Consider the following 55,312-nt stretch of genomic DNA (forward strand, 5'->3'; position numbering starts at 1 on the left):
AAACAGTGCGGACGATGCGTTCTTTTTTAGTGTCTCAGTCGCTCGATCGAATACGATCATGAGCGACGTCAGAACCGACTCCCTCGAAATAGAGCGAGAGACGATCAGACGGGCGGGGAAACTCTTGCTCGCTGCCCTGGCGCTGGCAGTGCTGTTATCGCTCGTCTCGGTGCTGCCGGGTATCGACCGGCTAGTGCCAGGGTCGCCGGTGACGGTCATCGCGCTCGTCGGCGCCGCGGTGACGATCGTCATCGTCGCCCTCCTCGTGTCGCTGGCACCCGCTGTCGCGACGCTGGTTCGAACGGCGGTCGACGGGCCCGATCCGATCGTCGAGGACGCGGCAACGAGCGCACAGTTGCTCGTCGTGTTCGTAGCGATCATCGTCGGCCACCGCGGACTGGCACCGGCGGTCGTTCCGCTACTGGACGACCTTGCGTGGGCGTACGACCTGCTGTTCCTCGTTCTCGCCCTGCCGCCGCTCGCGGTCCTCGCCGTCCACGTCTACACCTCGCTCGATCCCGTGGCCGACGTCCTGGCAGAGAGAGTGACCGACGCCAAGCGCGATGATTTCGAGGAGAGCTAGGCCCACGGTCGAACGACTCAGTCCCACCACCGCACGACCCACAGTTCCACCATCGCACGACCCACAGTTCCACCATCGCACCACCCACAGTCCCACCACAGCACGACCCCCGTCAGTGTCTGATGCGTTCTCGCCCCACGACCGAATCGCTTCGTGAGGCGGATCGGAAGGAGACCGCTCGAATCGGGGCCGACTCCGTCTAGACCCGCTCTATCAGCGTCGCGATTCCTTGTCCAAAACCGATGCACATCGTCGAGAGTCCGTACCGGCCGTCGCAGTCGTCGAGCTGGTAGGGAAGCTTGCCGACCAGCGCCGCCCCGGTCGCGCCGAGCGGGTGGCCGTGGGCGATGGCACCACCCCAGACGTTCGTCCGCTGCCAGTCGGCGCCCGTCTCGGCGAGCCACGCGGCGACGACGGAGGCGAAGGCCTCGTTGACCTCGAAGCGGTCGACGTCGTCGACCGAGAGGTCGTTCTGCTCGAGGATATCGTTCGTCGCCGGGATGGGGCCCGTGAGCATCGTGATCGGATCGACGCCGACGACCTGGGTGTCGACGACGCGCGCGAGGGGGTCCCAGCCGTAGCGCTCGCAGGCCTCACCGGAGGCGATCAGCGTGGCTGCCGCCCCGTCGACGATACCAGAGGCGTTTCCGGCGTGCACGACGCCCTCGCCCGCCTCGCGGAAGGCCAGAGGGAGTTCCTCCAGCGTCTCGCGGTCGGTCTCCGGGCGCGGGTGTTCGTCGCGATCGACGATGCGCTCCTCTCCGTCGACCGTGACCTCGACTGCAATCAGCTGCTCGTCGTAGTGGCCCGCCTCGTCCGCCTGGCCCCATCGGCGCTGGGAGTCCACGGCGAGTCCGTCGAGTTCGTCGCGCGTACAGTCCCACTGTTCGGCGATGCGTTCGGCTCCCTCGCCCTGTGTCGTGAGTTCGTCGACGTGTTCGAAGTAGGTCTCAGTCACGCTCGTCTCGGCGGCGTACGTGTCGGCGTCGGCCGCAGAGTCGGCACCCATCGGCACGCGAGTCATGTGTTCGACGCCGCCAGCGACGAGCACGTCGGCCAGCCCGCCCCTGATCTGACCCGCGGCGAAGTTGATCGCCTGCTGGCCGGAGCCACACATCCGATTCAGCTGGACGCCGGGGATCTCCTCGCCCCAGCCAGCAACGAGAGGGGCAAGCCGTCCAATGTTCATCCCCTGCTCGCCGATCGGCGTCACGCAGCCGTAGACGACGTCCTCGGGGTACCCGCTTCGTGAGAAGTCGGTCCGCTCTTCGATCGCTTCGAGCGGCTTCGCAGCGAGATCCTGGGCGTGCAGGTCCCGAAACGACCCGCCGCGTTTGCCGAAGGGGGTGCGAACGGCGTCGACGATGTAGGCGTCGCGCATGATCGAGCGTCGGTCCAGGCCGGATTTACACTTTCGGCCCAGCGAACGGGCGATCACAGCTGCGGCCCCGTCTACGACCACCTCGCCGACCAGATTGGCGATATCGAGGACGAACACGCCGATGGCCGTAGAACCCGTCAGGCTCTCCGATCGCGGCGGATTTCAGGATCGGCGCTCGTATCGGCAGGGAATACGAATTTGCGGTTCGAACCCGTAGCGATCAGGATGGACTGGCACCGGTTCGAGACGACGCTGGCGAGACAAACCATGGCGGGGGGCGAGTCGATGTCGAGTGAGATGTTCGAAGCGATTACCACAGAAAACGCTCGCTACGCCGTGTACGCGCTCGCTCACCGGCCGGACCGGACCCTCTCGGAGCTCGCGGACTTCGTCGTCGGATTCGGCGCCATGCGCTCGGGCACGATCGCGACGCCGGCCGATCACGAGAACGTCCGCATTCGCCTCCATCACGTCGTGATGCCCAAGCTGGACGCGGCCGGGTACGTCGCCTACGATCGGGACGAGCGGACGATCGACGCGGCGCACCGATACGGAACGGTAAACGAGACGCTCGGGCTGAATGGGTGACCCACCGTGGAATCTCTCACCGACGCCGTGGCCTCGGTCCAAGCGCGGCGGCAGACGCTAGACGTCTACGCCCAGTCGCCGTCGGTCGCGACAGTGTTGGCCGAGCAGTTTTCGACCCGGAACGTCAGTGTCAGACACCGGCCGATGCCGGCGAGGGACGAACCCGGATTCGTGCTCGTCCGCGACGCGGCCGGCGAGTTCCGCGGTGCGATCGGACTCGATCGACTGGACGCGCTCCTCTCACCGGACCGTCACCCGCCGTGGGAACTGGACGCCGGCGTCGACACCGCCGCAGTCTTCACATTCCTCGACAACACGCTCTTCACGTCGGCGAGTCGACGACAGCTCCTCGCGGTGACCCGTGAGATAGAGGAGCGGGCGTGGCGAATCGCCACCGGGCACCTCGTCGCCGGATTCCAGACCGGCGCCGCACTCGCGGCGCAATCGGGCGTCTACGACCGGCTGGCGACCGAGACCGATCTGACCGTACGGGTCCTCGTCGCGGACGAGTGGGACGGCGACCTGTCGTCGGCCATCGACGTCCTCGACGGAGTCACCGGCGAGATCGGCGATTTCTGGGTCGTCTGTTTCGACGGCGAAGAGACCCGCCTGAACACGTCCGCGATCGTCGCCGAGGAACGCGATTCCGGTCGGTTCCGCGGGTTCTGGACCGACGATCCCGACCGCGTCGCGGAGATCGCGACGTATCTCGACGCGACGTACGTCGGCGAGACGGACGACCGCCAGTGAACTAGTCTCCGGTCTCGGCGCATCGATCGGTCCGTCCCGGGCCTTCATCGGGCTGGATCGCGAACAGCCACCATGCGACCACGCTCGAAAGCCGCGCTCGTCGGCGGCCTCGCACTCGCGGGCTGGATGGCCTGGGGAGCCTACACGACCCGTTCGACTGAATCGGTCCCGTACGCACACCGCCGGTCCGTAGACGGCCTGGAGATTCGAACGTACCCGCGAACGGTTCGCGTCGAGACGACGGCATCGAACCAGCGGACCGCGTTCCGTCGGCTCTACCGATACATCACCGGGGAGAACGAGGGCACGTCGACGGTATCGATGACGCGCCCAGTCGAAACCAGAGACGAACAGTCGTTCGGGGGCGAGCAGTCGTTCGAGATGACCACACCCGTGCGATCAGACGTGAGCGACGACGCAGGGCGGCGGGAACACGACACACCCACGGCAGCTACCGGCCGCGTTCGGCTCTCGTTCTACCTGCCCTCGTCCGTCGATCCGGAGTCGGCACCGGACCCGACGGATCCGTCCGTCTCGCTGGCGGTCGATCCACCGAGAACGGTCGCCGTGAAACGCTTCTCGTGGTTCACACCTGCCTGGCGCGTCGACCGGCTGGAACGCGCCCTGCTACGAACGGTCGACCGTGCGGGGTACGAACCCGTCGACGGCCCGTTCCTGTTGCGCTACAACGATCCGTGGACGCCGCCGTTCATGCGACGCAACGAAGTGGCCGTCGAGATCGAGGTGTCCAGCTAAGAGATTTCTGTGCGGTGAGGTGGAAGAGAAAGAGAGAGAGTGTGTGAGAGTGAAAGAGAGAGAGAGTGTGTGAGAGTGAAAGAGAGAGAGAGTGTGTGAGAGTGAAAGAGAGAGAGAGTGTGTGTGAGAGTGAAAGAGAGAGAGAGTGTGTGAGAGTGAAAGAGAGAGAGAGAGTGTGTGAGAGTGTGTGAGAGCCGGCTGCGGACGTATTCACAGGGGGTGTCACGCCGGTCGCGGGAGTTCGCCCGGACGCCATCGGAGCGCAACCGCCCGGTGTCCTGATGCGTAGCTTGATACTATTCGATTCACGACTGTCGGTATGGTCTGGGAAGTGGCCTCGACCGGGTCAGTGCTCGCCGTGACTCCGGAGTACGGCGGCGGATCGGTCCTCCACGTCGTCGCCTTCGCCTTGGCGACGGTCATCGGCGCGTACGCCGTCTGGAACGGCACGTCGAACCTCGTCGCTGGATATCGCCTCTGGGCGGCGGAGCCGACGCCGGTCGCGGCCGTCGGCGACGCGGAGGGGACCGTCGAAATCCGGGGGACGGCCGAACCGCTCGACGAGACCCTCTCCGGTCACTTCTCTACCCTCCCCGTACTGGTCCAGGAGTGGGAGACGAGGCGCGTGCCGGACGAACCCGATGGAACGGTCCCGTCGAACCGTCGGCCGATGACCGACGGACGAGCGGACGTGCCGTTCGTCGTCCGGGACGACAGCGGAACGGTCGCAGTCGACCCCACGCACGCGACGCTCTCGCTGGAACGGGACCGAGACAACACGAGCCACGGGGTCCGACAGCTGGCGTCGAGACTGGAGCCCGGGGACGACGTCTACGTGTTCGGCCAGGTCTGTACAGATGACGATTCCGACGCCGCATTCGGTGGCGAGTCGGTCTCCGTCGGCGCGGGTGACGACCCCGGCGCGTTCCGGATCGCCGATACCGAACCCGACGAGACGGTCGTTCGACTCGTGGGGACGGGCGCACTCTACGCGGTCGTCGGCGCGGCGGTGACCGCGGCGTTCGGGGTCGCGACGACGGCGGCCCTCGGTATCGCCTGAGTCCGACGAATCGACAGGTCCGTGGTCACCGGATCGACCGGTGTCGTCATCACGGATCGGCCGGCGTCGCTCCTGCTCTTCCGTCGGGACGACTCACGCGCGGTCCGCGACGAGCGACCGGAGGTCGTTCGGGCCGCCTCGGCGGCATCGCGGGCGTCCGCGATCGTGGGCTCTCGACGCCTGCGGTTTCGGCAGACCGCCGACGAACAGCACCGGGCAGGCGAGGTCGCGGTCCAGACGTAGTCGCCGTCCGGTACGGTTCGATCACGGCCCCCGTGCGCGAATTAGTATCGAAACTCAACCCCGAACCGTACACGAAGGTATAAAAGATATAGACATATTTTTCTTATATTAGTAAAACACGAAGGACATGGGTTTCGTAAAACAGTGGACGGGGGTCAACCGGTACATGCTCACCAAGCCGGGATACTTCTTCGACGTGTACGACGAACGCCACGGAATCGGGTATCCGCTCGTGTTCATGCTGACGTCCCTCCTCGCCGTCATGGTGCCGTTCGGGGTCGTCGTGACGCTCGTCAACATCACCGAACCCACGCAAGTGCTGGCCGGAATCGCGGTGATGGTGTTCCTGGGGGTCGTTTTCTGGCTCGCCAGCGTGGTCGAGGTACTGATCGCCCACGGGATACTCGTTCTCTTCGGCGCCCGCGGCGTCGCGACGAGTCTGGAAGCCTACGCGTTTCCGGCGCTGATCCGGTACGGCCTGTGGTGGTTCCCGCTCGTGAATCTCGGGATCGCCTGTTACGGGCTGATCCTGCAGGGGAAAGCACTCTCCTCGTTTCACGACCTCTCTCCGATCAAAGTCGCACTCGCCGTGATCGTCGCCGCCCTCCTCTCCGGACCGGCGTTCGTCGTGGTCGTGGCCGTCGTCGCGGCGTTCGTGCTGGATCTCGGTGGGACACAGCCAATGGCGTGACCGGTCGAGTATGCGCTGACGCAGCCGTTCGTCGTGTCGAGTGCTACGGTCTTACTCGTCGGATCGGGTGGCGGCGATCGAATCGGCGGGCAGCGTGACCAGCCTGATCGACGGATCGTACTCGATGACGCCGGCGTCGGCCAGTTTCGGGAGGTGGACGTGGTGTAACTCGATGGCGATCCGTGTTGCGTCCTCGGCGCTGGATTCGGCGTCGGTTCCGGTTCGCGCGGCGACGGCCGCGGCGATATCTTCGAGGTCGACCGTCCGCTGGCACTCCTCCAGAACGTCGATCGTCAGCCGCCGGCGCTCGGACGCGAGCAGGTCGTGTCGATCGCTCGGCGGTAATTCGATCGTTCGTACCGTCTCGTCGGCCGCTCGATTGCGTGACTGGGACATGGGTTCGCTAGTGGTCTGTTACTGCGTCGTACCAGAGGATAGGCCGCTACGACCCTAAGGATGCGGTCACAGTGATTAGGTCGGGTTGCTCGAACTGGCAGGACCGCTCTGCCGTCCGTTCTGATTAGTCTCGCTCTAGTGATCGATTTCGAGCCGAGCGTTCGGATGAAACCTGGCGTCGGTTCCGTCGATGGAACGTCGAGGGGGCGTCGAACCCGCAGGTCGCGCCCATCGGAACGGTCGAGGGTGTCCTCGTACGGGTGCCTCGCCAGAACACGCCTTCGGAACGGATGTTGCGGACGTCGTCGCAGCGGGGCTGGTCGTCGAGGGATCACGTGCGAATTCATCGCTGAACGAACGTGGCGTCGGTGTCGAACAGCGAGCACAGTTCGAGGCCAGTCTGCACGAACGCCCGCGACGCGGTGCGTCGCGGACGCTCCGTTCGTCCCGACTGTCCAGGCGACACCGAAAAACACACTTGAACCCACATCACCAACGGCCCATTACGTCTCAGTAATGCCCGTCGACCGCCACACGTTCGTCGAAATGGTTCGGACAGAACCGATAGAAAGCGCCATGTTCACCGCCCTGCCGGCGGTGCTCGCGATCGTCCAACTAGTAAACAGCGCCCTCACCGAACTCTCGTATCTCGTCTCGGTCTCGTTCGCCGTCGTCCTCGTCGGCTACGCCTGGCTGGTCACGAGCTACAGCGTCGCCAGATTTCGGCGACGTCGACTCGACGGGCTGGTCTGACGAACGGCGTTCGAGCGACTCGGCGGAGCCTCGCGTCGGACATACTCACGGTCGTGACGGGTCGTTTCACTGCCGAGTTGGGTCGTTTCGCTATCGTTCGATCAGGGCCCGACGTGGTCGGTCACCACCGTCGGCCGACACGCGGTGCACTCGAGCAGTGACCCACGGAGCCCTCGGGTAACAGGTCGTTTCAGGGAGGTGCAAGCAACGCCGCTTTCGAGTGGTAGCCACTGCCATAGTGTGTCATGAGTGGCACTGACACCCCCTCGGCCGACGACACGGGATACGGGCACGAGTCCGAACGAAACGTCCTCAACACGGACGTGATGCAGTGGGTGAGCGCGCTCGCGGCGATCGTGGGATTGTGGCTCGTCGCCTCGCCGTTCGTCTACGGCGGGCCCGACGCCGCGTACTGGAACAACACGCTCGTGGGGACCGGCATCTTCCTCCTCGCGGGGTACAACTTCTACCGGCTGTCGAAGGATCGACTGGCGAGCGTCGGCGTGGCGTCGCTCGCCGCCCTCCTCGGCCTCTGGGCGCTCGCATCACCGTACCTGATCGACATGGGTGACAGCGCACTCGCGTCGAGCACGATGATCGCGGGCCTGATCGTCGCGGCCGTCTCGGCGTACAGTGCGTACGCGAACAATAGAGCCGAGTTGCCGGATCGCTCCCGGACGAGGGCCTAGGTCGAGCGGTTTCGGGTCAGTCGCTCACGGTTCGATGTGGCTGCGCCCGTTCTCGGTCGGCCGCGTCGATTGCGGCGAGCACGATCCGATCCGTTCGGTTGCACTGTGATCGCAACCGGTCACAGACTCCTTTTAGGCCCACCTAATAAATCGAAAGTGTTTTCCGTGGTTTAGGCCACCCTAAACGTAATGGCGGAAACGCAGGCTGTCGGCGGGTACGAACCGGCCCGCGACCGGGACGGCTGGATGACCGGAACGCTCGTCGCGTTCTGTCTGGCGAGTGCGGCCGTGACACTGGCGGCCGGATTCGTCCAGACGACCTTCGGCGACTATCCGATGACATACGGCGAGGTGGTGTCCTCGCTGTTGGATCCGGCGGTGTGGAACGACGTCGACGTCTGGACAGGGTTCCTCCTCGGCGGTGAGTTGCCGGAGCTGGACGTCGGAACGCTCGTCGTCTGGGACCTCCGGGTGCCCCGAGTCGTCGTGGGGATCATCACCGGTGCGACGCTCGCCGTGTCGGGAGCGATCTTCCAGGGCGTGACCCGCAACGAACTCGCGAGTCCGTTCGTCCTGGGGGTGAGTTCCGGCGCGGGCTTCGCCGTCCTCGCGACGCTGATCGTCTTCAGCGGGCTGTCGATGCTCCTCCCGCTGATGGCCACCCTGGGCGGGGCGCTCGCGTTCGTGCTCGTCTACGCGATCGCCTGGAAGGGTGGAACGAGCCCCGTTCGACTCGTCCTCGCGGGCGTGATCGTCAACATGGTGTTCCAGTCGCTCCAGCAGGGACTGTTCTTCTTCGCTGACGACCTCGGCGTCGTCCAGACGGCGATCTCTTGGCTCACCGGGTCGCTCACGGGAACGGGCTGGGAACAGGTGCGAATCGCTGCGATCCCGGCGGTCCTCTCGGTCGGGATCGCTATCGTCGCGGCGCGGCAACTGAACGTCCTGATGCTCGGCGAGCACACGGCGCAGTCGCTCGGGATGCGCGTCGAGCGAACGCGGTTTCTCCTCTCGGTCGTCGCCATCGTGGCAGCGAGCGTGGCCATCGCTGTCGCCGGCGTCGTCAGTTTCTTCGGCCTCGTCGTCCCCCACATCGTTCGGAACACGGTCGGCGGTGACTACCGTCGCCTGCTCGTCGGCTGTCTGTTCGGCGGCCCCGCGCTGATGGTCGTCGCCGACGTCGGAGCGCGACTCGCGATTCCCGGAATACAGCTCCCCGTCGGCGTCGTGACGGGCCTCGTCGGTGGCCCGTACTTCCTCTACCTGATGCGGACGCGCCAATCGATGGGTGAGCTCTGATGCCCGGACCACGACACTCGACCGACGCCCTCTCGACCGATCGCGACCGACGATCCACCGAGCCGGACGACTCGACAGGCGACTCGGAGCGGCTCACCGACGGGGACGGCGTCGGCGTCCGGAGTGCGCTGATCGGCGAGGATCTCGCGCTGCGGTACCCGACGAGCGACGAACCGGTCGTCGAGTGCGCCCGCCTCGACGTCCCGGAAGGGGCCGTGACCGCACTCGTCGGGCCGAACGGCAGCGGGAAGTCCACGCTGCTGAAAGCGCTCTCGAACCACCTCGACCCGGCGCGAGGCGTCGTCACGATACACGGGGAGGAACTCGAGTCGTTCGGCCGGAAGGAACTGGCGCGCGAACTCGGCGTCCTCTCCCAGGAGAACGACTCGCTGGGTTCGATCACCGTCGAAGACCTCGTCTTCCACGGCCGGTACCCGTACCGAGGCTTCGTCGAGGGCGTCACCGAGGCGGACCACCGGGCGGTCGACCGCGCGTTCGACCTCACCGGTATCGAAGCGTTGCGGGATGTCGAACTCGGTCAGCTGAGCGGCGGGCAGAAGCAACTCGCCTGGATCGCGATGGTTCTCGCCCAGGAGACCGACGTCCTCCTGCTAGACGAACCGACCACCTTCCTGGACGTCCACCACCAGTTCCGCGTCCTCGAGACCATCCGCCAGTTGAACGAAGAGCAGGGTGTCACCGTGGCAATCATCCTCCACGACATCTCGCAAGCGGCCCGGTTCGCCGATTACCTGATCGCAATGTGTGACGGCGAGCTGTACGACTGGGGGCCGCCCGACGAGGTCGTCACCGAAGAACTCCTCGCAGACGTCTTCGGCGTCGAGGCGACGGTCAGGACGGAACCGGACCTGCAGGTACTGCCGAGAAGGGCGTTGCCAGATCGATGAGCGACCGTCGAGAATCGGTTCCCGGCCGATCCGCACGATTCTGAAGCGAACCGGGCACTTTCGGAACGTTTTTGTAAATTTAGGCCAACCTAAAACCGATGACCGACGATTCGCGGTTGACCAGACGATCCGTCATCCGAACGGGAGCTGCCGCTGCGGGCGTGAGTGCGCTGGCGGGTTGTCTTTCGGAAGGTGACGAGGGCGAGAGTCCAAATGACGACGCAGCTGAAAACGGAAGTACGAACGACGACGGCGCAGCTGGAGACGGTAGTTCGGGCACCGACGAAGACGAGAGCAGTGGCTCGTACAGCGTCTCGATGCCGCCGGTCGGCGCGGTCGAGTTCGACGCCGTCCCCGAAGCGTGGGCGGCGAACAACGGGAGCTGGGCGGACATGGGGATCGCGTTGGGACAGTCGCCACCCGAAGCGGTGTACCTCGCCTCGCGCTATCACACCCAGTATTACGACGAGATTCCCGGTGTGAGCGTCGACAAGAGCGACATGACGTCCCTCTGGGAGGGCGAGCTGACGCCGGAGAAGTTCATGGGGCTGGCCGAGGACGTCGACGTGTTCGTCAACGACCCGAACTTTATCCTCGGCCGAACCTCCAGCTGGGAGCAGAGTGACATCGACCTGATCGAGAAGACGGGCACGCCCTTCTTCGCGAACAGTATCTTCTCCAGAGGCTACGACTGGCACGACTACGAGTATCTCTCGCTGTACGAGGCGTTCGAGAAGCTGGCCGAGGTGTTCCAGCAGCGAGAGCGCTACGAGGCCATCGCGTCGCTCCACGACGAGTTCCAGACGACGCTGTCAGACGTCGTTCCAGCCCGGAACGAGCGCCCGAGCGTCGCGGTCATGTGGGGGACCGAAGCGAACATGGGCGAGTTCTCGCCGTATCTCATCGACGAGGGGACGAGCTTCAAACAGTGGCGCGATCTGGGCGTCGTCGACGCGTTCGCCGAGACGGACGTCAGGGACTTCCACAGCTCCCGTGGCGCGGTCGGCTACGAGACGTTGCTCGACATCGACCCCGACGTCCTCCTGTTCCGCGGCAACGAGGCGAAGACGGCAGACGAGTTCCGGAAGACGATCGTCGCCGCCCTGGAGTCCGACACGACCGCGAGGAAGCTCACCGCGGTCCAGAACGGCGACGTCTACCGCGGCGGGCCGCTCTATCAGGGCCCGATCACCAATCTCGTGGTGACCGAACGGGCGGCTCGACAGCTCTACGGCGTCGAGAAGGACCTGTTCGATCGCCAGTCGGTGGCCGATATCGTCGCCGGAGACCACTAACGATGGCCGATTCAGACTCGTCGACCGACGGCGACGCCGCGCGCGCGACGACGCTCCGGGACGCCCGCCAACGGATCGAAGACCTCTCGGTCGCCGACGGCCACTTCGTCGTCGCGTGCGTCCAGACCGGCGTCGTCCCCGAACCGGTCACGGACGCCAGATTCGACTCTCACGAAGCGGCGGAGCGCGCCTGTGCGGCCGCCTGTCGGTACCGCGAAACCCTCCAAGAACTCGACCCGTCGCTGTCGCGATACGACCTCGACGTCTCGGAGCCGATCACCGAACCGGTCGACGTGGCGACCGTCCGCGAGTCGACCGACGAACGCCGACCGAACGGCCTCCCGCGAACGCGCCGAACCGCGATGGTGACCGGCGACGGAACCGACCAGTGGATTCGTATCGAAAATTGTCCGATCGTCCACCTGTCGGGACCCGACTCGCTCCTCGACGACGAAGTGATCTCCCGACAGCTACGGTCGAAGCTCTGACCGGGTACAGACAACGCGGTCGGGTCCGCTCTGCCCAGTTGCCGCGTATCGTCAGTCGATCAGCCTCGATCGCAGGAGCCGAGTCTAGACGCTGGTCGTCGAGGCGGGGCAGAGCTCACTCGCGGTAACCGACGCACCGAGTCCCGCCCGGTTCGTCCTCCGTCGGCGGCTCGTTCGGGAGTGAACTCACGCATCGAGTACCCGGGCGATGGCCCGTTCGTCGGGTTCGATCCGTCCGGTCGATCGATCGTACGTGAGGACGTTCGCGTCCGCGAGTCGGGGAAGGTGCGAGTGGTGGAGTTCGATGACGATCTGCGCGACGTCCCCGGGGTCGACGGCCGCACGCCCCGCGGCCTGGGTGGCGATCGCGGCGGCCAGTTCGCGGAGACGGATCGGTCCGGAGACACGGTCGAGCACGACTACCGCCTGCCGGCGTCGCTCCGCGGCAAGGAGGTCGTGCGCCGCTCCCCGTTCGAAGTGGGCCTGTGCGTCGTCGGTCGGTGGATTGGTCTGTTTTCGGGACATGGGATATCGTGTCGTGGAGACGGTGCTCGTCCGACCCGATCGATCGGACCCATCCCCACTAAACCCGACCTAGACGTATCTAGCGAATTCGGTCGTGAGCGTCGCGTTTGGAAACGTATCCGTCACGGATAGTTCGAACCGCTGTCGTTCGATCGGCCGCCGAGCAACCGTGTCGTCGTCGGAGACTCCATCGACGGAACCCTGATGCCTGTGCGTAGTGTACCCACGTCAATGGGTGCCAACGGACTCACGGACGCACTCCGGGAGACGCTCGCCGTGTTCACCGAATCGGGCGAGCCGCGGACGACGCCGGACGTTGCCGACGAACTCGATCTTGGGCGACGGAGTACCTACGCTCGGCTCGAGCGCCTGGCCGACCGTGACCGCCTTCGGACGAAGAAAGTCGGCGCGAACGCTCGCGTGTGGTGGCGACCAGCGGTGGTCGAGGATGCCGACCGAACACAGTTCGACTCGCTCGTCGACGCCGTCTCGGAGTACGCGATCTTCCTCCTCGACGCCGACGGCTACGTACAGACCTGGAATCCGGGCGCCGAACGGATCAAGGGGTACGAGGCCGACGAGATCGTCGGTCGGCACGTCTCGACGTTCTACACCGACGCGGATCGGGAGGCGAACGTCCCGGCGCAGAACCTCGCCGCGGCCGCCGAGGCTGGATCGATCCAGAACGAGGGCTGGCGCCGTCGCGCCGACGGCGAGCGCTTCTGGGCGAACGTGTCCTTGAGCGCGATCTACGACGACGGCGAACTCGACGGCTACGCGAAGGTGACGCGGGACATGACCGAACGACGGGAGTACGAACGACAGCTGCGCCGGGAGCGAGACCTCAGCGAGCAACTCCTGGAGACGGCGCCGGTCAGTCTCGGCGTCGTCGACGCCGACGGTGAAATCCAGCGGACGAACGCTCGGGCGAAACGGCAGTTCGGACTGGACGACGGCTCGATCGAGACCGTAAGCGACGTCGACGTCGACGACGCAGACGGCGAGACGATCACGGCCGCGACGCACCCGATCACGCACGTCGTCGAGACGGGAGAACGGATCGACGACTGGCAGGTTCGACACGAACGGCCGGACGGCGAGCGACGCTGGGTGTCGGTCACCGCAGCACCGTTGCCGACCGACGACGACCCGGCTGTCGTCGTCGCCGGAAAGGACGTCACCGACATCAAACGGGCCGAACGGCGGCTCTCGCGAGAGCGCGACGAACTCCGGGCCGAACTCGACGCCGTGTTCGAACGGATCGACGACGGCGTCTTCGCCGTCGACGAAGAGTGGACGCTGACCTTCGTCAACGAGACCACGGCCGCGGCGATCGGCGCCGACCCGGAGACGATCGTCGGCGAGTCGCTCTGGTCTGCGTTCCCGGGACTCGAGGGAACGGAGTTCGAAGCCGTCTTCCGGAACGCGATGGAAGATCAGGAACCGCAATCGGTCGAAGGGTACTACGAACCGTTCGACGGCTGGGTCCGCGAGGTCGCCTACCCGTCGGAAACCGGTCTCTCGGTATACTTCCGCGACATCTCCGACAGGAAGGCGCGTGAGCGCGAACTCGAACGCTACGAGACCATCGTCGAGGCGGTCAACGACGGTATCTACGTCGTCGACGAGGACGGGCGCTTCACCCTGGTCAACGACACCTACGCGTCGATGACGGGTCACTCCCGGGACGAACTCGAAGGGGCGGCGGTCTCGGCCGTCATCGACGACGAATCGCTCATCGAGGCGGCGAAGGAACTCGAAGCCTCGCTCGTCAGCGGCGACCGCGAGAGTGCGTCGCTCGAAGCCGAGTTCGGCGATCTATCGCGCATCGGCGAGGCCTCGTTCGCCATCATGGACACCGACGACGGCTACGAGCGCATCGGCGTCGTCCGCGACGTCACGGACCGAAAGGAGCGCGAACACGCGCTCGAACGGTACCAGCGGATAGTCGAAACGGTCGACGACGGCATCTACGTGCTGGACGGCGACGACCGCTTCGAGCTCGTAAACGACGGGCTCTGTGAGATGACCGGGTACGACCGCGCCACGCTCCTCGGGGCGCACGCGGAAACGATCTTCGGCGAGGCGTTCCACGAGATCGCGAGAGAGCGACGCGCTGCGCTCGAAGCGGGGGACATCTCGATCGCCGCTATCGAAGAGAACATCCATCGTCGCGACGGGTCGTCGATCGTCGTCGACAGTCGTTTCACCCTGTTCGACGTCGACGACGAGATCGGTCGCGTCGGCGTCGTCCGCGACGTCACGGACCGAAAGGAGCGCGAACGCGCGCTCGAACGACAGCGCGAACAGCTCGCGGCGTCGAACAGCCTCCACGAGGTCGTCAGTGACGTGACCGAGGCGGTCATCACCCAGTCCACCCGCGAGGAGATCGAGGAGACGGTCTGTCGCCGACTCGCCAGGGCGAATTCGTACCAGTTCGCCTGGATCGCCGAGGTAGATCCCTCGACCCAGACCGTCTCGGCGCGGACCGAAGCCGGCGTCGACGGCTACCTCGACGACACGACGATCTCGGTGGATCCCGAGGATCGCCACAGCCGGGGACCGACCGGCCAGGCGTTCGCGACCGGGGAGGTCCAGACGACCCGGGACGTGGAGATGGAGTGGCAGGACACGCCCTGGCAGTCTCACGCGACGGACTACGACATTCGGTCGTCCGCGGCGATCCCAATAACCCACGAAGAGACCGTATACGGCGTCCTCAACGTCTACGCCGGCCGACCGCGAGCGTTCGAAGGGCGAGAGCGAGAACTCGTCTCCCGGCTGGGCGAGATCGTCGGCCACGCCATTGCGGCGGCCGAGCGCAAACAGGCGCTCATGAGCGAGGAGGTCGTCGAACTGGCGTTTTCGATGCAGGACGTCTTCGAGGCGCTCGACATTCCCGGTGGAACGGCGGGGACCATCACGCTCGATCACGCGGTCCCGACCGGAGCGAACGCGTTCACGGTCTTCGGAACCGTGACCCCCGACGCCATCGAGACGGTTCGAGCCGCGACCGACGCACTCCCCCACTGGCGGTCGATCTCGGTGTCCGACGGCGGCGATCCGATCGAGTTCGAAGTCGAACTCACGGACCCGCCGGTTCTGTCCACGGTCGCGTCGCTCGGCGGCACCGTGGATCACGTCACCATCGAAGCGGGTGATCTCAGGCTCGCCATACTGCTCTCACCGACCGTCGACGTCCACCGGGCCATCGAGGCCGTCGAGGAGGCGTACCCCGAGGCGGAGTTGATCCGTCGGCGACAACGCACTCGCGCGGAGGTCGACCCCGGCCCGGTGTTGTCTCCCGTCGAAGAACTGACCGAGCGCCAGCGGACGACGCTCGAGACGGCCTACCACGCAGGGTACTTCCAGTGGCCCCGGAATCGGTCGGGGGAGGCGGTCGCCGAGTCGCTCGACATCGCTCCCGCGACGTTCCACCAGCACCTGCGGAAAGCACAGCAAAAGGTCTACGACGCGGTATTCTCGTCGCACATCGACCTCTGACGATGGGCGCGGCCGACGCCTGTCCGGTCGCGCGTACCCTCGATATCGAGGGACGCAACAGAAGAGGCGCCCGCTGGTTCTAGCGACAACGCTACGTGGTCCTATGGCTAACCGGAACGACTCTTCCCCCACGGACGGCGCCGAATCGATGCCCGACGCAGATCCGGCCGAACGGGACGGTTTTGCCTCCGGCGCCGATCCGACCGACCGTCGTCGACGGGACCCAGACGGATCGTCGACCGCAACCGTCACGATCACTCGTGAACGCGGGGAGACGCCCGCTCACAGCGTCGTCAGAGGAGTTTCCGCGGTGACGAACACCGATCCCGCCACGCTACAACCGCTGTACGATACGATCGACCCTGACGCACTGAATCGCCTGTTCGAACGGCGAACCGGCGCGGACGGCGGATCCGCGGGCACCATCTCGTTCCGGTTCAACGGGTGTGACGTCACCATCTCCGCCGACGGCCGCACCACCGTATCCAGAGTCAACTGACGAGGGCGAGCACGCCCAGTACCCCGACAGCGCGGGCCCGGCCCACTTCCGGCCTGAAACCCTCTGAGACGGTGCGTCGACGGTGCTCACAGCGGCCATCGAGGAGCCGTCGGTCTTCGGCGGCGCTCGTGGATACGGCAGCCGAAGACGCACTGTCCGAGTCGGTCTCCGAAGACTGTCGTCTCCCACAGTAATCGCCTACTCCGACCGGTCCCCGGGGTCGTCCTCGAACAGCGTGGCGAGGAGGTTCCGTTCGGCGGCGTGGATGGTCTCCGAGAACGCGGCCGACGAGACGTCGAGGCGTCGTGCGACAGCCTCACCCGTACACTCGCGGGGCCAGTCGTAGTAGCCGGCCTCGTAGGCGGTCTCCAGAACTTCGCGCTGACGTTCCGTCAGGTTCGTCTCGAAGGCCTGGCGAATCGCAGATCCGGGCAGGAGCGGATCGACGGACGATTTGGTCCGCTTCGTCACGAGGTCGGCCTCCGGAATCTCGGCCAGGAACCGTTCGACGATCGCCGCGTCGTCGTACGTTCGGGGGATTTCGGCGACGATACATCCCTCACCGTCGACACCTTCAACCGTTCGTGGAAGCGCGCCGAGGGCGGCGAGACGGTACGCCGGGCAGTTTCCGGAGACCAGGAATTCGAACAGGCACCTGTCGTCGGTCCGGTGGAGGAAGGTCGCATCCACGGTATCGGTCTCACCCGCGACGGATTCGATCTGAACCGGATCCGCGCCGGTGACGTTCACGAACTCGGCGTAGCGGTCGTCGTCGCGTTCGATCATCGTCGTGAGTTCGACGTGACAGTCGGCCACCGCCGACAGCTCGACGAACGGATACGACGCCTCAGAGAGGTGAAATTCGACCTCGGAGACGGCCCGCTCGTTCGTGGGGGTACGCATCACGCCATCGTACTCACACGTGACGTATCAGGTTTCGGCCGATTTGTTGGGAGTCGTCGGATCGGCCGTGCGCCGTCGGCACGCCGATATGCGTCGTGCGTGCGAGACATGGACCTGCGGGCGACGCCGACCGGCAACCGCCTACGGTGGCGAGATCACCCGCCACTCGTCGTCGCGTCGGTGGCCAACCGCTCGTACAGGTAGTACGAGTAGCCGACGGAACCGATGGCAGTGACGACCACCGGACCGAGGAGGAAGTAGACGGCGTACTCGTCGAACCCGAGCCCGATCGCGGCGATCACCGCCGAGAGTTTGAACAGGTGACTCGCCAGGTCGTGCGTCCGGTCCCACACCTCGTCGCTCGCGAGCGTCCACGGCGTCCGGACGCCGACGAACCAATTCCGCTCGACCCGCCCGAGCAGGACACCGACTCCGTAGAACAGGCAGGCGGCGGCACCGAGGAGCGCGAGCGTGACGTCGAACGCGTACCCGAGGTTGTACGCGATCACGCCGCCGTGTACGACGGCGAGGAACCCGGCGAACCCGACGACGAACCAGTCGTACGCCGGGCGAACCGACGCGACGGTGTCACCGAGCGGATCGATGCGGGGCACGACGGCGAGCAGCGCGACGACGACAGTCGCGAGCGCCGGGGTCGACGCCAGCGCGGGCCACTTGTCCATCGACCCGTCGGGGGTGCCCGCCGCGTTCCAGTGCGTGACGAGTCGCTCCGGGAGCGCCGGTGCGGCCGCGACGGACACCACCGCGGAGAGGCCGACGATGCCGAACGCGATGGCGAGACGCTGCCGAGTGTTCACGCCGGGTGAGAGGAACGCCGGGCTGATGAAGGCGGCGGGTCGTCCCGACACGCGCGTCCGTTCGAACGCCTCGGTCACCGGTGCGAACATCGCAGGCACAGGCACGAACGCCTCGGTCACCGGTGCGAACGCTGCGGGCACAGGCACGAACGCCTCGGTCACCGGTGCGAACGCTGCGGGCACCAGCGTCTTGTCGGATCCGGTCACGGCGAACCGAATTCAGTCGTCGGCGCTCCGCCGGAGGAGGGCCGACACGCCGTCGAAGTAACCGGTCCCCCAGAGCGCGACCAGAACGGCGCCGAGTGCGTTGTAGACGAGATCGAAGACGATGTCGTCCGTACCGTACTGGGCGAGGACGGCCTCTCCACCGACGAGGCTCGCGAGTCCGGCGGAGGCGAACTCCGCGATCTCCCAGAGGACGCCGAACGCGAGAACGAAGAGCAGGATGAACACGACGCGGAACTCGCCGGGGAGGTCCACGGACGTCCCGGAACGGTCGATCGCGTCGACGATAGCGTATCCCGCGCCAGCCACCAGCGTCGCCGAGACGGTGTGCGTGAGCGAGTCGTACCAGCCGAACATGGTGTAGGGACCGAGCGCGCCGACTGCGTGGAGGAGCGCGGCCGTCGAGATCCACAGCGCCAGACCGGCGCCCGTTCTGTGGCCGTACACGCGGCGAACGAGCGCCGGGAGGGCAGTGATCGCGAGCGGAATGGCGGCGTTGACGACGAGTGTCGCGTTCGTCGTGACGACGGCGTAGCCGACGACGAGTACCAGGGCGGCCTGCGCGAGGCGGACGAGTTGCCAGACCCGTCGATCCGGCAGGGCGAGAATCGCGACGGTCGTCACGACGCCTCACCCGACCCGTCGAGACTGGCGTCGTCCCGCCGCGACACGTAGACGACGAAGAAGACACCGAAGAGGCCGCCGAAGGCGGTCGCGAAGACGAGATCCCACATCACTTCCTCGACCGACGTGAGAAACGCGGTCCCGACCGCCGCGTCGGAGACCCACTGGGCGATCACCCACAGTCCCGCGACGGCCATCGTCGTCACGACGACGAATCCGGCGGCGAACCGCGGCGTCATCTCGACCGGCGTGTACGCGTCGAGTTCGACCGTGACGAGGAGGGCGATGGCCGCCACTGTGAGAAACCCCGCGATCGGGAACGCGCCGAACAGCCGCACCCAGACGGGGACGGCCGCGACGAGCAACACCTCCCAGGGCGGGAGGACGAAGGGCGTCCGCCTCCGGAACGCGGGGAGCACCGCGAGTGCGACGATCGTCGCGGTCAGCGACGTCCAGAGGACGGCCCCGCGAACGAGGGTGGCGACGGCCGCGAGTCCCAGTCCGATGACGATCACCCACCCGATCGCCGCGTTCGATCGCTCACGCCGGAGGAGAGCGTTTCTGTCAGTCATCGAGTGGGGATCGTCGGGGACGGGAAACGCGGCGTCGGCCGACGCGACCCTGGCCGAGGTGGTGCTAGACGGCGAGCGGTCCGAAGCCTGCGATCACCCATGGCCGTCGGACGACGGCCGCGGTGAAAATCGTCCGGCTTACATCCGCCACCAGCGACGAAAGGTGCGGCCGTGACGACGAAGTGATCCCGGTCCCGTTCGGCGGTCGCACTCCGCAGCCAGCAGTCGAGATCTGTTCCGGGCGACGAACTCGGCACGCGTCGACGACCGATCACTCGAGTGTGTCGCACGATTCGAGCCGTGGACTCCGCGCATCGACGCGGACGCGTTCGCATTGCCAGTCGCGTTCGTCCGTGCCGCGCCAGACGCCGTAGAGGGTCCAGGCCGGCGATTCGATTGCACAGAAGCGGACGGCCAGCGTGTAGAAGGGTGTTCGACCTCGCGCCAGGGAGCCGAGGCCTCGGCGGGAGGCGTTCGGGGAACGCGACCGGCGCCCAGAGCGTTCCCCGACCGAAACGTGATGCCGAGTTTAGATTTAGTTACTAAAGTATACACACCACATTTATTATCTAATGGTGCTCAGATGCACCTATGGTCGAAGGTGTTAAAATTGAAGAGGGGGATCGGGATCGGCTCGCGCTGCTCGCCGTCACGACGACCGGCTTCGTCGTCGGCGTCGGCGGCCTCCTGGCCGGTCCCGGCGGCCTTCCGCTGTCGGCCGTCTGGGGTGGGCTCGTCGTCCTCTCGGTCGTCGGTGGAATCGGCCTGGGCTGGCAGGTGGTCACCGAGCGTCGCTCGCCGAACGAGGCCGAGCCCGCACCGCCACCGGTTCCGGATCCACTCCGTCGCGAAGTCGTCGAGGACCGCGCCGAAGGACACTGCGAATTCTGTCGCACGGACTCCGATGCGCTCGACGTCGAGCACGTCACGCCCCGATCCGACGGGGGTGCGAACGTCCGGACGAACCTGATCGCGCTCTGCCCGGTGTGCCAGGAGAAGGTGACGAACGACGTCTACGATCGGTCGGAACTCGCGGACAAGGTGCGTCGCCGCGAGCACCCCGAAAAGACGATGTTGTAGCGACGGTCCGTCGTCGACGACGCGAACCCGCGGCGCTGTTCTCCCACCAGCTCGACCGGCGAACCGAACGAGCGGGTCCCCTACCGCACGACCGGGCCGCGAAGTCTGATCGGTTCGTCGTGTGGCCGCCCGGCGACCGCGACGACGCGCATCGTCCCATCGCTCCGGAGTTCGACGGCACTCCCGTCCGTGATCGGCCGCACGTCGCCCGCACCGAACGCGGCTGCGTCGTCGGGGCCAGACCTGTCGGCGCCATCGCGTCCACTGCCGGTGTCGACGATCCGCCCGCTCCCGTCGATTCCGTAGACGAAGCCGGCCCACCCGTCGTCTGGAGACCACGTCCAGGCGTCGGTGACGCGGACGTCTACGTACTGCATCGGCGTCCGTGGTTCGAGCGGCGACCCCTCGCCGACGACGGTCGTCACCGTCGCGCCGTCGAGTGTTTCCGTCGGAAGGTCGTCCGCAGTCGCGTCCGCGTAGTCCGGATCGGCCGTCTTCGCCTCACGGGGAAGGTTGATCCAGAGCTGCAATCCGTTACAGGCGGCGTCGTCGGCGGGAAACTCGGAGTGCTCGATACCGGCACCCGCTGTGATGTGCATCGCCTCGTTCGCGGACGCGGTGTGCTCGACACCGAGCGAGTCGGCGTGATCCATCCCGCCACCGAGCATGTACGTGACGATCTCGAACCCCTCGTGGCGGTGCATCGGAAACCCCCGTCCCGGTTCGATGGAAAAGCGCTCGAAGAGGACGAACGGGTCGAGACTGCTCGGGTAGGCGTCCGTCGGAAAGGCTCGGTTCGCGGTGACGCCGGGTCCGTGTCGGACCGTCTGACCGGACACTACGGTTCCTCGGTCGTCCGTCGCTCCGGGTGATTGCATGGATGAATGGAGGGCCCTGAGCGGGAAAAGGGCACGCCTCGGCGAACGCGGCCGAAGCAGCGGTAGGTTCGGATGCGGCTCTCCGGAGACGCTGGGTACGGATGGGGCTCTCCGGAGACTGTAGGGCGGATGCGGAAGCCCTCCTGGGCGGCGCGACGTCCCCGTCCGGAGTGACGTCACGCACCGGGATGCGTCCCGTATGGACGCTACCCCCGCAACGCCTGAACCGCCGCGAGTGACAGCCAGCAGCCGCAGGGACTGGCAGTGTGGGTGTGCGGGCCGGACGACGTGACGCTGACGACGGGTGTCTCACAGCGTGGGCACGGCGGGAACGGACAGTCGTCCGGATCGGGAGCGTCGGTCATCGGTTCGCCCCGCCGAGCATGGTGGCGACGACGTCGGCCGCCAGCGGACAGCCGCACGGATCGGCCGTGTGCAGGTGCGGTCCGAGCGTCCGGATCGTGATCACGGGCTCGTCGCAGTGCGGGCACGGCGGGTACCGCTCGCGCGGCACGACACCGATGCGGTTCGGGTCGATCGGTCGCTCGACGTCGACGCGGAGCGACTCTCCGGACGAACCGGGTGTGGCCGCGTGGATCGGCGGGACCGGGAGTGGATCGAAGCGCGAAGCGGGCTGGCGCGGGGTGCTCCGGCGCGGGGTGCTCCGGCGCGGGGCGCTCCATCGCTGGGTGGTCCGGCGCTGGGTGTTCCGGCGCGGGATGTTCCGGCGCTGGGTGGTCCGGCGCTGAACGCTCGGTGGGAGGGACGCGATGCTCTTCGCATCCTGGCGGTAGGCGGGCTGTGCACGGGATTTATGGTCGTCTGGTGTGTAGCGTGTCATGGCTTGCGTAAAACCCTCGGTCGGGTTTCGGAAGCCACGTCTCGGGTGCTCTAACACCCGGGGCATTTCTGCCGACTCCGGAACCCCGGAGCCAGTGGCTTCCACGCGGAGCGATGGGCTACAGCGTATTATATCTACTGGAAACTATTATGATTTTAGGTATCCTGACTCGTATGGCATCGTATTTCGGACGAACGAGAGATACCGGGCGATGCAATTCGTCGGCACCGAATCGAGGACAGGGTCGTTTTGGAAGATTGGTTCTGTGGACCTCCGTTGTCGGACAAATATCCGGTCAGAATATTCCGTGAAATATAACAGTGCGAAACGTACGCCAAACCAGATTTGCCTTCTGTACGGAGGGTCGCCCAACCCAAATAGGAATTCGCCGTGCGGTCGTCGAATAGTGGATCACCTATGGAGTAGGACTGTAATCGGGGAGTATTGATATTACCATCCCTAACGAAGTTTTATTGCAGGTCGGTTGGGATACCAGGACGATGCGATCACCCCATTGGAGATCTCGCACCACCGATCCGAGCGGGTCCGAAGCGACGTCCACATCGGCAGTTTCGACTGAGCGAGGGACGATCCGACGTCGTGTGTTGGTGAGCGCGGGGGCCGGCATCGCGTCGGTAGTCGGCGTCCGCTCTACGCAGGCGACACAGACCACCGGTGGTGACGAACTGTGGCACTTCAACACATATGGCACCGTCACCGCTGCGCCGACGATACTCGGTGGCACCGCCTTCGTGGGGAGTTGGGACGCGAATCTGTACGCGATAGACGCCGAGACAGGGGAGGAACAGTGGCACTTCGAAACCGGTGACAGTGTTCGATCGTCGCCGACGGTGATGGATGGCACCGTCTTCGTCGGAAGCGACGACGCGAATCTGTACGCCGTGGATGCGGAAACGGGCAACGAGCTGTGGCGCTTCGAGACTGGGATTCAGATCACGTCGTCGCCCACGGTAGCCGATGGAACCGTCTTCATCGGGAGTTCCGATGACAATCTGTACGCGGTAGAGGCTGAGACGGGCGTGGAACAGTGGCGCTTCGAAACCAACGGCTACGTCTCATCGTCGCCGACGGTCGTCGGCGGCACCGTCTTCGTCGGGAGTCGGGACTCGAATCTGTACGCACTAGACGCCGAGACAGGAGAGAAACAGTGGCACTTCGAAACAGGGTACAACGACGGGTCGTACTACTACGTCGACTCGTCCCCAACGGTCGTCGACGGAACCGTCTTCGTCGGGAGTACCGATTACAACCTGTATGCAGTGGACGCCGAGACGGGCGCAGAACAGTGGCGCTTCGAAACCGATGACGACGTCGACTCGTCGCCGACGGTCGTCGATGGCACCGTCTTCGTTGGAAGTGACGATGAAACCCTGTACGCACTAGACGCAGTGACCGGCGACGAACAGTGGCGCTTCAACACGGATGGTCGCGTCGAATCCTCGCCGACGGTGGCAGGGCAGACTGTCTTCGTCGGGAGTTATTACAACAAATTGTACGCAATCGACGCCGAGACGGGCGAGGAACGGTGGACCTTCGAAACCGGTGACAGGATTCGATCATCGCCAACGGTGGTCGACGGGACCGTCTTCGTGGGGAGTCACGATGGTCTGTACGTAGTAGATGGAAAGATTGCTGGCTCAAGTGTGGGTTCGCGGGTCTTGTCGGGGACACTTGGACACCACTCAGGCTGGCAGGGTGTCGGAGCCCTCCGTGTCGAAACTCGTGACGCCATCGAGATCGATCACACCGCGGCCACGCTCAACGGCGAACTCGCCGAATTAGACGGCGGGGAGAACGTATCCACCTATTTCGAGTGGGGCGAAGTAGGTGAAACGGTAGACAACCGTACTGAAGAGCAGGGACGCGACGCGACAGGGACGTTCGACGCAACGATCACCGATCTCGACCCGGGTACCGAGTATCGATTCCGTGCTGTGGCTACTGTTGATGGGCGGGCGGCCCGAGCAGGCTCGCATTCATTCACGACAGATGAAGGGTGTTTCATCGCCACCGCAGCGTGCGGAACCCCCGATCACGAGCAAGTAGAAGAACTTCGCTCGTTCAGAGATCGTACCCTCAAAGGCACCCGGTTTGGCGACCTGTTCATCAGGACGTATTATGCGACGAGCCCTCCCGTCGCATCGTGGATCGCGAGAAGCGGACACAGGCGAGTACTCGTACGGACTACCGTCGTTCGGCCGGCCGCAACCGCGGTGCGGTCTATTCGGCGAATTGTATCGTGGTTCTAAGACGGGTCCCGCATTTCCCCGGATGATTCGAAGGGAAGCGAATTGGATCCTCCGGGAGCTAATCGGTACAATAGTGAAGGTGAATCCGTGTCGCACTCATCGTTGGAACGCGTCTTTGTGGTTGGATAGAAGTCCACCTCTGCACGGGCGAAGCGATGGACGGAATCGTCTGGTCGCGGTCGCGACGGAAAACGGGAACTCGCGACTGCGGTGACACGATCGGTGGGTGTGTACAAACTGAACCGCGCTAACGGGCTCGGTCGCTGTCTCAGGGTCGGTCGCCGTCTCAGCGTCGATCGCTGTCTCAGGGTCGGTCGTCGCAGTCCAGTCGATCGTCGCCGTCGAACGGCTCGTGGCGCTCGATCACGGCCTCGATACCCGCCCTGATGGCCTCGCTTCGATTGGGATAGACGTCGGCCGAGACGAGCGATTCGATCGCGTCGATTTGCTCGTCGGTCGTCCGAAACGTGATCCGATCGAGGGTTCGACGAGGCGCGAGACGCGAGCGATTTTCGTCGGCAGCGTCGTCCACCTCCCGCAACGGCTCGGTCATGCTTCGGTACCGTCGATACCACAGTCACGTACTCTCTCGACGGTTCTCACGAGTTCCCGCTCGCCGCTGTCTGACCACCGGAGCCGACGGTCCGATGCTCCCGAACAGACGGCGTCGGATCGCGACGTCGTCCCCTCGATATCCATGTACGCGAGAGATGGCGCGCGTGAAAAAGCCCTCGCGTAGCGCGGCGAAAGTGAATATCCGGTGTCGCTCTCGTGACCGTCTCGTCCGCGAGCACTTCGACTTCGACCGCCGGGGACTAGCACGGAACGTGGGATCCGCGCTGACCGCACGCAGCCCGTCGCCGATCGGGCTCAGGATTCGATCTTCTCGACGATCTCGGTCGCCTGTTCTTCGGCCTTGTCCTCGCCCACGGACCTCTCGATGAGGACGGACTCGACTGCCCAGTCGTCGCTCCCTTCTCTCTGTCCCATCCGAACCTCGCTCCCCTCGGAGACGGAGTGGGCGGGGTTCTCGGCCCAGTCCGGCGTTCGAATCTCGTCGAACCGGTCGGGGTCGCGAAATCGGACGTGGATGTACTCGTCTTCCGTCTCGACGGTGGACGCACTCGGCATAGGCGGCGGTCTGCCGTCCGAGCGGATAGCCGCGAGGGTGGGATTCGCAAGCAGGTTTCACGCCGCACGCTGGTCGACCAGGGAGACCGTCGTTCCTCCAGATCCACTGACCACTCACGGGGTCCCTGCAGTCTACCGTCACGACCGGCGAATAAGCCGCGTACGGGGTTCCGGTCTGCTGGCCTGGGTTCACGGTATCGCCACGAGAGCACCGCGAACGCTCGGGCCCCTCCACATCCCGTCGAATCCCGAAACGGACGGTACGAACGCACGTTCGTCGACCGAACCGAGAAGACCGGCGGCCACTTTAGACAATCGATAGGTATACAAAGGTGAAGTTAATTTTTTGCGGTATGACGGTCGATATCGGACAGTCACTCAGTGAAGGAACCGGTCGAACGTTCGAGCGAAACGGATTGATACTCGTCGCCGCGTGGGTGCTCCTGGGCTCGGCATCCCTGCTGGCATCGAACTCCTTGATTGCCGGTTTATTCGACATCCTGTTCGCCGATATGTCCGCCGAGTCTCCGGAGTTCGGACCGGCGCTCGACATCTCCCCGCTGATCGCGTTGATCGCCCTCCTGTGTCTCTCCCTGGTCTCGCTGGTATTCTCGGCCGGAGCCCTACGCACGTTCGTCACGAACGAAACGGAGACGCTCCCCCAGCAGTATTTCACGCGTAACCTGGGCTGGATGCTCCTCAACCTGGTCGTCGGCGGCCTGGTCTTCTACATCGCCCTCACGATCGGGTTCACCCTCCTGTTCTTCCCGGGACTCTTCCTGCTGGTGTGTCTGTACTTCTGGTACGTGCTGGTCGTCGTCGAGGATCAGAACTTCGTCGAAGCCTTCTCGAACAGCTGGGCACTGACGAAGGGGAACCGGTTGCACCTGTTCGCTCTCGGGGCGATCGTCGTGGTACTCTTCTATATCGCGTCGGCAGTGCCCGCCATGATCCCCGGCTGGATCGGGTTCGGTCTCTCCGGCATCGTCACCGCGGTGGTCGGCGTCTTCAATCTCGCGACGGCCGCCCGGACATACGTCCAGCTGGCCGACGACACGCCCTCGACGACGGCGTGACGGAGCCGGTCGATGGGAACGTCGGGACATCGTCGTGGTGAGCCGCGACGCGACGCCGGTTTATTCTGACCGAGAAAAGTCCGTCCGTATATATGTAGACGCGGCCGGAAGGGGCGAGTGCAATGTCTTCGATCGACGCCCCGCTGACGAGACGGGTCCTCCCCGTCGCCGCCGTCGTGGCACTGCTCCTCCTCGCAGGATGTTCCGCCGTCACGCTGGACGGCGACCCCGACCCGGAACGGATCGGCGAACTCGCCGAGGAACGCTACGACGACATCGATAGCTACAGCGCGACGATCACGTATCACGCGGACGGCGAGCGACTCTCCGTCCAGGAGGTCGTCGCCGCACCCCACGAGAACAAACAGTACATCGAGACGGTCGAGTCCGGCGGCGAATCGAGCGAACTGGTGACCGTCTCGAACGGATCGGTGACGTGGACCTACCAGCCCGACGAGAACACCGTACGGCTGTTCGATCAGTCCACCCCGCTCGAGAACGTCTCCTACTCGGAACAGATCGAGGAGATGGTCGAGAACTCGGAGATCTCATACGACGGAACCGACACCGTCGACGACCGCGACACCCACGTGGTGACGGTCGTCCCCGACGACACGAACGGGACAGAGACGACCTACTGGCTCGACCAGGAGACGTACTTCCCGGTGAAGTACGAGTTGACGCACCGGTTCGACGGCGAGACGTCCGTCATGACGGTCGAATACACCGACCTCGAGTTCGACGTCGATCCCGATCCGGCTCTGTTCGAGTTCGATCCGCCCGCGGACGCTGTCGTCGAACGGATCGCTACGCCGTCGTTCGAACGATTTGACACGATCGCGACCGCCGAAGACGAGACGGGAATCGAGGCGCCGACTCCCGACGTTCCGGACGGGTACGAATTCACAGAGGTCGCCGGTACGTTCACCGACGGCGATGGCGACGAACTGCTCCTCACCTACGAACGCGATGACGACACGATAACGGTCGCGACTGGAACCGAAATGGACGGCCTGTCTGAGGATGCCAAATCGATCACCATAGACGGCCACGACGGCGAATACATCGAATCCGAGCGGATCGCTATCCTCGCGTGGTCCTGCGACGACGTCGCGTATCGAGTATCCGGAACCACCGACGTGGACACGCTCTCCGCCATCGCCGCGAGCATCGACTGCTGAACCGCCCGACGGTACGTTTTTTCGCACAGTCCGTCTCGACCTCCAGGGAGGGGGCCACCGCTCGAACGTCTTCGAAAGTGACGACACCAGTACGTCGGCGAGAGTGACGACACCAGTACCCCGTCGGGAGTATCGCCACCGTTGGGGCTGGCGAGAGGACCCACCGACGAAGCGTACCTACGTCCGCGGGACACGGTTGCGGAGTCCGGCGGGCGTGTAGCGGGCGCCGACCGACGGCTGACTGTCGACGACCGACCGAGCTACGTGAACGTCTCGCCCACGTCCGGGCGGAGCCGTCGATACGCCCGTGCCAGGATCGCGGTGACGTAGACGCCGACGACGGCGGTCACCGCCAGTCCGATCGGCGTCAGTAGAAGCTGGAGCGTCGACCAGCCCCCGTAGCCGGACGGAACGCTGACCCAGCTGACGAGCCCGCGGATTACGACCAGACCCCCTGCGAGCGCCGCCAGTTTGAGGCGGTTCCCGCGAACGGCCGCCCAGCTCCCCCGGAACGCACCGAGGGCGCCACGGTCGCGGACGCTGACTTCGTGGAGCAAGAACAGGGTGTGGAGCCAGACAATACCGAAGAGAGCGATCGTTCCCACCACGATGACGAACGCGAGGGTAGCGAACGCGAGCAGCCCGACGGCTGAAGTGGCGACGTCGGTCCCTCCGACGAGAACGGCGGCCGCGAGAAGCACGAATGCGGAGACGAACGAGATGGTCACGACGACGAGCCCGTACAGGAGGCTCGCTCCGAACGCGGACGCCGTCGCCCGCCCGATTCGGTCGAAGAGGTACGCGTCCGGGATGCCGTCGGTCGCGCCACCGACGAACGTTCGAATCGCCACGATGGTGATGGGAATCGTAACGATGGCGGTGAACACGCCCGTCAACGCGGACGTTACCGCCGCGACGCTCGCGGGGAGTTCGCCACCGGCGGCGACCTCGGGTCCCCCTGTAACACCTGTCCCGATGTCGACAGGGACGTACGTCGTCCCAGCCACGAGCATCAAGAGCACACCGAGCGACTCCGCGACGAAGAACAACAGTGCGAGTACGGCACCACTCCGCGACGTTGCGACCGAAATCCCCTCGGACACGACCCGTCGTATCGACAGCGACATGATATCGAAACTGCTCGTCGCCCGGACATAGTTATCATTGTGACTTTCTCGACGAGAACAAACCATCCGGTTTTATCCTCCGACGAGACCCACCGGCCGTCCGCCCGAGCATCGCTCGGCGTGGCCGCTTTTCTCTCACAGAAAAGACAGGGTGTATATACGACGTGGTGGCTCGAATACGACAGTGTGAGTGAGGATCACGACATCGAGGAGTTACTGTCCCTCCTCGACGACGAGTACGCCCGGTTGATCCTCATCGAAACGAGCAAGCAACCGATGTCAGCGAAAGAACTCGCGGCGGCGTGCGACGCATCGCTTCCGACGATCTACCGGCGTATCGACCGCCTCTCCGACCGGGGGCTCGTGAGCGAACGGACGGAGTTCGTCGACGAGGGCCGCCACTACAGCGTGTACGAGGCGACGCTCGAACGGGTCGTGATCGAACTCGGCGACGGCGACCTGACCGGCTCCGTCTCGACGCGGGCGTCCGACCCGGCCGATCGGTTCACCAGCATGTGGGAGGACCTCTAATCATGGTACCAGCCGAGAGCGTCCAGTACCTCACGCTGTTCGCGGCGACGCTCCTCGCGAGTGCCCTCGGTCTCGTCATCGTCTTTCAGGCGTACCGGGGATACCGGCGCAACGACAGCCGCAGAATGCTGTTTCTCGCCATCGGACTCGCGTTCCTCACGGTCGTTCCGTTCGGACTCTCGCTCGTGATCACCCTCGTCGCACCGGGCGTACAGTCCGGAGCGTTCCTCCTGTCGTACGTCCTTCCCATGCTGAGTCGCTGTCTCGAAATCGTCGGGCTCGCCCTTATTCTCTACTCGCTGTATCGAACCTGATCGTCGTCCGCACGCCGTCTCCCTCTACCGAGATCCCGGCGGAGGTAACTGATTCGCCACGGTGAGCGAGTGCTCCACGGCGTGACCCACCGCAAACGTTGGATCCCGACCGTCGAGTCTCAAACGATGGAGGCAGACAGCACGACGACGGCCAGTTGGCCGTTCAGACCGGCCGCTCCCGATGGGGGGTTGGTCTGTACCGTCGTACTGGGGCGGTTCGTCAGTGCCGTCACAGCGCGACGGCCGGCGTCGTCGCTCCCGCCAACGGATACGAGGCACCGCTCTAACGGGTCGGAGTCGCGCTTCGGCTGGCGATCCAGCGAGACCCCGAACATATGTATGATTTGCCATAATTGTACAAAGTTTTTTATACCAATATTGATCATTTCGGTGGTATGGATACGAGTGACTGGACGCAACCTCCCGAAGAGGAGACGACGCTCGAGTCTACCCCAGTTGGATTGGTTGGAGGATCGTTGATACTTTTAGTGTCACTACTGATTCTGGTCATCGGGTCGTTCGTCTATCAAATAAGTACGACTATCCTTCTGATGACCGTCTCGATAGTCACCACGTCGGTCTACGTGTTCTATTACGATTTTTCGTGGGAGAAAATGCTTCGCTACGGCGCCGCCCCACTCGTCGGACGGATAACGAACGTGCTGTTGATCTTGATGTTGATCGGCGCACTCATCGGTATCTGGATGATCTCGGGCACCATTCCGTATTTGATGTACGTCGGGATCCAGGTGCTCTCACCCGAGTTCTTTCTGGTTTCGACCGCCCTAATCGTGAGCGTTGGCGCACTCGTTACCGGCACGTCCTTCGGCTCCGGAGCGACGTTCGGGGTTGCGCTGATCGGGGTCGCACAAGGACTGGGCGTGCCACTCCCGCAAACGGCAGGAGCGGTCGTCATGGGCGCATTCTTCGGAGACAAGTTGAGTCCGCTTTCGGACACGACCGTGCTGGCCGCCGGGGTCTCAGAAACCGATCTGTTCGACCACATCAGATCGATGCTGTACACGACCATCCCCGGCTACGTGATCGGGCTGGCCGTCTTCCTCGTGGTCGGACTGCAATACGGTGGGTCTGCGGAACCGGAAAACATCACAGCGATGACCCAGGCGCTGCAGGAGGCGTTCTCCCTCTCACCACTGTTGCTCGTCCCTCCCATCGTGCTACTCGTCCTATCCTATCGCCAGTATTCGACCGTGCCCGTTCTCTGGATAGCGATTCTCACGGCGATTCCACTGGCAATTTATCAAGGCTACGATGTGACTGAGATCGCTGGGGCGATGGCAGCAGGACCGGAGGTGTCCACTGACGTCGACACGCTGAACGAGTTGGTAACCCGCGGCGGCATCGAATCGATGACCAATATCATCACCGTCCTCATCTTCGCGTTCCTCTTTGCGGGACAGTTAGAGTACACCCAGACCATCGGCGTGATCGCGGAGTCGATTCGAGAGCGGTTCGTTCGTGACGATAGCGGCCGATTGATATTCGTGACGTCGCTGACCAGTATCCTGGGAACGCTGACGACTGGCGCCGTCCAGCTTTCCCTCATCATCCCCCCGATCATGTTCTCCAAGATATACGACAGACTGGAGATAGACAGGACCGTTCTGTCGAGAACGATAGAGGACTCCGGTACCGTGACGGCCCCGATCGTTCCGTGGAACCTGGCGGGGCTCTACTTCGCCGGGATACTCGGCGTTCCGACCCTCGCCTACGCTCCCTGGACCTTCATTTGTTACCTGGGACCGTTGTTCGCCTGGCTGTATGGATTCACGGACACGTTCGTCTTCAAAACGGACGACCACCCCGATACGCAGTAAGGCGATCGCGGCCAGTCGCGATCCTCCACCGGGTTGTAGACGAAAATCGACCGACGAGACGGACCCGCAACCCGTTGCCCGTTGGGATCAGATTTCAACGGCCTACGTCCGATCGAGGAATCTCGGGAATACGGCTGTTTGAGTACCTCTACGGAGGAATCAGTGTTAGTGGAGAATCGAGTCGTGGACGCATGGGCGCTGCAGGATTTGAACCGAAGCAAGACGGTCTGCTCGCTCCGCTCGCAGCTGCGACTTGCAGGGCTCAAATCCTTCGCGTTCCACGTACCCGAGGCTCGCGTTATTGCTCGCCTCGAAAAGTGGGCGCTGCAGGATTTGAACCCGCGACAACTTGGTCCGAAGCCAAGCACTCTGTCCAGACTGAGCTAAGCGCCCTCGGTCGGTCTGTGATCGACGAGTGGTGGTTTTCGCCGCTCCTTTAAGACCGTTTCTCTTTCGAGTCTCGGACTCACGGTGGAACCCCCGGTACCGCTTCGGTCGAGTACGAACTGTGAAGGGTGACTGTGCCGAACGGACAGGTATCGAATGTTCGATCACATCGTCATCGCCGTGGACGGGAGCGACGAGGCTCGCCACGCCGCTGTGCAGGGGCTCGACCTGGCCAGTCTGTTCGACGCGAGCGTCGACGTGGTCCACGTCGTCGAGCGATCGGCCCGCCGACTCGCCAGGTCGCCCACAGAGGAGACGCGGCTTCGCGAACGCGGCGAGGGCATCCTGGCGGAGGTCGAAGAACTGGCGGCGGACCGCGAACTGACGGTGCAGACGGTGCAACTCGAGGGGGCACCTGCGAGCAGTCTGTGCGCGTACGCGGGCGAACACGGCGCAGACGGAATCGTCGTCGGGCGACAGGGGTTGACGGGGCTCGGGCGAAGACTCCTTGGCGGCGTCACCGAGCGGATCCTCTCTCGGAGCGACGTTCCGGTATTCGTCGTTCCGGACCCACCGGACGGAGTCGATGTGGCGGACCTCGGTGCCCCCGAAAGTTCGTACGATCGAGTTCTCGTCCCGACCGACGGGAGCGAACCGGCGATGGCCGCGGCGCGGTACGGGGCCGCAATCGCCGCGGAGCAGGGCGCCACCCTGCACGTCCTGAACGTCGTCGACATCCAGTCGGCGGGTGGCCTCTTCGACGCGGGCGGTCTCGAGCGATCGTTCGTCGAACGACTCGAGGTCCAGGGTCGGGAGACGGTCGACGAGACGAACGCGGTGATCACGGACACGGGAGCCGAGGTCGACCTGGTTCGCGCCGTCGAGCGACGGTCGTCGTTCGACGGGGTCGCCCCCGGCATCTGCGAGTACGCTGAGGGGCAGGACGTCGACCTGATAGTGATGGGGTCGCACGGTCGATCGGGAGTCGAGCGGGGCCTGCTCGGGAGCGTCGCCTCGACGGTCCTCCGGACGGCCGCGGTACCGGTGCTCGTCGTCGGTCAGGATCGATGACGGCTCCGTACCGGTCGAATCCCTGAACCGCGGGGTCGATCCGGCACGATTGGGAACGGTCGTGACCCTTACGTGGACACGCGTGATACGTCAGGATATGTCCGCGAAGGACGTCGCAGTCGATCCGACGATGGCTGCACCGGGCGACGAGTTCGAACTCCTCACCGACGAGGAGGGCCGGTGGACGATCGTACCGATCGACGCCGAGGGCGACGAGCGCCTCACACAGTGGATCACTGTCGACGCGGACGCGCTGGTAGACGTAGACGACTGGCGGTGACCGACTTGCGACCGGCCCACGCCTGGCGGCCGGCAACCGGCCCGCGACCGGACGCTTTTTTGCGGTCCACCGAACAGACAGCGGTATGACGGCCGTCGAGACTGTCCGCGGGCTGTGGGAACTGCTGCGGCCGGTGAACGCGATCTCAGCCGCCGTGCTCACGGCCATCGGGGCGTTCGTCGCGAGTGGCATCGTCGACGCGCCGGTCGCGGTCGCGGCGGCCGCTGGCGCGACCTTCTTCGGGACGGGTGCGGGTAACGCGATCAACGATTACTTCGATCGAGAGATCGACGCGCACAACAAGCCCGATCGCCCGATCCCACGAAACGCCGTCTCGCCCCGGCTCGCACTGTGGTACGCCCTCGCCTGTTTCGGCCTCGCGGTGGTGTTCGCACTGACGCTGCCGTGGCTCGCGATCGCCATCGCGCTCTTCAACCTGCTCGCGCTCGTGAGTTACACGCAAGTGTTCAAAGGGCTGCCAGGTGCGGGGAACGTCGTCGTCGCGTACCTCGGCGGGAGTACGTTCCTCTTCGGCGGGGCCGCGGTGCACACCGTTGGACCCGCCGTGGTCGTCCTCTTCGCGCTCGCGGCACTGTCGACGATCAGCCGCGAGATAATCAAGGACGTCGAAGACGTCGAGGGCGACCGTGCAGAGGGGCTCAACACCCTCCCCATCGCGATCGGCGAACGGCCGGCCCTCTGGATCGCGACCGGAGTCCTCACCCTCGCGATCGTCGCGAGTCCGGCTCCCTACCTCACGGGCGACTTCGGGCCCCCCTACCTGGTCGTACTCGGTCCCGCAGTCGTGTACCTCGGGTACGCGGGATGGACGAGCTTCCGTGACCCGTCTCGCGGGCAGCGCCACATGAAGTACGCCATGTTCCTGGCAGCCCTCTCGTTCGTCGTCGGCCGGCTGGGCGTTACGGCATCGGCGTTCGGATGAGGCACCCGGGTCTGCCCTGCGGTCGTGGCCAGACGAAACGGCTGGCGGCCCGGTGGTCAGGCCAATCGGCTGTCGCCCTCGTAGTCAGGCCAATCGGCTGCCGACCCGCGAGTCCCGCGACGAACTGCCGGGCCAGGCGAACACGAGGAGTCGATACGATTACCGATATAGGTGTTCACTTTGGACAGCACCCGGTAATTGATCGTCCAAACTGCCATCCCTAAACCAGTGTAATCAAAAGGAATATACCTGTTCACCATATCACTCAGGGTAGGTACCGGTGGAATCACTCGCACGATGTGTTGGACGACGAGCGGATGTGTGATCTGGCATGTATGATCTACCCGACGTCCCGTCGGCCGACGACCTCGACGCTGGAACGAACGTTCTCGTCGCCGGTCCGCCGCTGACCGGCAAGCGAGAACTCGCTCTCGAGGCGCTCGCCAGCGGTGCGAAACGCGGTGACGGCTCGATCGTCGTCACGACGAAAGATAGCGCCGACAAGGTTTTAGACGAGTTCACCGACGCGGCCGGCGTCGAAAATCCCGACGTCGGCGTCGTCGACTGCGTCACGAAGCAACGGGGGATCGGGACCGTCGACGACGATCCGCGAATCAAGTACGCCTCCTCGCCGGTCGACATGACCGGGATCGGGATCAAACTCTCCGAGTTCCTCCAGGAGTTCTACGAGAATCGCGGTCTCACCGAGAATCGCATCCTCCTGCACTCGATCTCGACGCTACTCATGTACTCCGACCTCCAGACCGTCTTTCGATTCCTCCACGTCTTCACCGGGCGCATCCAGAGTGCGGACGCCCTCGGCCTGTGTGTCATCGACTCGACCGCACACGACGATCAGACGATGAACACCCTCAAACAGCTCTTCGACGTGGTCGTCGAGATCGAAGAGCGCGACGACGGCGAGCCGAGACTCCGCACGGCCGGCCTCTCCTGAGCGACTCGCTCACGGCACCTGCCAGTTCGAACGGGCCAGCGTCGGGATCCGTTCCGGCCGGGGACGTTTTCCCCCTGTCCGTCCTAGGTCAAGGTATGCCAGTCGAGAGCGACGAGGCGATTCGAGGGGCCCTCGATCTTCGCCGCGTCGGCGTCGTCGGCTGTTCCACCACGCCCGGCAAAGCCGCACACGACGTTCCAGCGTACCTCCAGACACACGGCTACGAGATCGTCCCGATCAATCCGAACGCGGCCGAGGTACTCGGCCAGCCAGCCGCCGACTCGCTCGCCGACGTCGCCGCGGAGATCGACGTCGCCTGTCTCTTCCGACCGAGCGCGGAGGTTTCCGAGATCGTCGACGAGGCACTCGAGCGGGACGACATCCGCGTCGTCTGGATGCAACTGGGGATTCGCGACGACGACGCCGCGGCGCGGGTGGAAGCGGCCGGTCTGACCGTCGTCCAGGACCGGTGTATGAAAGTCGAACACCGTCGCCACTGCGGGTAGGTGGAGTCATCGCAGGGAGGTGCTCGGACATCACACCGCAGGGAGGTGCCCGGACATCACACTGGGAGGACGCCTCGAAGGATCGATGCGTACAGTGCAGGCGTTCGTCGTCGCGATTGCTCGAGGGCGTCCCTGAGCGCTCCGCCTGCGTCGTCGTGGATTCCGGTGCCGTGCCCGACGAGCACCCGCTGCGGATCGAACCCGTAGAGGCGGTTTCGCGGCGGCCAGAGTCGTCGCGCGGGGTGGACACCCAGGCGTTCGTCCCCCGTCAGGAAGTACGGGGCCGTCCCGACACTCTCGGGGACGACGAGCGTCGCCGTGTCCGGGTCGAAGAGCGCGACCTCCTGCCAGAACCGACTCCGCGTGACGACCTGGCTTCGAATGCCGGTTTCGGCGAGTTCCGCGCCGAAACGCCGTACCGGGGCGTCGAGTTCCGACGCGACGCCTCCGAACCAGTCAGGGACCCAGACGTCGACGTCGTGTCGGGTCGCGATCGACGCTGCGTCGCGCCTGTGTCGGTCGAGCGTGACGACGGCGCCAGCGACGTGACCGCGCTCGGCGAGGAGCTCGTCCAGACCGTCGCCGTCTATCGGATCGATCACCCAGACCGCCCCGTCGACGACCAGCGCGTGACTGGCACGTTGCATCGTCTCTTCCGGGTGTGCGATCCAGCTGAAGCCGCCATCGAAGTCCGCGACCACGTCCAGTTCGGTGGTCGAATCGTCGGTACGAATCGTCATGCACGGGCCTACGGGGCGCCGAACAATAAGAGCCGGCGCGGTGGCGACCGAACGGACGGAACAGCAGGGAGGGTGACGATCGGTACGGCCGTGGTGATGGTGATAGACCTGGGTGGGTGACGATCGGTACGGCCGTGGTGATGGTGATAGATCTGGGTGGGTGACAATCGGTACGCCGTCGTGACGGCGATACAGCTGGAAGGTGACGTTCTGTGCGTCTGTGGTACTGCGTCGTGGGTCTGTGGCGGTGTCGTTCGAGGACGCCGTGATGGCGCGGCCGACGTGTCCGTCCCGTCTCGACCTCCCGACGGTCCGACCACGGACGGCACCGCTTCGTTCGCCGGTTCGACACAGGTATTATTACCTAGTGGTACCACTAGATCATCGATGGCACTCACACAGCGACAGGCCGCCCGAGACGGAACGATCACCGAGGAGATGGAACGCGTCGCGACGCGCGAACAGTGTCCCCCCGAGACGGTTCGCGAGGCGATCGCGGACGGCCGTGCGGTCATTCCGGCGAATCACGGCCACGACGCCCTGGATCCAATGATCGTCGGGGCGGACTTCGCCACGAAGGTGAACGCAAACATCGGCAACAGCGAGACGACGAGCGACCTCGCGACCGAACGGGAGAAACTCCACGCGGCCGTCCACTACGGCGCTGACACGGTGATGGACCTCGGAACTGGCGCCGATCTCGACGAGATCCGCGAGGACCACATCGCACGGTCGCCGGTCCCTCTCGGCACCGTTCCGATCTACGAGGCCGTAAAGCGGGCGGGCGATCCGACCGATCTCTCGGCCGATCAGTTGCTCTCGGTCGTCGAGAAACAGGCCGAACAAGGTGTCGATTACATGACGATCCACGCGGGCATCCTCGCCGAACACCTCCCGCTCACCGAGAGTCGGACGACGGGCATCGTCTCCCGCGGTGGGTCGATCGTGGCCACGTGGATGGCCGAACACGGCGAACAGAACCCGCTCTTTACCGTCTACGACGAGATCTGCGAGATCTTCGCGACCCACGACGTCACGATCAGCCTCGGCGACAGCTTGCGACCGGGCTGTCTCGCCGACGCCTGCGACGAGGCCCAGTACGCCGAACTAGACGTACTCGGCGAACTCACCCGCCGCGCCTGGGACCACGGAGTCCAGGTCATGGTCGAAGGGCCGGGTCACGTTCCGATGGACCGCATCGCGGATAACGTCGAGCGCCAGCAACGAGTGTGCGACGGTGCCCCGTTCTACGTCCTCGGTCCGCTCGTCACCGACGTCGCGCCCGGCTACGATCACATCACGAGCGCCATCGGTGCCGCCATCGCCGCCCAGGAAGGCGCCGCTATGCTCTGCTACGTCACACCCAAAGAACACCTCGGACTCCCGGACCGGGCGGACGTCCGCGACGGGCTCGCGGCCTACCGGATCGCAGCCCACGCCGGCGACGTCGCGACCGGTCGGCCAGGCGCTCGCGACTGGGACGACGCCCTCTCGGAGGCGCGCTACGCCTTCGACTGGAGCGAACAGTTCGCGCTCGCCCTCGATCCCGACCGGGCTCGCGAGTTTCACGATCAAACCCTGCCCGGCGACAACTACACCGACGCGCGCTTCTGCTCGATGTGTGGCGTCGAGTTCTGCTCGATGCGGATCGACCAGGACGCCCGCGATGGGAGCGATATCGACGCGTTGACGGCCGAGACCGATCTCTCGGCCTCGTCGGCCGCCGAGGTCAATCGTCCGCCCGTCGGCACCCACGACGGCGGGTGCGAGCTCGGCCGGGGAGTCGACGCGGTCCACCCGGACGAGGTCGGAAGTGCGGACGACTGATCCCCGTCGGTTGCGCGCGTGTCGCCACGACTAAACCGTTCCCCGCCGTTCGGGCGTGCATGAACGACGGAGGAGACACGGCGTCGGTCGAACTCGTCGACGCGTTCACCGACGAGCCACTCGCCGGCAACCCGGCGGGCGTCGTCTTCGACGCGGACGAACTCGTCGACGAGCAGTGTCAGTCGATCGCGAACGAACTGTCGGTGAGCGAGACGGCGTTCGCGAGCGCGAGCGACGACGCCGACTACCGGTTGCGGTACTTCACGCCGACCCAGGAAGTCGACCTCTGCGGCCACGCGACGATCGGAACCCTGGTCGCAGCCCACGAGAGCGGTCGACTCGAACCCGGACCCGCCACGATCGAGACGAACGTCGGCGTCCTCGACGTCGAGATCGAACCGGACGATACCGCCTGGATGACCCAGGACGCCCCGACGGTTCGCGAGGTCGACCTCACGTACGATCGTGTCGCCGACGCGCTGGGGGTCGACGTCGCCGCACTCTCCGGCGTCGGTGCGGACCTCCCGCTGGCCGTCTCGTCGACCGGCCTCCCGTTCCTGATCGTCCCGATCACCTACCTGCAGGACGTCGGCGGCGCCGAACCCGATATGGCGAAGATCGAGGCGCTGGCGACCGACGTCGACGCCACCGGCGTCTACCTGTTTACGTTCGACGCCCTCGAAGCCGACTCGACGCTCCACGGCCGGATGTTCGCCCCAGGAGCGGGGGTGCCGGAAGACCCAGTCACGGGGACCGCAAGCGGTGCGGCCGGGGCGTACCTCAGGCGGTTCGGTGCGTTCTCCGGCGGATCGACCGGGACGATCACGGCCGGCGCGGGCGGCGACACCAGCGTCGCCGTTTCGATCGACGAGTCGGAACCGACCGAACTCGTCATGGAACAGGGCCACTACGTCGACCGCCCCGGTCGCGTCAGGGTGCGCGTCGACGGCGATGTCCGCGTCGGCGGCCAGGGCGTCGTGTCGTTGACCGGCGAGGTTGTGGTCCCGCCGGTCGACGACGACGACATCATCGAAGGGTAAGTCGATCGTCGAAGACGACGATCCCGACGAGACGGCGCGCCTAAAGCAGTCGGTACTCACCGCGGCTCTCGCTGGCGTCGCCGGTTCGAACCAGTTTCTCCAGCGCGCGCTCGGTGTACGATGCCGGGACACCGCGGTCGGCCGCGTACTCGATCACGTCGTCTGCGGTCGGACGATCCAGGTCCTCGATCGCCCGTTCGACGATCTCCTTGCGACTGCCATCGCGCGTCGATCCGCGCGGGTCACGGTCGCCGGCGGCCGCGATCTCCTCGACGTCCAGCCCCGATTCAGCCAGGTACTCCTCGTCGGCGACGACGCCGTCCGCGACCTGGGACTCGAGATCCGCGACGGAGTCGACGCGAGCGAAGGCCTCGCCTTCGCCCTGGCGGCTCGCGAGCATCGACGCGCGGACCTCCCTGGCCCGATCGGCGTCGTCGGTCTCGACGAACGTCTTTCGGGCGTCGAACGGCCGGCGAGAGCCACAGCCCGGACACTGGCTCGTCTCCGATCGGCCCTCGACGATCCAGAGAGTCGAACACTCGCCGCACCCGACGACCGCGTACATACCGAAACTGAGGACGGATCGAAGTTGAAGCCGTCGGTTCGACGGCAGATTTCCACGCTCCCGCCAGTCCGATCGGTGTAACCGACCCTCCGGTGGTCGACGCTGGACCGTCGGAGAGATCCGAATCAGGGGCCGTTCAGTCGCATCCACGGGCCGCCGGGAGCCGCTAGAAACCGGGACTCAGTGGGATGTGATTCCTACGCCAGTAGACTGATATGATAATATATTTACGAAAGGTCCGACGAGGATGACGATACCCGGCACGACACGCCGTTTGATTTCACATGAGTGCGATAGAGACGAACGGGTTGACGAAACGCTACGGCGATCTCACCGCCGTCTCGGAACTCGATCTCGAGATTTCGGAGGGTGAGGTGTTCGGCTTCCTGGGACCGAACGGCGCCGGCAAATCGACGACGATCAACATGTTACTGGACTTCACCCGACCGACTTCGGGGTCGGCGACGGTCCTCGGCTACGACGCCCAGGCGGAGTCGGACGAGATCAGTCAGCGCGTCGGCATTCTCCCCGAAGGGTTCTCCGTGTACGAGCGACTCACCGGTCGCAAGCACGTCGAGTTCGCGGTCGAGACGAAGGGCGCGACCGACGATCCCGACGCACTCCTGGAGCGCGTGGGTCTCTCGTCCGAGGATGGCGACCGCCCCGCCGGCGACTACTCGAAAGGGATGCGCCAGCGCCTCGCGACCGGAATGGCGCTCGCGGGCGACCCCGACCTGCTCATCATGGACGAGCCCTCCACCGGTCTCGACCCGACCGGGATCAGAGAGATGCAGGCGCTCGTCCGCGAGGAAGCCGAGCGAGGGACGACGATCTTCTTCTCGAGTCACATCTTAGAACACGTCGAGGCGGTCTGTGATCGCGTCGGTATCCTCCGGGCGGGCGAGCTCGTCGCACTCGACACGATCGAGGGCCTGCGCGAATCCGTCGGCGACGGGGCGACGATGACCGTCACCGCGACGGGATCCATCGAGGGAGCGGTCGACGCCGTGGCCGCGATCGACGGCGTCGAAGACGTCACGGCGACCGGTCGCAGACTCGAGGCGGTGGTCGAACGGCCGTCGTCCAAACCGCTCGTCGTCACCACGCTGGCGAACACCGGTATCGAACTGACCGATCTCCGGATCCAGGAGACGTCGCTCGAATCGATGTTCACCACCCTGATCGAAGGTGCCGACAGCTCAGAGACGGCCCTCGCCGCCGACGCGGGCGACCCGGCGGATCGAGGCGCGTCAAAACCGGAGGGGAACGCATGACTGGCCACACGCTCACCGTCGCGAAGAAGGACTTTGCCGACGCCGGTCGCTCGAAACTGCTGTGGTCGATAATCGGACTGCTCGTCGGCCTCTCCGCGCTCGGCTACGTGATCGTCTGGTACGCCGGTGAGGACGTCGCAGCCGCGCAGATGCTCGGGTTCCTCGCCGTTCCGCTCGGCGTCCTGGTTCCCGTCGCGGCCCTCATCGGGGGGTACATGGCTATCGTAGGAGAGCGCCGGTCCGGGAGTCTGAAGCTCCTGCTTGGCTTGCCGCCGAACCGCACCGACGTCGTCTTCGGCAAGTTGCTCGGACGCGCCGGGGTCATCGCCCTCGCCGTCGTCCTCTCGTACCTGGTCGCGACGGTCCTGAGCCTCCTCCTGTTCGGGAGCGTCCCGATCGTCGACCTGGCGGCCATGGCGGGGCTATCGATCCTGTACGGCGTCGCCTTCGTGGGCCTCGCCGTCGGCGTCTCCGCCGGCGTCTCCTCTCGCGGCCGCGCGATGGCGCTGACAGTCGGCACCTTCATGGTCTTTTTCGCGTTCTGGGAACTGCTCACCGCCGGCATCTACTACTTCGCCCACGACGGGTTCCCGCCCGCACAGCCGGAGACCTGGTACCTCTTCGTCCAGCAGCTGAACCCGCTGCAGTCCTTCGCCTACGCGGCCTCGACGCTCGTCGAGGGCCAGGTGTTCCCGGTCATGTTCCGGTTCAACCTCGATCAGACGTTCGCGGCACCCGCCGACCGCGTCGCCGGCGACGTCCCGTTCTACCTGCAGGAGTGGTTCGGCGCCCTGTTGTTGCTGGTCTGGGTCGTCGTCCCCGTCGCGATCGGCTACTATCGGTTCGGGAAGGCGGACCTGTAGTCGGCGACGTGTCGACCGATTCGCCCCGACCGCATCACTCGGTCCAGCGAATCTCGTACTCGAGTTCGTAGCGCTGGTCGCCGGTCTCGGAGTCGGTGAGCCGTTCGAGTTCCACCTCGAACGTCGTGTCCTCGGGCACGTCGACCCGATACTCGTCGCCCGGACTGTCGAGTTCTACCGACCCGTTCTCGATCTGTTCGGCTGCGTCGACGAGCCTGTCGGCGATGGCCGAGCGCGTTCGCGCCTCCTCGGTTTTGAAGAGCACTTCTTCGGGCATAGGTGAACGGACGTCGGAGACAGTCAAATGAGTCCGTGGTGATTCCCACCTCGTGATACTCGGTCGGGGGCGAGAACACCGGAGCGGTGCGTGGTGGCGGAGACGGATCGGCGCGGTAGCTGGCCAGGTTCGAATCGCCCCTCGACGAGGGCTGATACCAACAGGCCGACGACGCGCTGGTCGTCTGGCTCGCCGTCGTCGGCGTCGTGGCACTCGTCCCGCTCGCGATCCGTCCAGACGACGGAGAGTCCGCCGTACCTGCTCGTCCTCGGCCAGGTCTATCTCAACGGGTCGCAGGTCGTGCTCTCGGCTGCGTCGCTGACGGAGAGAGCTCGGTCTGTCGCGTCTCGTCGAAGAAAACCACACCGGCCGTCAGTGGCGGCCAATCGCTCGCCGTCGCCAGAACGCCTGGCGTGCCGTCTGCGCGAACGGATCGTATGCAAGCGTCTCGAAACGTCGGGGCCGTCGGCTCTAGCCGTCCGAAACGGTGTCTACGACAACGTTTCGATGTTGTCGACGACTGCTTCGGCGAACTCGCTGGTGGCGAGCTTCTCGGCGTCCTCGAGGTTGCGTTCTAAGTCGTAGGTGACCAGGCCCTGCGAGATGGTCTCCTCGACGGCGTTGCGGACCAGGTCGGCGGCGTCGGTCCAGCCCATGTACTCGAACATCATGCGGCCCGAAAGGATGATGGCGGTCGGGTTGACCTTGTCCTGCCCCTCGTACTTCGGAGCGCTCCCGTGGACGGGTTCGGCGAGCATGCGGCCGTCGCCGAAGTTAGCGCCGGGGGCGATGCCGAGACCGCCGATCTGGGCGCCACAGGCGTCGGACATGTAGTCCCCGTTCAAGTTCATCGTCGCGACGACGTCGTACTGGTCGGTCCGAGTGAGGATCTGCTGGAGCATGTTGTCGGCGATGCGGTCGTTGACGACGACGGCGTCGTCGGGCTGCTCGCCGTCGCGCTCCTCCCAGAGGGTGTCCTCGGTGATGACCTCGTCGCCGTACTCCTCCTCGGCGACCTCGTAGCCCCAGTCGCGGAACTGGCCCTCGGTGAACTTCATGATGTTACCCTTGTGGACCAGCGTGACCGAGTCACGGTCGTGTTCTAAGGCGTAGTCGATGGCGCGGCGGATCAGTCGCTTGGAGCCGAACTCCGTGATCGGCTTGACGCCGATGCCGACGGGGCCGTCGTGGATGACGTCGTCCGCACCCATCTCGTCCTCGACGAACGTCTTGACCTGCTCGACTTCGTCGGTACCCGCTTCCCACTCGATGCCCGCGTAGACGTCTTCCGTGTTCTCACGGAAGGTGATCATGTCCATCTGCTCGGGCTCGGAGACGGGCGAGGGAACCCCGTCCATGTAGTAGGTCGGGCGGACGTTCGCGTAGAGGTCGAGCTTCTTGCGCAACGCGACGTTCAGCGAGCGGAACCCGGCGCCGACGGGCGTCGTGAGGGGCCCTTTGATCGCGACGCGGTGGTCTTTGATGGCCTGGACGGTATCCTCGGGGAGGTTCTCGTCGTAGCGCTCGCGAGCGGATTCGCCGGCGAAGAGGCGCATCCAGTTGATCTCGCGGCCGGTCGCCTCCGCGGCGGCCTCTAACACCTGCTGGGCGGCCGGACCGACGTCCGTGCCGACGCCGTCGCCGTAGATGATCGGGATGATCGGGTCGTCGGGTACCTCGAGTTCGTCCTCGGTCCCCGCTTTCAGCGTGATCTTCGTCCCGTCCTCGGGGACATCGATCTTGTCGTAACTCATCTCGTCCGTAACTCCCGTCACCGCGCCTAAAAACGCATCCATTTCCGCGCGAGCGAGCGCAAGTATTGCACGGTAGCCGCCACTACGAGGCGCAGATTCACCCGGCGAGTAACACCGAGACGTTCCACCCGGTGACGGCCGCGCCGACGACCGCCAGCGCGAGCGGGATCGCCACCCGACCGGGCGTCGTCAGGACACGCCAGAGGCCGTAGAAGACCGCCATCGTCGACGATTTCGCGACGACCAGCCCGACCGAGCCGAACCGGTCGACGAGTGGGCCGACGACGGGACCGATTTCGGTGGCGCCGCCGCTCGCGAGACCGAGACCGGTCGTGATCGTGTCGCCGACCCCGTAGCACGCGAGCGCGAGGATCCAGAGCGATCGCTCGTGTTCGAGCAACCAGCCGATCACCCCCGTCCCCTCGTCGGTTCTCCGCTCGTCGGTTCGATCCACTGTGCGTTTCGTCGCGACCGTTACGGGAGCAAGAGCAAAATCCCACCGATCGCACCGCCGACGGTGAACGCGAGGACCGCGAGAAAGTCGACGAGCGGCGAGACGTACGACTCGCCCCGGTCGCGAGCGCCGCCCGCCGTCCCTGTCGGTAGAAAATTCAGCTTCACGGTGTATCCGTCGGGCGAGATCCGCATAAGAACGTGGTCGATATCGAGCGGTGAGTCGACCCCCGATACCGAGTGAGACCGGGACGATTATTCCCTCCCGGTGGGTGTCCCCGGACGTGCAACTCATCGTCCACGGTGGTGCCGGAGGCGCCCCACACGAACCGGAGCCGAGACAGGCGGTCTTAGACGAGGCGGCCGAAACGGGCGCGTCGGCCGACGCGCCCGTCGACGCGGTCGAGTCGGCGATCGGGGTGCTCGAATCGTCGCCGCGGTTCAACGCTGGCGTCGGCGGTGCCGTCCAGTCGGACGGCGTCGTCAGAACCGACGCTGGTGTCATGACCGACGACCGGGCCGTCGGCGCGGCGTGTTCCATGCCCGGCGTGGAACACGCGATCAGCGTCGCCAGGCTCGTCATGGAAGAGACGCCACACGGGTTCGTCGCCGGCGAGCACGCCGTCTCGCTGGCCGAGGCGTTCGGCGTCGAGACCGACGTCGACCTCTGGTCCGAACGCACCCGCGAGAAGTGGGCGGACCTCGACCCACCGGCCGGCGGTCCGCGCGACCACCTGGACTGGATCGCCGACAAGTACGGCCGGTCGGATCCGGACGGTCGTGACGCTGGAGCGGACGACTCGGACACGGCGAACGCGTCGGCCGCACCGACCGACGATGCGACGACGGCCGACGGCTCCCGGACACCGGGTGTCGACGACGAGCACGACCACGACACCGTCGGTGCCGTCGCCCGTGACGGAGACCGGATCGCGGCGGCGACCTCGACGGGTGGGCGATGGCTCGCGTTCGCGGGCAGGGTCGGCGACGTTCCGCAGGTCGGTTCCGGCTTTTACTGCTGTCCGGCTGCCGGGGTCAGTGCCACGGGCGCCGGGGAGGACATCGCCCGGGTCACCCTCTCGCGACGGGTCGCTCGCCACGTCGAGCGCGGCCTCGACGCAGACGCGGCGACGTCGCTCGCGATGGAGGAGTTCGGCGAACTCACCGGCGCGAACGCCGGCGTCATCGCCATCGACGCGGACGGCACCGTCGGATCGGCGTTCAACAGCGAGGGAATGCAGACGGCCGTGGCCCGGAACTGAGGGGACGGACTGCTGGCCCGTCCGTCCCACGATCGGCTGTCGACCGAACGATCAGGTGTCGGCCGAGTTCTCGTCAGCCCTCCTGGCGTTGCGCATGGCACGCTCCATGAAGATAGCGTGCGCGTCGACGGGATCGTCGCCTGCAGGAACGGGTTCGTACGAGCCGTCGCTTTGCATTACCCACCGATTACGTTCGTCTGCGAGTAGCGTCTCGAGGATCGCGTCGAGTCGGTCACGCAGCGGCCGGGCCTCGATCGGGATGAGCGTCTCGATGCGGTCGTCGAGATTCCGTTGCATCCAGTCGGCCGAGCCAACGTAATACCGTCCCGAACCCCCGTCGCGTGCGTAGACGATTCGTGAGTGTTCGAGGAATCGCCCGACGATGCTGTGGACGGTTATCGTCTCGCTGATCCCGTCGACGCCGGGGCGAAGTCGACAGATTCCTCGAACCAGGCACTCGATCTCGACGCCGGCCATCGACGCCCGGTACAGTTCACGAATCAGTGTCGGATCTTCGAGTCGGTTCACTTTGACGATCAGTCGTGCCGCTTCGCCGGCTCGCGCGCGTTTGGCCTCCGCTCGAATTACCGCCCGAAGACGGTCTCGTAACTCGACGGGAGCGACCAGCAACGCCTCGTAGTCGCCGTGTAAGGTCTGTCCGGTGTAGTAGTTGAAGAGTCGGACGAGGTCGCGTCCGATCGCCGGATCGGCGGTCAATAGCCCGAGATCCTCGTACGCCTTTGCGGTCTCGGAGTGGTAGTTGCCGGTGCCGATGTGGGAGTAGAGTCCGACGCCGTCGGCTTCGTCGCGGACGACGAGGGCGGCCTTGCTGTGGGTCTTGTACCCGATGGTGCCGTAGGCGACGTGGATCCCCTCCGCCTCGAGCCGTTCGACCCACTCGAGATTGTTCTGTTCGTCGAACCTGGCGGCGAGTTCGACCATCACCGCGACCTGTGTGCCGTTTCGTGCGGCTGTGAGAAGACTCTCGATGACCTGCGAATCGCTCGCCGTTCGATAGATCGCGGCCTTGATCGCGAGCACGTCGGGATCGCTCGCCGCCTGCTCGAGGAATTGACAGACCGTCTTCTCGAACGAGTGGTAGGGATGGTGGAGGAGGACGTCGTTCGCCCGAATCGCGTCGAAGAGAGTCCGGCTTTCGTCGCGAGCGGCGGCTGCCAGACGGGGATGGGGCTGAGGGGTCCAGTCCGGCCCGGAGAGGTCGGGCCGGTCGAGCGACGCGATCCGGTGGAAGTCGCGGTACTCGAGCGGGCCGGGGAGGGAGAACACGTGTCGGTCCGTGAGATCGAGTTCCCGCGTGAGGATGTCGACGATCTCCGCGGGCGCATCGGGCTCGATCTCGAGGCGGACGACGTTCCCGAACCGTCGCCGGTCGAGGATCGACTCGGTCGCCTCGACCATGTCGTCGGCCTCGTCCGCGCGACTCACGTCGGCGTTTCTCGTCACCCGGAACAGCGCGGTGTCGACGATCGCGACGTCGGGGAACAACAGGTCGAGATTCGACCGGACGACGTCTTCGAGGCGCACGAACGTCGATTCGGAGTCGACCGACACGAATCGCTCGCGATTGCGCGGGATCTTGATGCGCGAGAACGTGACGCCGTCGTCACACTCACGTCTCGTGAGGACTGCCAGTGAGAGGCTCTGGTTCGAGATGAACGGGAACGGGTGGGCCGGGTCGAAGGTCAGCGGGGTCAGGGTCGGGAGGATCGACTCCTCGAACGTCGATCGCGCCGCATCCGTTGCGGCCGGTGAGAGGGCGTCGTAGTCGACGATGTCGATACCGTTGGCCGCCAAGGCAGGCCGAATCTCCTCGCAATAACAGCGCGCTTGGGCAGCCAGGACGTCGCCAGCTTCGGAGAGCGCGTCCGTGAGTCGCTGGTCCGTCGTTCGCCCGGCCGGCGAGCGCTCGTCAGCCCCCGTTCGCGCGCGCCGATCGAGACCGCCGATCCGTTTCCGGACGAACTCGTCGACGTTGGCCGTCAGTATGCCCAGGAACCGCACTCGTTCGAGCAGCGGCTTCGTCTCGTCGCGCGCTTCGGCGAGGACGCGACGCTGGAAGGCGAGTTCACTTTGCTCGCGGTCGAGATAGTACGCGGGATCGGTCAGGTCGACGTCGCCGTCGTCGGGTCGCTCGTCCGTCACTCCCGCGTCGGTACTGAGACGGGCCGAACCGTCCTCGGCCATGGATCGAAACGTGATCGTGTCGATGTCTGCGTTCGCAGCTGCGTCCGTCCCAGCCCCTTCGTCCAGTGGGACGGCCGATGGCGATGCGGGGGTTCCGTCTGTCGGGTTCGCCCCGGATTTCGCACCTGTCTCTCCGGTCCCGTCCGCGGACTTGTCGGCTGTCTCTCCGTGCCCAGATCCGGCGAGTCTCGATCGGTCACAACTCGATTCTCCATCCACAGGGTCTGCCCGGTCTCCACCCTCCATTCCCCTCACCTCGACCCCCAGTTAGACACGATCTTATCCGACGCTCGCTCCCGGTGGGGCTGGCCCTCGACCGTTACGAACCGCTCGTTCGTGAGTTCGTAGGCAGCGAGTTGCCCACCGTAGACACAGCCGGTATCGAGCCCGACGATCCACTCGTCCTCGATAGGGTGTGAGAGGACGGTGTGGCCGAAGAAGACGCGCGGTGGGCCCTCGTAGCGCTCGAACCAGAACGGACCGTCGTACCCGTCGCCAGTCGGCGAACGCATCGTCTGGAGGGCTTTTCGCGTGTGCGCGCTGACCTCGCGTTTGGGGTCGAGGCCGCCGTGAACGACCAGTCCGCCGTCCCAGCGGATCACGTCGGGGAGCGTGCGGAGGTACGCCCGTTCCGACGGCCCAACCGATGGGCAGGAGGTCTCCCCGTCGAGCAGTTTCTGCTCGTTGTTTCCTCTGACGGCGAGCATGTTCTCGTGTCGTCGGACGAACCGAACGACGCTCCCGCCGTCGGGTCCTTTGCGAACGAGATCGCCGACGAACAGGACGAGGTCGTCATCGTCGACACCGATCGTGGCGACCAGGTCGTCGAGCGCGTCTCGACAGCCGTGGACGTCTCCGATCACGTACACGCAGTCCCAGGCTGCCGGCTCGATCCAGTGTTCGACGAACGGGACGGCTGTGTCTTCGGACGAGGCGGTACGCAGCACGATGGACGTTCCGACGTGCACATGTATTACCCTTTATATGAGTGGTACTGAGCGGTAGGGTGGTGACGGTATCGCTCAGAGATCTCTATATCGGTATATACCTGGTTCGGTGTGCGGTATCGCGACGCGACGGTGGGACTCTGTCACGAGGCCTGAAGCGACGTGCGGAGACGCAATCTCTTTTTGTCGACCCACCAAACGTCATCCATGACCGATTCCGGAGTCGATCTCGAGGCCGAGCAGTACGCGAAGCATCGCGAGGCGGGAGAGATCCTGGCGCAGGTACGCGAGGAGACCGCCGATCGCGTCGAAGTGGGCGTCTCCCACCTCGAGGTAGCCGAGTATGCCGAGGATCGAATCCGCGAACTCGGCGGCCAACCCGCGTTCCCGGTCAACATCTCGATCGACGAGGAGGCAGCGCACGCGACGCCGGGCATCGACGACGAGACCACGTTCGGCGAGGAGATGATCAACTTAGACATCGGTGTTCACGTCGACGGCTGGCTGGCCGACACGGCGATAACGGTCGATCTCTCAGGCCACGACGACCTCGCGGAGGCGCCGGCGGCCGCCCTCGACGCCGCGCTCGACCTGATCGAACCGGGTGTCGAGACGACCGAGATCGGCACCGAGATCGAGTCGGTCATCGACGACTACGGGTTCAACCCGGTCGTGAACCTGACCGGTCACGGCCTGGGTCACTGGGAACAACACACCAGTCCGACGATCCCCAACCGGGCGGTCTCACAGGGGACGACCCTCGACGTCGGTGACGTCGTGGCGATCGAACCGTTCGCGACCGACGGCGGCGGGAAAGTCACCGAAGGCGCCTCGGAGGAGATCTTCTCGCTCGAACGGGAGGGGACGATCCGGAACCGGCAGGCCAGACAGGCGTTAGACCAGATCACCGAGGAGTTTCGGACGCTGCCCTTCGCGACGCGGTGGCTCGAGACCGACCGGGCGGAGATGGCACTCCGGCGACTCAAGCGAAACGACATCGTCCACGGCTATCCCGTCCTCAAAGAGGACGACGGCTGTCTCGTCAGCCAGAAAGAACACACGGTTATCGTGACGCCGGACGGCTGCGAAGTGACGACGCGCTGATTTCCGGCGGTCGACACGGCCGGTACACGATCCGTCTCACCATAGGTGCCCTCCACGATCCGTCTCACTCGGAAGCTGAGCGGGCTCTCGATCCCGCACTTTCCCGATGTGGTCGGCTCGCGGAGTCGACCTCGGACGAGGAGTCCAGCGAATCGGCGGTCGAACCGATTCAGGTGACGGGCAGGCACTGTCTCGTCCAGAGAGGGTCGCCGGCTCGAATCGCTGGGCGACTCTCAGGCGTTGTTCATGCGCTGGCTGGTGCGGTTGCCACAGCGTTGACACTCTGTTACCCGGTAGGGCTCCCGCGAGAACTGGGCGTTCTCCTCCTTACCGCTCTCGGTTCGAATCTGGACCGACACCTCGTGGAGCGTGTCGAGTTCGCAGTGCGCACAGTGTTCGGTCAGCCCGTTGAACGCGTCGTCTGTCGTTGCCATCGAACCGATTCTTTCAACACGAAGGATATAAATCCGCGTTTCATTTCGAGGGCTGATTCGAAAAATCGCCAGACAGTGACGGGTCGTCTCCCTTACACCCGCTAACCGATCAATATCGTTCACGAAGGAGTCTCGACCCGTCAGACCCGATTAATAAAGGTATCGTTACAGTTTTTTCATTTGGTATTATCGGGAGACGGCAGCTAGTGTGCTCACTCTCGTCGCGGGCGCGCCGTGTCCACGATACGCGGCAATCTCGAATCGGTTGGACGGTTTCACGTGGAGTTTTGGGCCTCGCACGTGCAGATGCGGATATGGACGAACTCTTCGCCCCGTGGCGGATCGAGTGGGTCACGCGCGACGACCGAAACGAAGACGTCGATGGCTGTGTCTTCTGTACCCTCCCGAAAGAATCGGCTGATCGCGACAATTACGTCCTCGCCCGGAGTTCCCGAAGTTTCGTCCTCATGAACAACTATCCGTACAACCCCGGGCACGTGATGGTCATCCCGCGGGCGCACACCGGCGAGTACGCCGCCCTCGACGACGAGACGCTCCTCGACCACGCCCGATTGAAGCAACGAACGTTCGAGGCGCTCGACGACGCGCTCGACGTGAACGGGTTCAACGCCGGCCTGAACCTGGGCGACGCGGCGGGCGGCTCCATCGGCGACCACGTCCACACCCACGTCGTCCCGCGCTGGAACGGCGACACGAACTTCATGCCCGTCATCGGAGACACCAAGGTCATCGTGCAGGCGATCGAAGAGACCTACGACGCACTCCACGACGCCTTCGCGGACTTCGACGACGCGACGATTCCCGAGGATGGCCGTGCGGTCGAGTTCGACTGGTAGGCGGCGGTACTCGGACCCGGTCTCGGTGGAGCGACCGAGGTCGACGGGCCCCGTTCCAGCGTTCGCCGGTACGTGTCGATCCGGCGATCCCAGCGGCGATATCGTCACCGCGGCTCGGCGAACGCGTACATCGTCTCGCTGGCGGTCACCTCGAGATCGACGAAGTCGCCGGGTTCGATCCCGTGCTCGCTCGCGTTCCGGACGATGAGCTGGCGGTAGGCCGAGTCGCGACACTTCACCGAGTCGCCGGTCCCCTCCTCGACGACGAGGACGTCCTCGCGCGTCTCGCCAACCAAGTCGGCGTAGGATTCGCGGACGATCTCACGCTTGACCTCGCTCATCTCCGTCGAGCGCTCCTTCTTGATCGTACCTCCGAGGCCCGTCATGTCGGCCGCGTCGGTTCCCGGGCGCTTCGAAAAGCGCGTGACGTTGATCTTCTCGGGACGGGTCTCGCGCAGCAGCGCCATCGACTGGGCGTGATCGTGAGCGGTTTCGGTTGGGAAGCCGACGATGAAGTCCGTCGAGAGCGTCCAGTACTCCAGGGCCTCGTCGAACGTTTCGACCACCTCGACGTACTCCGAGACCTGGTGCTGTCGACGCATGTCGCCGAGGACGTCGTCGCTGCCCGACTGGACGGGAGCGTGCAGGAAGTCGTAGAGCTTCTCGTGTTCGGCGAAGACGGCGGCGAGTTCCTCCCGGATGCCGTGGACACCCTTCGGATTGGCCATCCCGACGCGAACCCGAAAGTCTCCCTCGATGTCGCAGATGCGATCGAGAAGCCGGTGTAGTTTCCGTTCGCCGTCCTCCCAGCCGTAGACGCCGGTGTCCTGTCCGGTGATACGAAGCTCCTTCGCGCCGGCGTGGATCAGCGCCCGGGCCTTCGCGACGTTCTCCTCGATCGGCGGCGAGTCGATCTTGCCGGTGGCGTGCTTGGTGATGCAGTACGAGCAGTCGGACATGCAACCGCGAGCGATCGGGAGGATACCCACGACGCCGTCCAGAATCGGCTCCGCGTCGGGCGTCGTCGTGGGACACTCGCCGTTGGTGACCGCCTCGGGCACCTCGTCCCAGTGGAGGACGTCGGCGTCGATACCCGCGGCCGCGAACTCCTCACCCTGTGCGAGCGCCATGCAGCCGGTGACGTAGAGGTCCGCCGTCTCCTCAGCCAGCTCCGTGGCACGCCGGAGCATGTTTCGCTCGGTCTTTTCGACGACCGTACACGTGTTGAGGATGGCCACGTCGGCCTCGTCGACGCCGTCGACCCGGTGGTGGCCCGCGTCGCGGAGGCGCCGCTCGATCTGGCGGCTCTCTCCCCGATTGGACGTACAGCCGTACGTCTCGATGTGGTACCGGGCCATGATCGGGCGTACGTGCGTTCCGCCGGGCCAAAAGCCCGACGTTTCCCAGTCGATCCGCGTTCGTTCGGGAACGCTTCAGCTCGCCCGTGAGTATCAGTGGCGATCGAACGGACTGGCCTGTCGGTCCCAGTACTCGTCGAGGACGTCGACCGCCGTGAGGAGCGCACCGAGGACGACCGGTCCGTAGAACAGGCCCATGATGCCGAACGCGTACGCACCACCGAGGACCCCGAGGATGATGACGGCCGGGCTGAGACGGGCGTACCGATCCACGACGATCGGACGGAGGTAGTCGTCCGAAATGCTCACGACGATCGCGCTGTAGAGAAAGAGGCCCCCGGAGAGGTACGGATCACCGATCGCGTACAGGTAGACGACGGCAGGCCCCCAGACCAGGAACGCCCCGACGAGCGGAACGAGCGCGAGGATCATCATCACCACCGTCCAGAACGCGGCGTTGGGAACGCCGGTCGCGAGGAGCCCGAGCCCGGCCAGCAGCCCCTGGACGAACGCGATGAACACGTGGCCGAGCAGGACGGCGCGCATCACGTCGTCGATCTGGTCGAACAGTCGATCCTGCAGGTCCGGGGGCAGCGGCGTCACGTCGCGTAACCAGGCGACGAGGCGGTGGCCGTCCTTGAGGAAGTAGTACAGCAAGAACAGAGCGGTGCCGAGACCGATCACCGTGTGCGTGATCTGGGCGAAGATCTCGGTCGTCTGACCGAGCAACAGGTCGCCGATCCGGGCAGCGACGTCCGCGGCCCGGGAAGCCAGATCGACCTGGTATCCCGTCACGTCGGCGATCAGGCGCTCTACGTCCTGAAGTTGTTCAGCGGACGGGTCGACGTCGCTCGCGAACGCGACGGCCTCCTCTGCGACGAGCGCGACGATCACGGCGATCGGGACGACGAAGAGTGCGATCGCCAGTACCACGAGCGACAGTGCCGCGATCGCAGGCGACGTTCGTCCCTGGAGCGGCCCCTGTAGCGGTCGCAGTACGTACGCGAGGAGGATCGCGAACAGGACGTACTGGACGAACGGGAGGATCAACAGTACGGAGAGGAGCGAGAGTGCGCCGATGAGCGCCAGCAGGGTTCCGGTCGCGCGGTTCACCGGGTGACACCGACGCAGTCCACACCACGGACCGGCGTAAAGCCCCACCAAGCCGACCGGGTTCACGACGGCCGTACGCGCCGAAACAGTCGGTCGATCGGAAGTGTCGCCGCGAAACGATCGTGTACCCAACGCGTTATTCCCGCCCGGAGCCGAGAGTCTCGGTCGCTCACAGGGCGGCTTCAATACCTCAGACGGTGAAGAGTGCCCGGATGTCGACGCAGATCGATCCGCTCGCCGTCTCCGCCGACCTGCTGTACTCGGTGAAGACGGACGGCGAATCGGCGTCACTCAGATCGCAACTCGCCCGACTCGACCCCGGACACCTGGAGTGGGCGCTCTCGAGTCGGCGACATCGCCTCGCGTTCTGGCTCAACGTCTTCAACGCGTCCGTCCAGCTCATCATCGAAGACCGTGGCGGCCGGTTTCGCGGCTCGCGGTACGATCGGTGGTCGGTCTTCGCTCGCGATCGGGTCGAGGTGGCTGGCACCCAACTGCGTCTCACCGACATCCGGGACGGGATGCTCCGTCACTCCCGCGCTCGGTGGGGAAGGGGCTACGTTCCGCGGGTGTTTCCGTCACGGTTCGAACGTCGCTTTCGACTGCCCGAGTGTGACCCGCGTATCCACTTCGCGCTTTCGAGCGCCGACGACCACTCGCCACCCGTGACGATCTTTTCGCCGGCCGAGGTCGACGAGGAACTCGACGTCGCGACCGAGTGGCACCTTGCGGAGACGGTCACTCACGACCCGAATCGCCGCGCTATCACCGTTCCACGCCTCTTCAAGCGGTATCGGGGCGACTTCGGCGGGGCGAGCGGGATACGGGGCTTCCTCGCCCGGTACGACGTACCGGTCGAACGGGCGGCGTCGATCGAGTACGCCTCGTTCGACCGACCGGTCGACGTCACGCGGTTCTGAGTGGACGACGGCACACTGTTCTGAGTGATCGACGGCACGCTACTGTGCGGATTTCGTCGATCGAACCCGAGTTCGATCGCGCCACCTCGAACGGAGTAGCACCCGCCGTTCGAGCGGACCCGAACGTTTTTCGTCGTACCATGGCTTGGACCGGTCGTGACCGAGTCCGTCGATCCGTCCGCGGGCGGTGACCGCCGCTGTCTCAACTGCGAGACGGTGCTTCCTCCCGAAACGAGCCACGAGGACGCCACCTGGGACCTCGGGACACGAGGAATCGACGCGGAGACGGTGATCGTCTGTCCGGACTGCGCGGCGCTCCTCCGTGGAGGCGTGCCCGAGTGGCGAACGCACCTCGACGAG

The 55,312-nt window shown here is 65.2% G+C and carries 61 protein-coding genes and 1 tRNA gene (1 of these 62 only partly in view); 36 read left to right on the forward strand and 26 right to left on the reverse strand.

Translation table 11 applies throughout. From position 1 onward, the window contains the following. The first annotated feature begins 58 nt into the window (after positions 1-58). On the forward strand, positions 59-583 hold the full coding sequence (locus NO366_RS17050) for a hypothetical protein (protein ID WP_256531985.1): 525 nt from the start codon (positions 59-61) through the stop codon (positions 581-583). Positions 584-782: 199 nt separating this feature from the next. On the opposite strand, the gene NO366_RS17055 is transcribed toward NO366_RS17050, so the two are convergent. Continuing rightward, positions 783-1,964, reverse strand: coding sequence for a thiolase family protein (locus NO366_RS17055; RefSeq protein ID WP_256531986.1), 1,182 nt, complete (start codon positions 1,962-1,964; stop codon positions 783-785). Positions 1,965-2,189: 225 nt separating this feature from the next. Here NO366_RS17055 and NO366_RS17060 point away from each other — a divergent pair, with 225 nt between their 5' ends. From NO366_RS17060 to NO366_RS17085, 6 genes are all read left to right on the forward strand, one after another. Further along, on the forward strand, positions 2,190-2,552 hold the full coding sequence (locus tag NO366_RS17060) for a DUF7344 domain-containing protein (RefSeq protein ID WP_256531987.1): 363 nt from the start codon (positions 2,190-2,192) through the stop codon (positions 2,550-2,552). A gap of 6 nt (positions 2,553-2,558) precedes the next feature. Beyond that, positions 2,559-3,302 carry a histidine kinase gene (locus NO366_RS17065; RefSeq protein WP_256531988.1) on the forward strand — a complete coding sequence of 248 codons (744 nt, stop codon included), beginning with the start codon at positions 2,559-2,561 and terminating at the stop codon, positions 3,300-3,302. A 72-nt stretch (positions 3,303-3,374) separates the two neighbouring features. Next, positions 3,375-4,058 (forward strand): SOUL family heme-binding protein, encoded by a 684-nt coding sequence (locus NO366_RS17070; protein WP_256531989.1) that lies wholly within the window; start codon positions 3,375-3,377, stop codon positions 4,056-4,058. Between the two features lie 319 nt (positions 4,059-4,377). Further along, on the forward strand, positions 4,378-5,118 hold the full coding sequence (locus tag NO366_RS17075) for an E3 ubiquitin ligase family protein (RefSeq protein WP_256531990.1): 741 nt from the start codon (positions 4,378-4,380) through the stop codon (positions 5,116-5,118). A gap of 21 nt (positions 5,119-5,139) precedes the next feature. Beyond that, on the forward strand, positions 5,140-5,361 hold the full coding sequence (locus NO366_RS17080) for a hypothetical protein (protein ID WP_256531991.1): 222 nt from the start codon (positions 5,140-5,142) through the stop codon (positions 5,359-5,361). A gap of 127 nt (positions 5,362-5,488) precedes the next feature. Then, positions 5,489-6,052, forward strand: coding sequence for a hypothetical protein (locus NO366_RS17085; RefSeq protein ID WP_256531992.1), 564 nt, complete (start codon positions 5,489-5,491; stop codon positions 6,050-6,052). 51 nt (positions 6,053-6,103) lie between these two features. Here NO366_RS17085 and NO366_RS17090 read toward each other — a convergent pair whose 3' ends face one another. Beyond that, complete coding sequence (locus tag NO366_RS17090; protein WP_256531993.1) at positions 6,104-6,448, reverse strand: DUF7344 domain-containing protein; 345 nt, start codon at positions 6,446-6,448, stop codon at positions 6,104-6,106. A 516-nt stretch (positions 6,449-6,964) separates the two neighbouring features. Here NO366_RS17090 and NO366_RS17095 point away from each other — a divergent pair. From NO366_RS17095 to NO366_RS17120, 6 genes are all read left to right on the forward strand, one after another. Next, positions 6,965-7,201, forward strand: coding sequence for a hypothetical protein (locus NO366_RS17095; protein WP_256531994.1), 237 nt, complete (start codon positions 6,965-6,967; stop codon positions 7,199-7,201). Positions 7,202-7,446: 245 nt separating this feature from the next. After that, positions 7,447-7,890, forward strand: a complete 444-nt coding sequence (locus NO366_RS17100) for an SPW repeat domain-containing protein (RefSeq protein WP_256531995.1) — start codon at positions 7,447-7,449, stop codon at positions 7,888-7,890. Between the two features lie 189 nt (positions 7,891-8,079). After that, positions 8,080-9,189 (forward strand): FecCD family ABC transporter permease, encoded by a 1,110-nt coding sequence (locus NO366_RS17105; protein ID WP_256531996.1) that lies wholly within the window; start codon positions 8,080-8,082, stop codon positions 9,187-9,189. After that, positions 9,189-10,097 (forward strand): ABC transporter ATP-binding protein, encoded by a 909-nt coding sequence (locus tag NO366_RS17110; protein ID WP_256531997.1) that lies wholly within the window; start codon positions 9,189-9,191, stop codon positions 10,095-10,097. Before NO366_RS17105 ends, NO366_RS17110 begins: the two co-directional genes overlap by 1 nt. Before the next feature lie 98 nt (positions 10,098-10,195). Continuing rightward, positions 10,196-11,392, forward strand: coding sequence for an ABC transporter substrate-binding protein (locus NO366_RS17115; protein ID WP_256531998.1), 1,197 nt, complete (start codon positions 10,196-10,198; stop codon positions 11,390-11,392). A 2-nt stretch (positions 11,393-11,394) separates the two neighbouring features. Further along, positions 11,395-11,880: a DUF7552 domain-containing protein gene (locus NO366_RS17120; protein WP_256531999.1), complete on the forward strand. Its 486-nt coding sequence runs from the start codon at positions 11,395-11,397 to the stop codon at positions 11,878-11,880. A 186-nt stretch (positions 11,881-12,066) separates the two neighbouring features. Here NO366_RS17120 and NO366_RS17125 read toward each other — a convergent pair whose 3' ends face one another. Continuing rightward, positions 12,067-12,405: a DUF7344 domain-containing protein gene (locus NO366_RS17125; RefSeq protein ID WP_256532000.1), complete on the reverse strand. Its 339-nt coding sequence runs from the start codon at positions 12,403-12,405 to the stop codon at positions 12,067-12,069. Between the two features lie 231 nt (positions 12,406-12,636). Between NO366_RS17125 and NO366_RS17130 the strand changes: the two genes are divergently transcribed. Further along, the gene (locus NO366_RS17130; RefSeq protein ID WP_256532001.1) at positions 12,637-15,909 is read left to right on the forward strand and encodes a PAS domain S-box protein; all 3,273 of its coding nucleotides are present in this window, start codon (positions 12,637-12,639) and stop codon (positions 15,907-15,909) included. A gap of 103 nt (positions 15,910-16,012) precedes the next feature. Continuing rightward, positions 16,013-16,408, forward strand: coding sequence for a DdfA family disk-determining factor (gene ddfA, locus NO366_RS17135; RefSeq protein ID WP_256532002.1), 396 nt, complete (start codon positions 16,013-16,015; stop codon positions 16,406-16,408). A 198-nt stretch (positions 16,409-16,606) separates the two neighbouring features. Here the strand turns inward: ddfA and NO366_RS17140 are convergent, their stop codons facing one another. The 4 genes from NO366_RS17140 to NO366_RS17155 form a co-directional block, all read right to left on the reverse strand. Then, on the reverse strand, positions 16,607-17,311 hold the full coding sequence (locus tag NO366_RS17140) for a helix-turn-helix domain-containing protein (RefSeq protein WP_256532003.1): 705 nt from the start codon (positions 17,309-17,311) through the stop codon (positions 16,607-16,609). A 155-nt stretch (positions 17,312-17,466) separates the two neighbouring features. Next, entirely contained in the window at positions 17,467-18,336 is an 870-nt protein-coding gene (locus NO366_RS17145) for an SdpI family protein (RefSeq protein ID WP_256532004.1), read from the reverse strand. A gap of 12 nt (positions 18,337-18,348) precedes the next feature. Continuing rightward, entirely contained in the window at positions 18,349-18,978 is a 630-nt protein-coding gene (locus NO366_RS17150; RefSeq protein ID WP_256532005.1) for a DUF2238 domain-containing protein, read from the reverse strand. After that, entirely contained in the window at positions 18,975-19,550 is a 576-nt protein-coding gene (locus NO366_RS17155; RefSeq protein WP_256532006.1) for a hypothetical protein, read from the reverse strand. Before NO366_RS17155 ends, NO366_RS17150 begins: the two co-directional genes overlap by 4 nt. 591 nt (positions 19,551-20,141) lie before the next feature. Here NO366_RS17155 and NO366_RS17160 point away from each other — a divergent pair. Further along, positions 20,142-20,630 (forward strand): HNH endonuclease, encoded by a 489-nt coding sequence (locus NO366_RS17160; RefSeq protein WP_256532007.1) that lies wholly within the window; start codon positions 20,142-20,144, stop codon positions 20,628-20,630. 80 nt (positions 20,631-20,710) lie between these two features. Here NO366_RS17160 and NO366_RS17165 read toward each other — a convergent pair whose 3' ends face one another. The 3 genes from NO366_RS17165 to NO366_RS17175 all read right to left on the reverse strand — a co-directional run bounded on the left by NO366_RS17165 (position 20,711) and on the right by NO366_RS17175 (position 22,349). Next, positions 20,711-21,508 (reverse strand): pirin family protein, encoded by a 798-nt coding sequence (locus tag NO366_RS17165; protein ID WP_256532008.1) that lies wholly within the window; start codon positions 21,506-21,508, stop codon positions 20,711-20,713. 206 nt (positions 21,509-21,714) lie between these two features. Beyond that, entirely contained in the window at positions 21,715-21,873 is a 159-nt protein-coding gene (locus tag NO366_RS17170; protein WP_256532009.1) for a hypothetical protein, read from the reverse strand. Further along, the gene (locus NO366_RS17175) at positions 21,870-22,349 is read right to left on the reverse strand and encodes a hypothetical protein (RefSeq protein ID WP_256532010.1); all 480 of its coding nucleotides are present in this window, start codon (positions 22,347-22,349) and stop codon (positions 21,870-21,872) included. The genes NO366_RS17170 and NO366_RS17175 overlap by 4 nt, the downstream gene beginning before the upstream one ends. A 608-nt stretch (positions 22,350-22,957) precedes the next feature. On the opposite strand from NO366_RS17175, the gene NO366_RS17180 reads away from it, so the two are divergent. Continuing rightward, on the forward strand, positions 22,958-24,619 hold the full coding sequence (locus NO366_RS17180; RefSeq protein ID WP_256532011.1) for an outer membrane protein assembly factor BamB family protein: 1,662 nt from the start codon (positions 22,958-22,960) through the stop codon (positions 24,617-24,619). Positions 24,620-24,923: 304 nt separating this feature from the next. Here the strand turns inward: NO366_RS17180 and NO366_RS17185 are convergent, their stop codons facing one another. Both NO366_RS17185 and NO366_RS17190 read right to left on the reverse strand, forming a co-directional pair. After that, positions 24,924-25,172 carry a ribbon-helix-helix domain-containing protein gene (locus NO366_RS17185; RefSeq protein WP_256532012.1) on the reverse strand — a complete coding sequence of 83 codons (249 nt, stop codon included), beginning with the start codon at positions 25,170-25,172 and terminating at the stop codon, positions 24,924-24,926. Between the two features lie 317 nt (positions 25,173-25,489). Continuing rightward, entirely contained in the window at positions 25,490-25,750 is a 261-nt protein-coding gene (locus NO366_RS17190) for a hypothetical protein (RefSeq protein WP_256532013.1), read from the reverse strand. Between the two features lie 353 nt (positions 25,751-26,103). Between NO366_RS17190 and NO366_RS17195 the strand changes: the two genes are divergently transcribed. Together NO366_RS17195 and NO366_RS17200 are read left to right on the forward strand one after the other, a co-directional pair. Then, the gene (locus NO366_RS17195) at positions 26,104-26,826 is read left to right on the forward strand and encodes a DUF7847 domain-containing protein (RefSeq protein WP_256532014.1); all 723 of its coding nucleotides are present in this window, start codon (positions 26,104-26,106) and stop codon (positions 26,824-26,826) included. A 122-nt stretch (positions 26,827-26,948) separates the two neighbouring features. Then, entirely contained in the window at positions 26,949-28,007 is a 1,059-nt protein-coding gene (locus NO366_RS17200) for a DUF4367 domain-containing protein (protein ID WP_256532015.1), read from the forward strand. A gap of 260 nt (positions 28,008-28,267) precedes the next feature. On the opposite strand, the gene NO366_RS17205 is transcribed toward NO366_RS17200, so the two are convergent. Beyond that, positions 28,268-29,134 carry a DUF7847 domain-containing protein gene (locus NO366_RS17205; RefSeq protein WP_256532016.1) on the reverse strand — a complete coding sequence of 289 codons (867 nt, stop codon included), beginning with the start codon at positions 29,132-29,134 and terminating at the stop codon, positions 28,268-28,270. Between the two features lie 186 nt (positions 29,135-29,320). On the opposite strand from NO366_RS17205, the gene NO366_RS17210 reads away from it, so the two are divergent. Together NO366_RS17210 and NO366_RS17215 are read left to right on the forward strand one after the other, a co-directional pair. Further along, positions 29,321-29,665: an ArsR/SmtB family transcription factor gene (locus NO366_RS17210; protein WP_256532017.1), complete on the forward strand. Its 345-nt coding sequence runs from the start codon at positions 29,321-29,323 to the stop codon at positions 29,663-29,665. A gap of 2 nt (positions 29,666-29,667) precedes the next feature. After that, positions 29,668-29,979 carry a DUF7521 family protein gene (locus NO366_RS17215; protein ID WP_256532018.1) on the forward strand — a complete coding sequence of 104 codons (312 nt, stop codon included), beginning with the start codon at positions 29,668-29,670 and terminating at the stop codon, positions 29,977-29,979. Between the two features lie 119 nt (positions 29,980-30,098). On the opposite strand, the gene NO366_RS17220 is transcribed toward NO366_RS17215, so the two are convergent. Continuing rightward, entirely contained in the window at positions 30,099-30,314 is a 216-nt protein-coding gene (locus NO366_RS17220) for a hypothetical protein (protein ID WP_256532019.1), read from the reverse strand. 60 nt (positions 30,315-30,374) lie between these two features. Between NO366_RS17220 and nhaC the strand changes: the two genes are divergently transcribed. After that, complete coding sequence (gene nhaC / locus NO366_RS17225) at positions 30,375-31,817, forward strand: Na+/H+ antiporter NhaC (RefSeq protein WP_256532020.1); 1,443 nt, start codon at positions 30,375-30,377, stop codon at positions 31,815-31,817. A gap of 318 nt (positions 31,818-32,135) precedes the next feature. Here the strand turns inward: nhaC and NO366_RS17230 are convergent. Continuing rightward, positions 32,136-32,210: transfer RNA gene (locus NO366_RS17230), tRNA-Arg, on the reverse strand. A 150-nt stretch (positions 32,211-32,360) separates the two neighbouring features. Here NO366_RS17230 and NO366_RS17235 point away from each other — a divergent pair. The 5 genes from NO366_RS17235 (at position 32,361) to NO366_RS17255 (ending at position 35,959) form a co-directional block, all read left to right on the forward strand. Beyond that, entirely contained in the window at positions 32,361-33,275 is a 915-nt protein-coding gene (locus NO366_RS17235) for a universal stress protein (protein ID WP_256532021.1), read from the forward strand. Positions 33,276-33,372: 97 nt separating this feature from the next. After that, entirely contained in the window at positions 33,373-33,555 is a 183-nt protein-coding gene (locus tag NO366_RS17240) for a DUF7511 domain-containing protein (protein ID WP_256532022.1), read from the forward strand. 85 nt (positions 33,556-33,640) lie between these two features. Beyond that, positions 33,641-34,498 carry a geranylgeranylglycerol-phosphate geranylgeranyltransferase gene (locus tag NO366_RS17245; RefSeq protein ID WP_256532023.1) on the forward strand — a complete coding sequence of 286 codons (858 nt, stop codon included), beginning with the start codon at positions 33,641-33,643 and terminating at the stop codon, positions 34,496-34,498. 331 nt (positions 34,499-34,829) lie between these two features. Then, on the forward strand, positions 34,830-35,453 hold the full coding sequence (locus NO366_RS17250; protein WP_256532024.1) for an RAD55 family ATPase: 624 nt from the start codon (positions 34,830-34,832) through the stop codon (positions 35,451-35,453). A 95-nt stretch (positions 35,454-35,548) separates the two neighbouring features. Beyond that, positions 35,549-35,959: a CoA-binding protein gene (locus tag NO366_RS17255; protein ID WP_256532025.1), complete on the forward strand. Its 411-nt coding sequence runs from the start codon at positions 35,549-35,551 to the stop codon at positions 35,957-35,959. Positions 35,960-36,015: 56 nt separating this feature from the next. Here NO366_RS17255 and NO366_RS17260 read toward each other — a convergent pair whose 3' ends face one another. After that, positions 36,016-36,699: a hypothetical protein gene (locus NO366_RS17260; RefSeq protein WP_256532026.1), complete on the reverse strand. Its 684-nt coding sequence runs from the start codon at positions 36,697-36,699 to the stop codon at positions 36,016-36,018. Between the two features lie 387 nt (positions 36,700-37,086). Here NO366_RS17260 and thiC point away from each other — a divergent pair, with 387 nt between their 5' ends. Beyond that, positions 37,087-38,526 (forward strand): phosphomethylpyrimidine synthase ThiC, encoded by a 1,440-nt coding sequence (thiC, locus tag NO366_RS17265; protein WP_256532027.1) that lies wholly within the window; start codon positions 37,087-37,089, stop codon positions 38,524-38,526. A 59-nt stretch (positions 38,527-38,585) separates the two neighbouring features. After that, complete coding sequence (locus NO366_RS17270; protein ID WP_256532028.1) at positions 38,586-39,566, forward strand: PhzF family phenazine biosynthesis protein; 981 nt, start codon at positions 38,586-38,588, stop codon at positions 39,564-39,566. 40 nt (positions 39,567-39,606) lie between these two features. On the opposite strand, the gene NO366_RS17275 is transcribed toward NO366_RS17270, so the two are convergent. Beyond that, positions 39,607-40,131, reverse strand: coding sequence for a DUF5817 domain-containing protein (locus tag NO366_RS17275; RefSeq protein ID WP_256532029.1), 525 nt, complete (start codon positions 40,129-40,131; stop codon positions 39,607-39,609). A gap of 284 nt (positions 40,132-40,415) precedes the next feature. Between NO366_RS17275 and NO366_RS17280 the strand changes: the two genes are divergently transcribed. Next, complete coding sequence (locus NO366_RS17280) at positions 40,416-41,405, forward strand: ABC transporter ATP-binding protein (protein WP_256532030.1); 990 nt, start codon at positions 40,416-40,418, stop codon at positions 41,403-41,405. Beyond that, complete coding sequence (locus NO366_RS17285; protein WP_256532031.1) at positions 41,402-42,268, forward strand: ABC transporter permease; 867 nt, start codon at positions 41,402-41,404, stop codon at positions 42,266-42,268. The genes NO366_RS17280 and NO366_RS17285 overlap by 4 nt, the downstream gene beginning before the upstream one ends. 34 nt (positions 42,269-42,302) lie before the next feature. Here the strand turns inward: NO366_RS17285 and NO366_RS17290 are convergent, their stop codons facing one another. The 4 genes from NO366_RS17290 to NO366_RS17305 form a co-directional block, all read right to left on the reverse strand. After that, complete coding sequence (locus NO366_RS17290; RefSeq protein WP_256532032.1) at positions 42,303-42,545, reverse strand: amphi-Trp domain-containing protein; 243 nt, start codon at positions 42,543-42,545, stop codon at positions 42,303-42,305. Between the two features lie 491 nt (positions 42,546-43,036). Beyond that, complete coding sequence (icd, locus tag NO366_RS17295) at positions 43,037-44,299, reverse strand: isocitrate dehydrogenase (NADP(+)) (RefSeq protein ID WP_256532033.1); 1,263 nt, start codon at positions 44,297-44,299, stop codon at positions 43,037-43,039. Between the two features lie 97 nt (positions 44,300-44,396). Further along, a complete protein-coding gene (locus tag NO366_RS17300; protein WP_256532034.1) occupies positions 44,397-44,753 on the reverse strand; it encodes a DUF5658 family protein in 357 nt (118 codons plus the stop codon). A gap of 20 nt (positions 44,754-44,773) precedes the next feature. After that, positions 44,774-44,920, reverse strand: coding sequence for a hypothetical protein (locus NO366_RS17305; RefSeq protein WP_256532035.1), 147 nt, complete (start codon positions 44,918-44,920; stop codon positions 44,774-44,776). 116 nt (positions 44,921-45,036) lie between these two features. Between NO366_RS17305 and NO366_RS17310 the strand changes: the two genes are divergently transcribed. Next, positions 45,037-46,014: an isoaspartyl peptidase/L-asparaginase gene (locus NO366_RS17310; RefSeq protein ID WP_256532036.1), complete on the forward strand. Its 978-nt coding sequence runs from the start codon at positions 45,037-45,039 to the stop codon at positions 46,012-46,014. Positions 46,015-46,065: 51 nt separating this feature from the next. Here NO366_RS17310 and ppk1 read toward each other — a convergent pair whose 3' ends face one another. Then, positions 46,066-48,465, reverse strand: coding sequence for a polyphosphate kinase 1 (gene ppk1 / locus NO366_RS17315; protein WP_256532037.1), 2,400 nt, complete (start codon positions 48,463-48,465; stop codon positions 46,066-46,068). Positions 48,466-48,470: 5 nt separating this feature from the next. Then, positions 48,471-49,166, reverse strand: coding sequence for a metallophosphoesterase family protein (locus NO366_RS17320; RefSeq protein WP_256532038.1), 696 nt, complete (start codon positions 49,164-49,166; stop codon positions 48,471-48,473). 207 nt (positions 49,167-49,373) lie between these two features. On the opposite strand from NO366_RS17320, the gene map reads away from it, so the two are divergent. Next, the gene (gene map / locus NO366_RS17325) at positions 49,374-50,270 is read left to right on the forward strand and encodes a type II methionyl aminopeptidase (protein ID WP_256532039.1); all 897 of its coding nucleotides are present in this window, start codon (positions 49,374-49,376) and stop codon (positions 50,268-50,270) included. A gap of 233 nt (positions 50,271-50,503) precedes the next feature. Here the strand turns inward: map and NO366_RS17330 are convergent, their stop codons facing one another. After that, a complete protein-coding gene (locus NO366_RS17330) occupies positions 50,504-50,704 on the reverse strand; it encodes a DUF7835 family putative zinc beta-ribbon protein (RefSeq protein WP_256532040.1) in 201 nt (66 codons plus the stop codon). 314 nt (positions 50,705-51,018) lie between these two features. On the opposite strand from NO366_RS17330, the gene NO366_RS17335 reads away from it, so the two are divergent. Then, entirely contained in the window at positions 51,019-51,561 is a 543-nt protein-coding gene (locus NO366_RS17335; protein WP_256532041.1) for an HIT family protein, read from the forward strand. A gap of 104 nt (positions 51,562-51,665) precedes the next feature. Here the strand turns inward: NO366_RS17335 and NO366_RS17340 are convergent, their stop codons facing one another. Further along, positions 51,666-52,919 (reverse strand): tRNA (N(6)-L-threonylcarbamoyladenosine(37)-C(2))-methylthiotransferase, encoded by a 1,254-nt coding sequence (locus NO366_RS17340; protein ID WP_256532042.1) that lies wholly within the window; start codon positions 52,917-52,919, stop codon positions 51,666-51,668. Positions 52,920-53,012: 93 nt separating this feature from the next. Continuing rightward, the gene (locus NO366_RS17345) at positions 53,013-54,032 is read right to left on the reverse strand and encodes an AI-2E family transporter (RefSeq protein ID WP_256532043.1); all 1,020 of its coding nucleotides are present in this window, start codon (positions 54,030-54,032) and stop codon (positions 53,013-53,015) included. 212 nt (positions 54,033-54,244) lie between these two features. Here NO366_RS17345 and NO366_RS17350 point away from each other — a divergent pair, with 212 nt between their 5' ends. Together NO366_RS17350 and NO366_RS17355 are read left to right on the forward strand one after the other, a co-directional pair. After that, complete coding sequence (locus tag NO366_RS17350; RefSeq protein WP_256532044.1) at positions 54,245-54,952, forward strand: DUF547 domain-containing protein; 708 nt, start codon at positions 54,245-54,247, stop codon at positions 54,950-54,952. Positions 54,953-55,108: 156 nt separating this feature from the next. Then, on the forward strand, positions 55,109-55,312 hold the 5' end (the start) of the coding sequence (locus NO366_RS17355; protein WP_256532045.1) for a hypothetical protein. The gene runs 618 nt beyond the window's last position; the window shows 204 of its 822 coding nt (coding positions 1-204); its start codon is at positions 55,109-55,111; its stop codon lies beyond the right edge, outside the window.

The sequence above is a fragment of the Halovivax cerinus genome (assembly GCF_024498195.1).
Taxonomy (GTDB): Archaea; Halobacteriota; Halobacteria; order Halobacteriales; family Natrialbaceae; genus Halovivax; species Halovivax cerinus.

Excerpts from the sequence above, each read along its gene's own strand:
- ddfA (WP_256532002.1), top strand. The coding sequence starts at position 16,013 with ATGGCTAACCGGAACGACTCTTCCCCCACGGACGGCGCCGAATCGATG.
- NO366_RS17100 (WP_256531995.1), top strand. The coding sequence starts at position 7,447 with ATGAGTGGCACTGACACCCCCTCGGCCGACGACACGGGATACGGGCAC.
- NO366_RS17340 (WP_256532042.1), bottom strand. The coding sequence starts at position 52,919 with ATGGCCCGGTACCACATCGAGACGTACGGCTGTACGTCCAATCGGGGA.
- NO366_RS17170 (WP_256532009.1), bottom strand. The coding sequence starts at position 21,873 with ATGACCGACGCTCCCGATCCGGACGACTGTCCGTTCCCGCCGTGCCCA.
- NO366_RS17155 (WP_256532006.1), bottom strand. The coding sequence starts at position 19,550 with ATGACTGACAGAAACGCTCTCCTCCGGCGTGAGCGATCGAACGCGGCG.
- NO366_RS17050 (WP_256531985.1), top strand. The coding sequence starts at position 59 with ATGAGCGACGTCAGAACCGACTCCCTCGAAATAGAGCGAGAGACGATC.
- NO366_RS17250 (WP_256532024.1), top strand. The coding sequence starts at position 34,830 with ATGTATGATCTACCCGACGTCCCGTCGGCCGACGACCTCGACGCTGGA.
- NO366_RS17255 (WP_256532025.1), top strand. The coding sequence starts at position 35,549 with ATGCCAGTCGAGAGCGACGAGGCGATTCGAGGGGCCCTCGATCTTCGC.
- thiC (WP_256532027.1), top strand. The coding sequence starts at position 37,087 with ATGGCACTCACACAGCGACAGGCCGCCCGAGACGGAACGATCACCGAG.
- NO366_RS17275 (WP_256532029.1), bottom strand. The coding sequence starts at position 40,131 with ATGTACGCGGTCGTCGGGTGCGGCGAGTGTTCGACTCTCTGGATCGTC.
- ppk1 (WP_256532037.1), bottom strand. The coding sequence starts at position 48,465 with ATGGAGGGTGGAGACCGGGCAGACCCTGTGGATGGAGAATCGAGTTGT.
- NO366_RS17260 (WP_256532026.1), bottom strand. The coding sequence starts at position 36,699 with ATGACGATTCGTACCGACGATTCGACCACCGAACTGGACGTGGTCGCG.
- NO366_RS17055 (WP_256531986.1), bottom strand. The coding sequence starts at position 1,964 with ATGCGCGACGCCTACATCGTCGACGCCGTTCGCACCCCCTTCGGCAAA.
- NO366_RS17235 (WP_256532021.1), top strand. The coding sequence starts at position 32,361 with ATGTTCGATCACATCGTCATCGCCGTGGACGGGAGCGACGAGGCTCGC.
- NO366_RS17190 (WP_256532013.1), bottom strand. The coding sequence starts at position 25,750 with ATGCCGAGTGCGTCCACCGTCGAGACGGAAGACGAGTACATCCACGTC.
- NO366_RS17160 (WP_256532007.1), top strand. The coding sequence starts at position 20,142 with ATGGTCGAAGGTGTTAAAATTGAAGAGGGGGATCGGGATCGGCTCGCG.
- NO366_RS17075 (WP_256531990.1), top strand. The coding sequence starts at position 4,378 with ATGGTCTGGGAAGTGGCCTCGACCGGGTCAGTGCTCGCCGTGACTCCG.
- NO366_RS17240 (WP_256532022.1), top strand. The coding sequence starts at position 33,373 with ATGTCCGCGAAGGACGTCGCAGTCGATCCGACGATGGCTGCACCGGGC.
- NO366_RS17335 (WP_256532041.1), top strand. The coding sequence starts at position 51,019 with ATGGACGAACTCTTCGCCCCGTGGCGGATCGAGTGGGTCACGCGCGAC.
- icd (WP_256532033.1), bottom strand. The coding sequence starts at position 44,299 with ATGAGTTACGACAAGATCGATGTCCCCGAGGACGGGACGAAGATCACG.
- NO366_RS17215 (WP_256532018.1), top strand. The coding sequence starts at position 29,668 with ATGGTACCAGCCGAGAGCGTCCAGTACCTCACGCTGTTCGCGGCGACG.
- map (WP_256532039.1), top strand. The coding sequence starts at position 49,374 with ATGACCGATTCCGGAGTCGATCTCGAGGCCGAGCAGTACGCGAAGCAT.
- NO366_RS17350 (WP_256532044.1), top strand. The coding sequence starts at position 54,245 with ATGTCGACGCAGATCGATCCGCTCGCCGTCTCCGCCGACCTGCTGTAC.
- NO366_RS17245 (WP_256532023.1), top strand. The coding sequence starts at position 33,641 with ATGACGGCCGTCGAGACTGTCCGCGGGCTGTGGGAACTGCTGCGGCCG.
- NO366_RS17220 (WP_256532019.1), bottom strand. The coding sequence starts at position 30,314 with ATGTTCGGGGTCTCGCTGGATCGCCAGCCGAAGCGCGACTCCGACCCG.
- NO366_RS17185 (WP_256532012.1), bottom strand. The coding sequence starts at position 25,172 with ATGACCGAGCCGTTGCGGGAGGTGGACGACGCTGCCGACGAAAATCGC.
- NO366_RS17115 (WP_256531998.1), top strand. The coding sequence starts at position 10,196 with ATGACCGACGATTCGCGGTTGACCAGACGATCCGTCATCCGAACGGGA.
- NO366_RS17205 (WP_256532016.1), bottom strand. The coding sequence starts at position 29,134 with ATGTCGCTGTCGATACGACGGGTCGTGTCCGAGGGGATTTCGGTCGCA.
- NO366_RS17110 (WP_256531997.1), top strand. The coding sequence starts at position 9,189 with ATGCCCGGACCACGACACTCGACCGACGCCCTCTCGACCGATCGCGAC.
- NO366_RS17130 (WP_256532001.1), top strand. The coding sequence starts at position 12,637 with ATGGGTGCCAACGGACTCACGGACGCACTCCGGGAGACGCTCGCCGTG.
- NO366_RS17270 (WP_256532028.1), top strand. The coding sequence starts at position 38,586 with ATGAACGACGGAGGAGACACGGCGTCGGTCGAACTCGTCGACGCGTTC.
- NO366_RS17195 (WP_256532014.1), top strand. The coding sequence starts at position 26,104 with ATGACGGTCGATATCGGACAGTCACTCAGTGAAGGAACCGGTCGAACG.
- NO366_RS17200 (WP_256532015.1), top strand. The coding sequence starts at position 26,949 with ATGTCTTCGATCGACGCCCCGCTGACGAGACGGGTCCTCCCCGTCGCC.
- NO366_RS17330 (WP_256532040.1), bottom strand. The coding sequence starts at position 50,704 with ATGGCAACGACAGACGACGCGTTCAACGGGCTGACCGAACACTGTGCG.
- NO366_RS17125 (WP_256532000.1), bottom strand. The coding sequence starts at position 12,405 with ATGTCCCGAAAACAGACCAATCCACCGACCGACGACGCACAGGCCCAC.
- NO366_RS17280 (WP_256532030.1), top strand. The coding sequence starts at position 40,416 with ATGAGTGCGATAGAGACGAACGGGTTGACGAAACGCTACGGCGATCTC.
- NO366_RS17140 (WP_256532003.1), bottom strand. The coding sequence starts at position 17,311 with ATGCGTACCCCCACGAACGAGCGGGCCGTCTCCGAGGTCGAATTTCAC.
- NO366_RS17290 (WP_256532032.1), bottom strand. The coding sequence starts at position 42,545 with ATGCCCGAAGAAGTGCTCTTCAAAACCGAGGAGGCGCGAACGCGCTCG.
- NO366_RS17095 (WP_256531994.1), top strand. The coding sequence starts at position 6,965 with ATGCCCGTCGACCGCCACACGTTCGTCGAAATGGTTCGGACAGAACCG.
- NO366_RS17105 (WP_256531996.1), top strand. The coding sequence starts at position 8,080 with ATGGCGGAAACGCAGGCTGTCGGCGGGTACGAACCGGCCCGCGACCGG.
- NO366_RS17060 (WP_256531987.1), top strand. The coding sequence starts at position 2,190 with ATGGACTGGCACCGGTTCGAGACGACGCTGGCGAGACAAACCATGGCG.
- NO366_RS17175 (WP_256532010.1), bottom strand. The coding sequence starts at position 22,349 with ATGACACGCTACACACCAGACGACCATAAATCCCGTGCACAGCCCGCC.
- NO366_RS17285 (WP_256532031.1), top strand. The coding sequence starts at position 41,402 with ATGACTGGCCACACGCTCACCGTCGCGAAGAAGGACTTTGCCGACGCC.
- NO366_RS17165 (WP_256532008.1), bottom strand. The coding sequence starts at position 21,508 with ATGCAATCACCCGGAGCGACGGACGACCGAGGAACCGTAGTGTCCGGT.
- NO366_RS17090 (WP_256531993.1), bottom strand. The coding sequence starts at position 6,448 with ATGTCCCAGTCACGCAATCGAGCGGCCGACGAGACGGTACGAACGATC.
- NO366_RS17070 (WP_256531989.1), top strand. The coding sequence starts at position 3,375 with ATGCGACCACGCTCGAAAGCCGCGCTCGTCGGCGGCCTCGCACTCGCG.
- nhaC (WP_256532020.1), top strand. The coding sequence starts at position 30,375 with ATGGATACGAGTGACTGGACGCAACCTCCCGAAGAGGAGACGACGCTC.
- NO366_RS17085 (WP_256531992.1), top strand. The coding sequence starts at position 5,489 with ATGGGTTTCGTAAAACAGTGGACGGGGGTCAACCGGTACATGCTCACC.
- NO366_RS17120 (WP_256531999.1), top strand. The coding sequence starts at position 11,395 with ATGGCCGATTCAGACTCGTCGACCGACGGCGACGCCGCGCGCGCGACG.